This is a genomic window from Streptomyces sp. NPDC012835 (genome assembly GCF_042900885.1).
In the GTDB taxonomy this organism is placed as follows: Bacteria; Actinomycetota; Actinomycetes; order Streptomycetales; family Streptomycetaceae; genus Streptomyces.
Genome location: NZ_JBIBBW010000011.1, coordinates 57672 through 115342 on the forward strand (window position 1 = coordinate 57672; position 57671 = coordinate 115342).

Sequence of the window (57671 nt, forward strand, 5' to 3'; positions counted from 1 at the left end):
CCGTCGTATTGCTCGGAGGGTGGCTGATTGCCGACGGTCCGCTGCCGGAGGGGACGCCAGGACCGTACGGGACGAGCGCGGCCCTCTCGTGGGGGAGTTGAGTGCCGTGCCGCGCAATGAGGCGCTGCCGGCGGCCGTGGCCAGGGGTGCGGTGGAGCCGCTCACCGATCCGGCGGCGTGGTCTATACCTTATTTTCGCAAGGTTATTGCGCGATTTTCGGCCAAGTCTGCGCACTTCCTGCCCGACTCACCAACACGATCTCCATGAGTCGTACATGAATTCTCCGTGGGTCTCGGATCGCCGCGAACCAGCACATGCCGCCGTTCGGTCCCCTCTAAAGATCTTGAAAGATTTTCCCGTGCCGTTGAGTACGGGCATCACGGCCTCCGTAGTGATGAGGGAGAAGCAGCCAAGAAGGTCTCGACCGGGAGGTTTAGGTGCGCAAGGATGCGGCCGTGGCCGATGACCGCCCTCACCGGGCCCGACACCGGAGCGCGACACCGCGCGCCAATTCTCCCGCTCCCGACGAGGAGTTGATGCGAGCGCTGTACCGCGAACACGCCGGTCCGCTGCTCGCCTACGTCATGCGCCTCGTCGCGGGCGATCGTCAGCGGGCCGAGGATGTCGTACAGGAAACGCTCATCCGTGCCTGGAAGAACGCCGGTCAGCTCAACAGGGCGACCGGCTCTGTCCGACCCTGGCTGGTGACGGTCGCCCGGCGCATCGTCATCGACGGTCACCGCAGCCGGCAGGCCCGGCCGCAGGAAGTCGATCCGTCGCCGCTGGAGGTCATGCCCGCGGAGGACGAGATCGACAAGGCGTTGTGGCTGATGACGCTCTCGGATGCGCTGGAGGATTTGACCCCTGCCCACCGGGAAGTACTCGTGGAGACGTACTTCAAGGGGCGTACGGTCAATGAGGCTGCCGAGACCCTCGGCATACCCAGCGGGACCGTGCGTTCCCGGGTGTTCTACGCACTTCGTTCCATGAAGCTCGCACTGGAGGAGAGGGGGGTCTCGGCATGACCACGCACGAGCAGTACGGACTGGGCGACGAAAGTACTGTGCATGAAGCCATCGGAGCGTATGTTCTCGGCATTCTGGATGATGCCGAGGCGACGGCGTTCGAGGCGCATCTGGCCGGCTGCCGGATCTGCGCCGTCCATCTGGAGGAGTTCTCCGGCATGGAGCCGATGCTCGCCATGCTGGCGGACGCGCCCGACTCGTTCTCCGCACCCGATCCGTTCTCCGTGCCCGGCCCGCTCGGCGCGCCCGCCAAACCCGTCGTCGTACCGCCGGCGCGGCTGCCGACGCCGTCCGTCTCCGTGCGGCCCGGCCCGCAGCTGCTCGACAAGCTGGTCGACGAGGTCGCGGCCAAGCGCGCCAAGCGCAAGCGCCGGGGGCTGTATCTCGTGGCCGCCGCCGCTGTGCTGATCATCGGGGGGCCGCTGGGAGCCGTCGTGGCCACCTCGGGCGACACGTCGCCCGGCAGCAGTCAGGCGGCGCCCCGCAACCCCGCCGAGGACTTCGGCAGGATGCCGGACAAGGTCGCCGCGACGGACCCCGCCACCAAGGTCAGCGCGAGCGTCGCCACCGAGTCCAAGCTGTGGGGCACCTTCGCCTCGCTGGAGCTGAAGAACGTCAAGGGCCCGCTCAAGTGCAGCCTGATCGCCGTCTCCAGGACCGGCGCCGAAGAGGTCGTCACCTCCTGGGCGGTGCCCGAATGGGGGTACGGAATCCCCGACAGTCCCAACGAGAACGGCAAGAAGCCGCTCTACGTGGAGGGCGGTACGGCCATGGACAGCAAGGACATCGACCACTTCGAGGTCCGTACGTTCGACGGCGACCGGCTGGTGGAGATCCCTGCCTGACATCCCCGCCCCCTTCGCGTACGGTTGACGGCTGCCCAACGCACGTCATGAAGGGGGCCTCGGTGGCCGCGCAGGATGCCGCTGTTCAATCGGCTGGACCCGCCGTCGATCCCGTGCGCGACACGGGGCACGACTCCGTACGCGACCGTGAGATCGGTGTCGAACAGCACCATCTGGACCAGGTGTACCGCCGCCTCGAGGAGAAGATCGACGAGGCGGAGTTCCTCATGAACGACGCCGCCAAACGGGGACAGGTCGGCACCCCGGGAGCCCTCGCGGAGCGGGACGCACAGGTCTTCCGGGCCGGCATCCATCTCAACCGGCTCAACAACGAGTTCGAGGACTTCCTCTTCGGCCGGATCGACCTGCTGCGGGGCAAGGACGGCAAGAAGGGCCCGGACGGCGCGTACACCTCGGTCGAACCGGCCGACGACGCGATCCGGGCCGATCACACCGCCGAGATCGCCGAGACGCTGCACATCGGCCGGATCGGAGTCCTCGACTCCGACTACTCGCCGCTGGTCATCGACTGGCGCGCGCCCGCCGCCGCGCCGTTCTACCGCTCCACCCCGGTGGACCCGGGACGCGTGGTGCGGCGCCGGGTCATCCGCTCCAAGGGCCGCAGGGTGCTCGGGGTCGAGGACGACCTGATGCGCCCGGAGCTGACCGCCTCGCTGGACGGCGGGCCGCTCGCCGTCATCGGCGACGGCGCGCTGATGGCCGCGCTGGGGCAGGCCCGCAGCCACACCATGCGGGACATCGTCTCGTCCATCCAGGCCGAACAGGACCTGGTGATCAGGGCCCCCGCCGCCTCCGTCACCGAGGTCGCGGGCGGGCCGGGCACCGGTAAGACGGCGGTCGCGCTGCACCGCGCCGCCTACCTGCTCTACCAGGACCGCCGGCGGTACGCGGGCGGCATCCTGATCGTCTCCCCGACGCCGCTGCTCGTCGCGTACACCGAGGGCGTGCTGCCCTCGCTTGGCGAGGAGGGGCAGGTGGCGATCCGCGCGGTCGGGTCGCTGGTGGACGGCGCCGAGGCCACCGCCTACGACGAGCCGGCCGTGGCCCGCGTCAAGGGCTCCGCACGGATGATCAAGGTGCTGCGGCACGCGGCGAGAGGCGCCCTGGAAGGGGCCACGGGCGCGGCCGGCGGCCGCCGGGGCCGGGGCGGGCGGCGCGGCGGCGGGCAGGACCGGTCGGGGCAGCTCGCCTTCGGCGAGAGCGAAAGCCGGAGCGAGAGCGGTAACGGGACCGAGAACGGGAGCGAGGAGCGCGGGTCCGGCGCGGACGGCGCCGCCGCCGGAGTGCGGACGGACCGGCTCCGGGTCGTCGCCTTCGGCCGCAGGCTGGAGCTGGAGGCCGAGGAACTGCACCGTATCCGGCAGTCCGTGCTCAGCGGCAGCGCCCCGGTCAACCTGCTCAGACCCCGCGCGAGACGGCTGCTGCTCGACGCCCTGTGGGCGCGGTCCGGCGCCGCGTCGCGGGCCGGGGAGTACCTCTCCGCGGGAGACGCGGAGCTGGCCGCCGAACTGCGCGGCGGCTTCGACGACGACATCACGTCCGAGGACGCCTTCGTGGAGTTCCTGGACGCCTGGTGGCCCGAGCTGACCCCGCGCGGGGTGCTCGCGGCGATGGCCGACGAACGGCGGCTGGGCCGCTGGTCGCGGCGGGTGCTCAACCAGGGCGAGAGCCGGCGGCTGGCCCGCTCGCTGCGGCGGCTGGGCCCCGAGGGCAAGGGCGCGCTGTCCGTGCACGACGTGGCGCTCCTGGACGAGCTGGAGACACTCCTGGGCGCGCCGCCGCGCCCGCGCAAGCGGCGCGACCTCGACCCGCTGGACCAGCTCACCGGGCTGGAGGAGCTGATGCCGCAGCGCGAGGAGTCGCAGCGCGAGCGGGCCGAGCGGCTGGCGGCGGAGCGTACGGAGTACGCGCACGTCATCGTCGACGAGGCGCAGGACCTGACCCCGATGCAGTGGCGGATGGTCGGCCGCCGGGGCCGGCAGGCCACCTGGACGGTGGTGGGCGACGCCGCGCAGTCCTCGTGGTCCGACCCCGACGAGGCCGCCGAGGCCCGCGACGAGGCGCTGGGCGCCCGGCCGCGCCGCCGCTTCACCCTGACGGTGAACTACCGCAACCCGGCCGAGATCGCCGAGCTGGCGGCGAAGGTCCTGGCGCTGGCCATGCCGGGCATGGACTCGCCGCGAGCGGTGCGCTCGACGGGCGTACGGCCGCGCTTCAGCGTCGTACCCGACGGTGACCTGGCCGCGACCGTACGGGAGGAGGCGCGCCGGCTGCTGGAGCGGGTAGACGGCACCGTGGGTGTCGTCGTCGCCATGCACCGGCGCGAGCAGGCGGCGCGCTGGCTGGCCGGACTCGGCGAACGGGTGGTGGCGCTCGGCAGCCTTGAGGCCAAGGGACTGGAGTACGACGCGACGGTCGTGGTCTCCCCGGCGGACATCGCGGACGAGTCCCCGGCCGGCCTGCGGGTGCTGTACGTGGCGCTGACCAGGGCGACGCAACAGCTCACGGTGGTCTCGGCGGCCCGCGACGAGCCGGACGCCGACGGCGTCCCCGACCTGCTGCGCGACTGAGCCGCCGGCCCGTGGCGGCCCCGGCGAGCGGTTCGACTCGGACGGGAGTTCGAGTCGATGGGCGATGGACTTCGGGTCAACTCGCGTGAAGGGAATCGCTTGGCGGGGTGGTTTGTTAGCCTGGGGGTGGCACCGACTCGATCCAAGCCCCCGGGCTCAACCTTCGTCGCTTCGAGCGACCACTTGCCGCGAGGCGAGCATGGCGGGTCGGTGCCACCCTTCACGTCAGCGTCACAGGACGCGCCGAGCAGGCCCCCGCCGCAGCAGTGGCGGGGGCCTGCCGCTGTCTCGCATCATGGACGCCGGGTTCCGTAGATAAAGGTCTTTACCTGTTACTCATCGGTAGGTGCGACCATCTGAAGGTCTCTCCGGTCCCGCACCGGACGGGACGGCAATGAGGCTGAGGAAAGAAGAGGAACACGGTCATGGCAACGGCGCCCAGCGTCTCGTACTCGATGACGGTAAGGCTGGAGGTTCCCGCGAGCGGTACCGCGGTCTCCCAGCTGACCACGGCCGTGGAATCCTCCGGTGGCTCGGTGACCGGTCTTGACGTGACCGCCTCCGGCCACGAGAAGCTGCGGATCGATGTCACCATCGCCGCCAGCTCCACGGGACACGCGGACCAGATCGTCGAACAGCTGCGGGGGATCGAGGGCGTGACCCTCGGCAAGGTCTCCGACCGTACGTTCCTGATGCACCTCGGCGGCAAGATCGAGATGCAGTCCAAGCACCCCATCCGCAACCGTGACGATCTCTCCATGATCTACACACCCGGTGTGGCGCGGGTCTGCATGGCCATCGCGGAGAACCCCGAGGACGCCCGCCGGCTCACCATCAAGCGCAACTCGGTGGCGGTCGTCACCGACGGCTCAGCGGTGCTCGGACTGGGCAACATCGGCCCGAAGGCCGCGCTGCCCGTGATGGAGGGCAAGGCGGCCCTGTTCAAGCGGTTCGCCGGTATCGACGCCTGGCCGCTCTGCCTGGACACGCAGAACACCGACGAGATCGTCGCCATCGTGAAGGCCATCGCGCCCGGCTTCGCGGGGATCAACCTGGAGGACATCTCCGCGCCGCGGTGCTTCGAGATCGAGGCCCGGCTGCGCGAGGCGCTGGACATCCCGGTCTTCCACGACGACCAGCACGGCACCGCGATCGTCGTCCTCGCCGCGCTGACCAACGCGCTGCGCGTGGTGGGCAAGGGCATCGGGGACGTACGGGTGGTCATGTCGGGCGCCGGCGCGGCCGGTACGGCGATCCTGAAGCTGCTGATCGCGGCGGGCGTCAAGCACGCCGTGGTCGCCGACATCCACGGCGTGGTGCACGCGGACCGCGCGGACCTGGTGGACGCCGCGCCGGATTCGCCGCTGCGCTGGATCGCCGACAACACCAACCCCGAGGGCATCACGGGCACGCTCAAGGAGGCCGTGCGCGGCTCCGACGTGTTCATCGGCGTCTCGGCCCCCAACGTGCTCGACGGGGACGACGTGGCGGCCATGGCCGAGGGCGCCATCGTCTTCGCGCTCGCCAACCCCGACCCGGAGGTCGACCCGGCGCTCGCCCGCGAGACCGCCGCCGTGGTGGCCACCGGCCGCTCCGACTTCCCCAACCAGATCAACAACGTGCTGGTCTTCCCCGGTGTCTTCCGCGGCCTGCTGGACGCCCAGTCCCGTACGGTCAACACGGACATGATGCTGGCCGCCGCGACCGCCCTCGCGAACGTGGTCGGCGAGGACGAGCTGAACCCGAACTACATCGTGCCGTCGGTCTTCAACGACAAGGTCGCGGGCGCGGTGGCGGGAGCGGTCAGCGAGGCCGCCAGGGCGGACGGCGAAGCCCTCGCCTGACGGCCCGCGCTTCGGTGCGGCGGCCGGGTGCGTCCGTCCACCCGGATGGGCGCACCGGGGCGGTGAACTGCGTGATCACGGTCACGCTACCGACGACTGCGGTACATCTCACGTCCGTCCGGTGCCCGGCGCGTCGCGATTCGCCGGGCCACGCGGGCCCCTCTAGGCTCTGCCAGACAGGACCGAGGCTCCAAAGAGTCTCCACAGAGTCGACGGAACGTCACGACGACGAGGCACTGGTGCTTTTCGTGTGACTCCGGAGAGTGCCGGATTGGCTTTCCCGCCGCTGGTGGGGGCAGGATGCGTATTCGGGCGCGAGGGTCTGTCAGCAGACCCGGGTCCGGGGACTGTCCGAGGGCCCTGGCAGCATCGGCTTCGATCTCACGCCTTACAGGCAAGAAGAACACGGGAGTAACAACATGAACCGCAGTGAGCTGGTGGCCGCCCTGGCCGACCGTGCCGAGGTGACCCGCAAGGACGCCGACGCCGTGCTGGCCGCTCTCGCCGAGACGGTCGGTGAGATCGTCGCCAAGGGCGACGAGAAGGTCACCATCCCCGGCTTCCTGACCTTCGAGCGCACCCACCGTGCCGCTCGCACCGCTCGTAACCCGCAGACCGGCGACCCGATCCAGATCCCGGCCGGCTACAGCGTGAAGGTCTCCGCGGGCTCCAAGCTCAAGGAAGCCGCCAAGGGCAAGTAACACCCATGGCCGGACAGCGCCGGTAGAAGGCGCTGGGCCACGCACAGGGGCGGCCGTCCGATCCGGACGGCCGCCCCTGCTGTGTTAGGCCGTCAGAAGGCCGCTCAGCAGCACGGACGCCGGTGGCCCCGCTCCTGTGAGGAGCGGGGCCACCGGCGTCGTCGGGGCCGCCAGGCGGAGGGTCGGTCAGACGACCGCGCCGCTGGGAAGTTCCACCTTGGCGCCCAGCTCCACCAGCTTGTCGAGGAAGTTCTCGTAACCGCGGTTGATCAGATCGATGCCGTGCACCCGTGAGGTGCCCTGGGCGGCCAGCGCCGCGATCAGGTACGAGAAGCCGCCGCGCAGGTCGGGGATGACCAGATCCGCGCCCTGGAGCTTGGTGGGGCCCGACACCACGGCGGAGTGCAGGAAGTTGCGCTGGCCGAAGCGGCAGTCGGAACCGCCCAGGCACTCCCGGTAGAGCTGGATGTGGGCGCCCATCTGGTTGAGCGCCGAGGTGAAGCCGAGCCGTGACTCGTAGACCGTCTCGTGGACGATGGACAGTCCCGACGCCTGCGTCAGCGCCACCACCAGCGGCTGCTGCCAGTCGGTCTGGAAACCGGGGTGCACGTCCGTCTCCAGCGCGATCGCGTTGAGCGAGCCGCCCGGGTGCCAGAAGCGGATGCCCTCGTCGTCGATCTCGAAGGCACCGCCCACCTTCCGGTAGGTGTTCAGGAAGGTCATCATCGACCGCTGCTGCGCGCCCCGGACATAGATGTTGCCCTCGGTCGCCAGCGCCGCGGACGCCCAGGAGGCGGCCTCCAGACGGTCCGGCAGCGCCCGGTGCGTGTAGCCGTCCAGCCGGTCGACCCCGGTGATCCGGATCGTCCGGTCGGTGTCCATCGAGATCATCGCGCCCATCTTCTGGAGCACGCAGATCAGATCCTCGATCTCCGGCTCCACGGCGGCGTTCGACAGCTCGGTGACGCCCTCGGCCAGGACGGCCGTCAGCAGCACCTGCTCGGTCGAGCCCACCGACGGGTACGGCAGCCGGATCTTGGTGCCGCGCAGCCGCTGCGGCGCCTCCAGGTACTGGCCGTCCGCCCGCTTCTCGATCGTCGCGCCGAACTGGCGCAGCACGTCGAAGTGGAAGTCGATCGGCCTGCCGCCGATGTCACAGCCGCCCAGGCCGGGGATGAACGCGTGGCCGAGCCGGTGCAGCAGAGGTCCGCAGAAGAGGATCGGGATGCGCGACGAGCCGGCGTGGGCGTCGATGTCGGCGACGTTGGCGCTCTCGACATGGGTCGGGTCGAGGATCAGCTCGCCCGGCTCGTCGCCGGGGCGCACGGTCACGCCGTGCAGCTGGAGCAGCCCCCGTACGACCCGGACATCGCGGATGTCGGGGACGTTGCGCAGTCGGCTCGGGCCGCTGCCGAGCAGCGCCGCGACCATGGCCTTCGGAACCAGGTTCTTCGCGCCTCGGACGCGGATCTCGCCCTCCAGCGGGGTTCCACCGTGGACAAGCATTACATCGTCTGTGGCGGTCATGAATCTCGCGTTCCGGAGTGGGCGGGCAGGTGGTCAAGGAAAAGGGTAAGGGGCGCAAGCCCCTGTCCCGTAAGGCCCGGGGCGGGTGGGACACGTAATGGACATGTAACCGTAGAGCGGCGCCACGCAATGTGGGGGAACCCTCGCGGAGGGTCACCGGGTGAGTTTCGCGCGGCTCCGCGCTTCCTTCGCCGTCCGGCGCTCTGAGCTGGGTTCACGCCCACTCCTTCGGGTGTGCCCCACGGAGGACGAAGATGCGGGATCATGTGTCGCATGACGGAGGTGTCCTCGCTCACAGGGCGGTTGCTGGTGGCGACCCCCGCCCTGGCGGACCCGAATTTCGACCGCGCGGTGGTCCTCCTGCTCGACCACGACAAGGAGGGCTCCCTCGGTGTGGTCCTCAACAGGCCCACCCCGGTGGGCGTCGGGGACATCCTGGAGCCGTGGGGGAAGCTGGCGGGGGAGCCGGGGGTGGTCTTCCGGGGCGGACCCGTCTCGCTGGACTCGGCGCTCGCCCTCGCCGTCATCCCCGGCGCCGAGGGGCCGTTGGGCTGGCGGCGGGTGCACGGGGCGATCGGGCTGGTCGACCTCGACACCCCGCCCGAGCTGCTGGCGCGGGCGCTCGGCTCGCTCCGGGTCTTCGCCGGATACGCGGGATGGGGTCCGGGCCAGCTGGAGAACGAACTGCGCGAAGGCGCCTGGTATGTCGTGGACTCGGAGCCGGGTGACGTGTCGTCGCCCCGGCCCGAGAGGCTGTGGCGGGCGGTGCTGCGCAGACAGCGCGGTGAACTGGCGATGGTCGCGACATATCCGGACGATCCCTCCCTCAACTGAGCGAGTGGCCGGTTTGCGCCGCCCGCGGCCCCGGCGTGTCGGCGCGATGCGTGAGCGTTCGGCTCCGGAGTGCACGGACCCGGGCCGTCATGAACCGCCCGGCGTGGGTACCCTTGGCTCCCATGAGCACTCTTGAGCCCGATCGCGGGGCAGGCACGGGCACCCTCGTGGAGCCGACACCGCAGGTGTCGCGTGGCGACGGCGACCACGAGCGCTTCGCCCACTATGTGCAGAAGGACAAGATCATGGCGAGTGCCCTGGAGGGCACTCCCGTGGTGGCGCTGTGCGGGAAGGTCTGGGTACCGGGGCGCGACCCCAAGAAGTATCCGGTCTGCCCCATGTGCAAGGAGATCTACGAGTCCATGGGCCCCGGCGGGGACAAGGACAAGGGCAAGGGCGGCAAGGACGGCGGCAAGAAGTAGCCGGCCGCACCCCCGTCACAGGACGGCCCCCGGAACGCGCGTGCACGGCGCGCTCCGGGGGCCGTTCGCGTTTGCTGGTCACGAATTGGTCGAGACCACTTGTGGGCGTGTTCCGGCCGTGCGTAACCTCCTGCCAGTTGTGCAGCACGAAACGCTCGTTGCGTATGTTGCAACGCCGACTCGTAGGGATCCCGGATGAAGTTCTCTGCCCGCCTGGCCCCGCCCCTCGCGGCACTCGTGCTCGCCGGCCTCACCGTCACCGGCTGCGCCCCGGGGACCTCCGACACCGGCGCGACCAAGGACGACAAGAGCGGCACCCTGCGTGTCTGGCTCTTCCAGGAGGTCGGCAACAAGCCCAAGGAACGCGTCGTCGACGCCGCCGTGGCCGCCTTCCGGAAGAAGCACGCGGACGCGAAGGTCGAGATCGAGTACATACCCGTCGAGACCCGCGCCCAGCGCGTCAAGGCCGCGTTCAACGACCCCGAGAGCGCGCCCGACCTCATCGAGTACGGCAACACCGACACCGCCGGGTACGTCAAGGACGGCGGACTCGCCGACATCACCGCCGAGTTCGACGCCTGGGACGAGGCCGAGGACACCGATCCGACGGCCAGGGAGTCCGTGACGGTGGGCGAGGGGATCTACGGAGCGCCGCTGTTCGTCGGCGTACGCGCCCTGTACTACCGCACCGACGTCCTCAAGGAACTCGGCCTCCCCGTGCCCGCCTCGCAGGCCGCGCTGATCTCCACGGCCGAGAAGATCCACCGGGCCAAGCCGGGACTGTACGGGCTCGCGGTGGGCGGCGCCTACACCTACGGCGCCATGCCCTTCGTCTGGGCCAACGGCGGCGAACTCGCCGAGAAGAGCGGCGCCACGTACAAGGCCGCCGTCAACAGCCCGGCCGCCCGCAAGGGCATCGAGGCGTACACCTCGCTGTTCGGCGACGGCAACTGTCCGGCCGCCAAGTGCGCCTCCATGGGAGGCAACGCGACCGTCACCGCTTTCGCCTCCGGCAAGGCCGCCATGGCCATCGGAGGCGATTTCAGCCACGCCGCCGTCGAGGCGGGCGCGGTGAAGGGCAAGTACGCCGTCGTCCCGCTGCCCGGCGTCGAGAAGGGCTCGATCGCCCCGGCCTTCGCGGGCGGCAACAACATCGGCGTGCTCAGGAGCAGTTCGCACCGCACCCTCGCGGTGGAGCTGATGAAGTCGCTCACCGGCAAGAAGACCCAGGCCGACCTGTTCGACGCGATGGGCTTCCTGCCCACGTACACCGACGTCCTGGCGGCCTCGGCCGAGAAGCAGCCGTTCGTCGAGCCGTTCGTGAAGTCCCTGGAGGCGGGCGCCAAGTTCGTCCCCGCGTCGGCCGGCTGGGCGCAGATCGACTCCTCGCTGGTGCTGCCGACGATGTTCCAGGAGATCGTCAGCGGCCGTAAGAGCGTCGCCGCCGCCTCGGACGACGCCGCCCGGAAGATGGACGCCGCGTTCTCCTCGGCGGGCTGACCACCATGGCGAACGACACGGTGGCGGACGCCGCCCCCCGCACCCGTACGCCCGTGCGCGCCCCCGCGCGCGGGCGCCGGCCCCGGCGGGCCGGGGCCGGCGGCTGGACCCCCTGGCTCTACCTCGCGCCCGCGCTCGTCGTCCTCGGCGGGCTGCTCGTCTACCCGATCTACCAACTCGGCCTGATCTCCTTCCTGGAGTACACCCAGGCCCAGGTCAGCGGCGGACAGCCCACCACCTTCAAGGGCCTGGGCAACTACGCCACGCTCTTCGGGGACGGCGAGTTCTGGCAGGTGCTGCTCGCGACCGTGCTGTTCGCCGCCGCGTGCGTCGTCACCACCCTCGCGACCGGCTGCGCGCTCGCCGTCCTGCTGACCCGCGTACGGGCGCTGCCGCGCCTCGCGCTGATGATCGCCGCGCTCGGCGCCTGGGCCACCCCGGCGATCACCGGCTCCACCGTCTGGGTCTTCCTCTTCGACCCCGACCACGGGCCCGTCAACCGGCTGCTGGGGCTGGGCGACTTCTCCTGGACGTACGGCCGGTACAGCGCCTTCACGCTGGTCCTGCTCGAAGTGGTCTGGTGCTCGTTCCCGTTCGTGATGGTGACCGTGTACGCGGGCATCAGGGCGATCCCCACCGAGGTCCTGGAGGCCGCCTCGCTCGACGGCGCCTCGCAGTGGCGGACCTGGCGCTCGGTCACCGCGCCGATGCTGCGGCCGATTCTGGCCGTGGTCACCATTCAGTCGGTCATCTGGGACTTCAAGGTCTTCACCCAGATCTATGTGATGACGGGCGGCGGCGGAATCGCGGGGCAGAATCTCGTGCTGAATGTCTACGCCTATCAGAAGGCGTTCGCTTCCTCGCAGTACAGCCTCGGTTCGGCCATCGGCGTGGTCATGCTGGTGATTCTGCTGGCGGTCACGCTCGTATACCTGCGCATCGTCCGACGCCGGGGAGAAGAACTGTGAACCAGCCCAGTCCCACCCCGACGGCCGCCGCCGGTCCGCGGGGACCGGCCCGGCCGGGCCTGACCGTACGCCGCCCCTGGCGGCTGCTGGCCGAGGCGTCCGCCCTCGTCATCGCCGTGATCGTGGCCTTCCCGCTGTACTGGATGGTCCTGTCGGCGGTGAAACCGCAGGGCGAGATCCAGTCCACCTCGCCACGGCCCTGGACGCTCTCGCCGTCGCTGGACTCGTTCCGCCGCGTCTTCGAACAGCATGAGTTCGGCCGCTACTTCCTCAACAGCCTGCTGGTCGCCGGAACGGTCGTGATCGCCTCGGCGCTCATCGCCTTTCTCGCGGCGACCGCCGTGACGCGCTTCCGTTTCCGTTTCCGCACCACCCTGCTCATCATGTTCCTCGTCGCGCAGATGGTGCCGGTCGAGGCGCTGACGATTCCGCTGTTCTTCCTGATGCGGGACGCCGGACTGCTCAATACGCTCGGCTCGCTGATCCTGCCGCATCTGGCCTTCTCGCTGCCCTTCGCCGTATGGATGCTGCGGGGATTCGTCAAGGCGGTCCCGGAGGCGCTGGAGGAGGCCGCTTACATCGACGGCGCGAGCCGCACCCGCTTCCTGTGGCAGATCCTCTTCCCGCTGGTCTTCCCGGGGCTGGTCGCGACGAGCGTCTTCTCGTTCATCTCGACCTGGAACGACTTCCTCTTCGCCAAGTCCTTCATCATCAGCGACACCTCCCAGTCGACCCTGCCCATGGCGCTGCTGGTCTTCTTCAAGCCGGACGAGAACGACTGGGGCGGGATCATGGCCGCCTCGACCGTGATGACCGTTCCGGTGCTGGTCTTCTTCGTACTCGTACAGCGGCGCCTGGTCTCCGGACTGGGCGGCGCCGTCAAGGACTAAGGACGGACGACATGGACATGGACCTGATTCCCGAGCCCCGGCGCACCTGGCCGGCCCCGCGCGGCGCCGCCGCCGCGGCGTTCCCCCTCGACGCCGAGACCGCCGTCGAGGCGGGAGCCGGTACCGAGGGCGTCGCGCGCTGGCTGCGCGCGTACGTGGGCGCGGCGACCGGGCTGCCGTTCCCCGACGCCGCGGTCGCGGCGGCGGCCGACAACCGGATCGTGCTGGAGATCGACCCGGCCGCCGGGCCCGAACCGGGCCCCGAGAGCTACCGGATCGCCGTGGACGACGCGGAGATCCGGATCACCGGCGGCGGCGCCGCCGGGGTCTTCTGGGGCGCGCAGACGCTGCGCCAGCTGCTCGGCCCCGACGCGTACCGCGCCGCGCCCGTCGACGCCGGGCGGCAGTGGTCCGTACCGGCCGGGGTCATCGAGGACGCGCCCCGGTTCGCCTGGCGGGGACTGATGCTCGACGTGGCACGGCACTTCACGCCCAAGGACGGCGTGCTGCGCTGTCTGGATCTGCTCGCCGCCCACAAGCTGAACGTCTTCCACTTCCATCTCACCGACGACCAGGGCTGGCGGATCGAGATCGAAAGCCACCCGAAGCTGACCGGAACGGGGGCCTGGCGGGCCCGAACCCGGTGGGGCCACCGTGCCTCGGAGCTGTGGGAGGAGAAGCCGCACGGCGGCTACTACACGAAGGACGACCTCCGCGAGATCGTCGCGTACGCCGCCGCGCGGCACATCACCGTCGTCCCCGAGATCGAGATCCCGGGGCACTCCCAGGCCGCCATCGCCGCCTACCCGGAGCTGGGCAACACCGACGCCGGCGACACGTCCGCCGTCACCGTCTGGGACAGCTGGGGCGTCAGCCCCCACGTACTCGCCCCCACCGACCGCGTCCTGCGCTTCTACGAGGACGTGTTCGAGGAGGTCCTCGACATCTTCCCCGCCGCGACCTCGCCGTTCATCCATGTCGGCGGGGACGAGTGCCCCAAGGACCAGTGGCGCGCGTCCCCGGCCGCCCAGGCCCGGATCAAGGAACTCGGACTGGCCGACGAGGACGCCCTCCAGGCGTGGTTCATCCGCCACTTCGACCAGTGGCTCGCCGCGCGGGGCCGCCGCCTCATCGGCTGGGACGAGATCCTGGAGGGCGGAACGCTGGAGACCGGTGCCCCGGGCGGCGGACTGTCCCCGGGCGCCGCCGTGTCGTCCTGGCGGGGATACGCGGGCGGGATCGCCGCCGCCCGGGCCGGCCACGACGTCGTCATGTGCCCCGAGCAGCAGGTCTACCTGGACCACCGTCAGGCGTCCGGCGACGACGAACCGATGCCCATCGGCTACGTACGCACCCTGGAGGACGTCTACCGTTTCGAGCCCGTTCCCCCGCAGCTCACCGGGGAGGAGGCGGCCCATGTGCTCGGCGCCCAGGTCAACGTCTGGACCGAGGTGATGCAGGACCGTTCCCGCGTCGACTACCAGGTCTTCCCCCGGCTCGCCGCCTTCGCCGAGGTCGCCTGGTCGGCCCTCCCGGCCCCCGGCGAGCGCGACTTCGCCGACTTCGAGCAGCGGATGGCCGCGCACTACCGGCGGCTGGACGCCCTCGGGGTCGAATACCGGCCGCCCGGCGGCCCGTTGCCCTGGCAGCGGCGGCCCGGAGTGCTGGGGCGTCCGATCGACGGGCCACCGCCCACCGTGTGAGCCGACCCGCCGTGTGACCCGACCGTGTGAACTCGCCCGCGTCGCCGCCCCGCCCGTCCGCCCGGTTCCCAAGTCGCCCCGGGGGCCGGTCGGCGAAGCCCCGCCCGCCCCGCGACACCCGGCACACACGCTCTCCGTGCCGCCGGGATCGCCCCGTTACGTCCCCCGCCGGGGTGGCCCTCCGCCGCGCCGTCGCCCGTACCGGGCGCGGCGGGGCCCACCCTCCGGGCGGGCGGCGCTACTTCGGCGCCGGGCCCCGGAGCCGGAGAAGGACGGCATTTCGTAGGTGACGCCGAAGAGGCACGAAACCGGACCTTCCTCCTGGGCAGGGACGGATGCGTCCTTCGTGGACCCTCGCGTCGGCAGGTCCCGAAGATGTGCCAGAGTTGCCACGTCCCGACTGTGAGCACGTACGGTACGGCAACACAGGCGGGAGACCGGGACACCGGAAAGGGGCAGCTGGGTTGACCACGCACGCACCGCACACGGCGCAGTTCGTGACGTTGCCGGCCTCGCTCGACGAGGCCGTGGCGGCGCTCACCGCGATGCCCGCCGCCGTGCCCGTCGCGGGGGGAACCGATCTGATGGCGGCCGTCAACAAAGGCCAGCTCAGGCCCGCGGGACTGGTCGGCCTCGGCCGGATCAGCGAACTGCGCGGCTGGCACTATCAGGACGGCCACGCGCTGCTGGGCGCGGGTCTGACCCACGCGCGCATGGGCAGGCCCGACTTCGCGGCCCTGATCCCCGCGCTCGCCGCCTCGGCGCGCGCGGCGGGCCCGCCCCAGATCCGCAACGCCGGGACGCTCGGCGGGAACATCGCCACCGCCGCGCCGACCGGCGACGCCCTGCCCGTACTCGCCGCGCTCGAAGCCGACCTGGTGGTCGCCGGCCCCGACGGCGTCCGACGTGAAATTCCTGTGTCGCATCTGCTGGCCGGCCGGGAGATGCTCGCGCCCGCCGAGCTGATCGGCTTCGTGCGCGTCCCGTTGCTCCACGCGCCGCAGGTCTTCCTCAAGGCGACCGGGCGCACCGGCCCCGGCCGGGCCACCGCTTCCGTCGCCGTCGTGCTCGACCCGGCGCGGCGCGGAGTGCGCTGCGCGGTCGGCGCGATCGCGCCGATGCCGCTGCGCCCGCTGGAGGCGGAGCGCTGGATCGCCTCGCTGATCGACTGGGACGGCGCGCGGGGGCTCGCGCAGGAGGCGCTCGCCGCCTTCGGCGAGTACGTCGCCGCCGCGTGCATCCCGGATCAGCCGCCACCGGCCGACGGCGGAGAGGCGCCACCGCCCTCGGCCGCCATACTGCATCTGCGGCGTACGGTCGCCGCGCTGGCCCGACGGGCACTGGGGAGGGCATTGTCGTGACCACCAACGAGAACCCCAGTTCCGGCTCCGGGGTCCCCGGCGGACCGGGCGGCTGGCAGCCGGTCCCGCAGGGCGGTGAGTACGACGGCGAGTCGACCGGCTTCGTACAGCTGCCCCCCGAGGACACCCTGGACGCGCCGCTGGCCGCGCCGGGGCACGGTTACGTACCGCCGAGCATCGACCCGCTGACCCACGGCGACCCGGCGGCGCTCGACCCGTCGGCGCCGGGCGGCTGGGCCGCGCAGCCGGTGGCCGGGGCGGGCGCCACGCAGTGGCCCGAGCCGCAGCGCGACGACGCGGAACACGACGGCTACGGACAGGGCGGCTACGGCCACGGCGGTTACGGTCCCGGCGGCTACGCCCCGCAGGGGACGAGCCACTGGAACTTCAGCGAGGTCGTACCGGAGTCCGGTCCGGGGGCCGCTGACGGCGTTGGCGGAGGCGAGGGCGTCGGCCCTGTGCCGACGGGCCAGTGGACCATCCCGGTCGCCCCGGGCGATCTCCCCGACGAGTCGGGCGAGTTCAGCACCTCGATGCTGACGTCCTCGTGGGACGGCGGCGCTCCCGCGGCGACGCTGCCGGGCGGCGCCACCGCGCCCTGGTCGCCGGAGGCCCTGGCCGAGACCGCACCACCGGCCGAGACGCCCGAGCCCGCCGCCGTCCACGAGTCCACGGCCGTCGTGCACGAACCGGCCGAGGTCCACGAGACCGCCGCCGTGCACGAACTCGCCGTGCACGACGACGCCACGCCGGAGGACCCGGCCGGGGCCGCGCCCGAGCCGGGCCCGGCGCCCGAACCCGAGTTCCCCGCCGAACCCGCGCCCCTCACCGAGCCCGCGCCCCTCACCAGCAGCAACGACAGCGCCGAACACCCGGCGGGCTCCTACGTGCTGCGCGTCAACGGCACCGACCGGCCCGTCACCGACGCCTGGATCGGCGAGTCGCTCCTGTACGTGCTGCGCGAACGTCTCGGCCTCGCGGGCGCCAAGGACGGCTGCTCGCAGGGCGAGTGCGGCGCGTGCAACGTCCAGGTCGACGGCCGGCTGGTCGCCTCCTGCCTCGTCCCCGCCGCCACGGCCGCCGGTTCCGAGGTCCGTACCGTCGAAGGGCTGGCCGCCGACGGCGAACCCTCCGACGTCCAGCGGGCGCTGGCCAGGTGCGGGGCGGTGCAGTGCGGCTTCTGCGTCCCCGGCATGGCCATGACCGTCCACGACCTCCTGGAGGGCAACCACGCCCCCAGCGAACTGGAGACCCGGCAGGCGCTCTGCGGCAACCTCTGCCGCTGCTCCGGCTACCGGGGGGTGCTCGACGCGGTGGACGAGGTCGTCGCCGAGCGCAGGGCCAGCGCGGAGGCCGCGGCCGCGGCCTCCGAGGAGGCCCGCGTACCGCACCAGGCGCCGCCCGACGGCGGCGGCGCGCACCCCGGCCGGCATCCCGCCGGCCGGCACCAGCAGCACTCCCCGAACCAGCACCACACCCCGCACTCGCCCGACGGAGGCATGGCGTGAGCAACGACGCGGCCACCGGGGCCCCCACGCTCGACGGCCCGCAGCAGGAGCCGCCGGCGCACGGTCTCGGTGCGTCCCTCCCCCCGGCCGACGCGCGCGCGAAGACCGAGGGCACCTTCCCCTACGCCGCCGACCTGTGGGCCGAGGGACTGCTGTGGGCCGCGATCCTGCGCGCCCCGCACCCGCACGCCCGCATCATCTCCATCGACACGGCCGCCGCCGCCGAGATGCCCGGCGTACGGGCCGTCGTCACCCACGAGGACGTCCCCGGCGACTCGGCCTACGGCAGACGGGTCGCCGACCGGCCCGTCTTCGCCGCCGACATCGTGCGCCACCACGGCGAGGCCATCGCCGCCGTCGCCGCCGACCACCCCGACACGGCCCGGCTCGCCGCCGCCGCCATCGCCGTCGAGTACGAGGTGCTCGACCCGGTCACCGACCCGGAGAAGGCGTTCGCCGCCGAACCGCTGCACCCGGACGGCAATCTGATCCGGCACATCCCACTGCGCTACGGCGACCCCTCGGTCACCGGCGAGGTCGTCGTCGAGGGGCTCTACCGCATCGGCCGCCAGGACCCGGCGCCCATCGGCGCCGAAGCGGGGCTCGCCGTGCCGAGACCGGACGGCGGCGTCGAGATCTACACCGCCTCCACCGACCCGCACACCGACCGCGATCTGGCCGCCGCCTGCTTCGGGCTCGACCCCGAGCGGGTGAAGGTCGTCGTCACCGGGGTCCCCGGCGCCACCGGCGACCGCGAGGACCCCGGGTTCCAGATCCCGCTGGGCCTGCTCGCCCTGCGCACCGGCTGCCCGGTCAAACTCGCCGCCACCCGCGAGGAGTCCTTCCTCGGCCACGCCCACCGCCACCCCACCCTGCTGCGCTACCGCCACCACGCCGACGCCGAGGGCCGCCTCGTCAAGGTCGAGGCGCAGATCCTGCTGGACGCGGGCGCCTACGCCGACGCCTCCTCCGAGTCCCTCGCGGCGGCCGTCGCCTTCGCCTGCGGCCCGTACGTCGTCCCGCACGCCTTCATCGAGGGCTGGGCCGTCCGCACCAACAACCCGCCCTCCGGCCATGTGCGCGGCGAGGGCGCGATGCAGGTGTGCGCCGCCTACGAGGGCCAGATGGACAAGCTCGCCGCCAGGCTCGGGGTGGAACCGGCCGAACTGCGGCTGCGCAACGTCCTCGCCACCGGCGACATCCTGCCCACGGGACAGACGGTGACCTGCCCGGCGCCGGTCGCCGAACTGCTCACCGCCGTACGGGAGTTCCCGCTGCCGCCGCTCCCCAAGGACACCCCCGAGGCGGCCTGGCTGCTGCCCGGCGGCCCGGAGGGCGCGGGCGAGCCCGGCGCGGTACGGCGCGGGGTCGGCTACGCGCTGGGCATGGTCCACATGCTCGGTGCCGAGGGCGCTGACGAGGTCTCCACCGCCACCGTCAAGGTCCACGACGGAGTGGCCACCGTCATCTGCGCCGCCGTCGAGACCGGCCAGGGCTTCGCCACCCTCGCCCGTCAGGTCGTGCAGGAGACCCTGGGCATCGAAGAGGTCCACGTCGCCTCCGTCGACACCGACCAGCCCCCGGCCGGCCCGGCCGCCCACGGGCGGCACACCTGGGTCTCGGGCGGCGCGGTCGAGCGGGCCGCGAAGATGGTCCGCACCCAGCTCCTCCAGCCGCTGGCCCACAAGTTCGGCATGTCCACCGAGCTGCTCCAGATCACCGACGGCAAGATCACCTCGTACGACGGGGTGCTGTCCACCACGGTCACCGAGGCGATGGACGGCAAGGAACTCTGGGCCACCGCCCAGTGCCGCCCCCACCCCACCGAGCCCCTGGACGCCTCGGGCCAGGGCGACGCCTTCGTGGGCATGGCCTTCTGCGCGATCCGCGCGGTCGTCGACGTCGACATCGAACTCGGCTCGATCCGCGTCGTGGAGATGGCCGTGGCCCAGGACGTCGGCCGGGTCCTGAACCCGGCCCAGCTCGCCACCCGTATCGAGGCCGGCATCACCCAGGGCATCGGCACCGCCCTCACCGAGAACCTCCGCACCAACCGGGGCGTCGTCCGCCGCCCCGACCTCACCGGCTACGCCCTGCCGACCTCCCTCGACGCGCCGGACATCCGCATCGTCAAGCTCGTCGAGGAACGCGACGTGGTGGCCCCCTTCGGCGCCAAACCGGCCAGCGCCGCCCCCGTCGTCACCGCCCCGGCGGCCGTGGCCTCGGCGGTCCGCGCCGCCACCGGCCGCCCGATCAGCCGCCTCCCGATCCGCCCCCAGGCGGCGGTGGCGGCGCCCTGAACGCCGGAGCGGCCGCTCCCCACCCGGGGAGCGGCCGCTCGTCCTGCTGTTCGCCGCCGAGACCGTGGGGGGATTCGAACCCCCGTAACTCGAGTTGCAGTCGAGCCCCTGAGCCACTCGGGCACACGGTCGTGCGTGTCACGCTTTCCTGCTGTCTCCGACCGTAGGCGCCCGGCCCGCGGCGCTCAACAGATCCCGGCGGTACGCAACGCGACTGCCATACGCCGTTCACGGACGGGGCACGGTCGTACGCCGGTCGTACGCCCAACGGACCAGCGCGGATACGCCGCCCGACAGGGTCCAAGCCGGTCTACGGCCCTTACGCTGGGCCCATGACCGCCCCCGACCCAGCCGACGCCGCCGTCGCCCCCGACCTGCCCGCCCCCACCGCCCCCGCTCCCGCCGCGCCCATGGCCTCGATGCCGCGCGAAAGGGGCGTCCTGGGGCCGGAGCACCGGGCGCTCAGCGTCGGGATCGTCTCCGTCGTCCTGCTGATCGCGTTCGAGGCGACCGCCGTCGGGACCGCGATGCCGGTGGCGGCGCGGGAGCTGAACGGCATCCCGCTGTACGCGTTCGCCTTCTCCGCGTACTTCACCACCAGCCTCTTCGCGATGGTGTTCTCCGGTCAGTGGGCCGACCGCCGCGGCCCGCTCGCGCCGCTCGCGACCGGGATAGCCGCGTTCGGCGCCGGGCTGCTGCTCTCCGGGACGGCCTCCACCATGTGGCTGTTCATCCTCGGCCGCGCCGTCCAGGGCGTCGGCGGCGGGCTGGTCATCGTCGCGCTGTACGTGGTGGTCAGCCGCGCCTACCCGGAACGGCTACGGCCGGCGATCATGGCCGGGTTCGCCGCGAGCTGGGTGATCCCCTCCGTGGTCGGACCGCTCGCCTCCGGGACCGTGACCCAGCACCTCGGCTGGCGCTGGGTGTTCATCGGCATCCCCGTGCTCGTCGTCCCGCCGCTGGCGCTCGCGCTGCCCGCGATCCGGGCGAGGGCCTCGGGCCCCGCCGACACGACGGCGCCCGCCCCCGCCTTCGACCGGCACCGGATCCGGCTCGCGCTCGCGATATCCCTGGGCGCCGCGCTGCTCCAGTACGCGGGCCAGGACCTGCGCTGGCTCTCCCTCGTCCCCGCCGCCGCGGGCATCGCGTGCCTCGTTCCCGCCGTCCTCGGGCTGCTGCCCGCCGGCACCTGGCGGGCGGCGCGCGGGCTGCCCGCCGTGGTGCTGCTGCGCGGCGTCGCCGCCGGGGCGTTCGTCGCCGCCGAGAGCTTCGTCCCGCTCATGCTGGTCACCCAGCGCGGCCTGTCGCCGACGATGGCCGGGCTCTCGCTGGCGCTCGGCGGGGCGTCATGGGCGCTGGGCTCGTACGTGCAGTCCCGGCCGCGCCTGGAGCCGTACCGCCAGCGGCTGATGGTGGGCGGGATGGTGCTGGTCGCGCTGGCCATCGCCATCGCGCCGACCGTACTGATCAAGGCCGTCCCCGTCTGGGTCCTCGCGGCGGGCTGGGGCCTCGGCTGTCTCGGCATGGGCGCGGTGATCGCCTCGACGAGCGTGCTGCTGCTCAAGCTGTCGGCGCCGGAGGAGGCGGGCGCCAACTCCGCCGCGCTCCAGATCTCCGACGGCCTGTCCAACGTCCTCCTGCTGGCGGCAGGCGGCGCGGCCTTCGCCGCCCTCGGCGGCGGCGCGGTGGGCGCCCACGCCACCGCCGACGCCGCCGGCACGGGCGCCCACCCGGCGGCGTTCGCGGCGGTCTTCCTGCCGATGGCGTGCGTGGCCCTGGCGGGGGCGTGGGTGGCCACGCGGGTGCGGGGGCCGGTGCGGTGAGCGGTCGCGGCCCCCGGGCCCGGGGTGCGGTGGGGCGCTGCACGAACGGCTCGCCCGGAGCCGTCGCGGCCTCGATGTGACCACCGTCGCACCTGTACGTCCACCCCTCGGTTCATACGAGGACCGGGCCCCCTCGCGGGTAGGGTGGCCCGGTCCTCGTACGTGCGGACCCCGCCCACGCGGCACCCACGCGTGCCGACCCCGAGCGCCCGAACCGGAGACCGTGACTACTACCGCCTCCTCCCACCACCTCTCGCCCGCGTTCCCGGGCCGCGCCCCCTGGGGCACCGCCAACAAGCTGCGCGCCTGGCAGGAGACCGCCCTCGGCCGTTACCTGGAGACACAGCCGCGCGACTTCCTGGCCGTCGCGACCCCCGGCGCCGGGAAGACGACCTTCGCGCTGACCCTGGCGTCCTGGCTGCTGCACCACCACGTCGTGCAGCAGATCACCGTCGTCGCACCCACCGAGCACCTCAAGAAGCAGTGGGCCGAGGCCGCCGCGCGGATAGGCATCAAGCTGGACCCGGAGTACAGCGCCGGGCCGGTGAGCAAGGAGTACGACGGCGTCGCCATCACCTACGCCGGTGTCGGCGTGCGCCCCATGCTGCACCGCAACCGCTGCGAGCAGCGCAAGACCCTGGTCATCCTGGACGAGATCCACCACGCCGGCGACTCCAAGTCCTGGGGCGAGGCGTGCCTGGAGGCGTTCGAGCCCGCGACCCGGCGACTCGCGCTGACCGGTACGCCGTTCAGGTCGGACACCAACCCGATCCCGTTCGTGGCGTACGAGGAGGGAGACGACGGCATCCGCCGCTCGTCCGCCGACTACACGTACGGATACGGCAACGCGCTCGGCGACGGCGTCGTCCGGCCCGTCATCTTCCTCAGCTACAGCGGCAACATGCGCTGGCGCACCAAGGCCGGTGACGAGGTCGCCGCCAAGCTCGGCGAGCCCATGACCAAGGACGCCGTCTCGCAGGCGTGGCGCACCGCGCTCGATCCGCGCGGCGACTGGATGCCCAACGTGCTGCGCGCCGCCGACCAGCGGCTCACCGAGGTCCGCAAGGGCATCCCCGACGCCGGTGCGCTGGTCATCGCGAGCGACCAGGACTCGGCGCGCGCCTACGCCAAGCTCATCCGCGAGATCACCGGTACGAAGGCGACGGTCGTCCTCTCCGACGACACCGGCGCTTCGAAGCGGATCGACGAGTTCAGCGCGAGCGACGACCGCTGGATGGTCGCGGTCCGGATGGTGTCCGAGGGCGTCGACGTCCCCCGCCTCGCCGTCGGCGTGTACGCCACCACCATCTCCACCCCGCTCTTCTTCGCCCAGGCCGTCGGCCGTTTCGTGCGCTCCAGGCGGCGCGGCGAGACGGCCTCGGTCTTCCTGCCGACCGTCCCCGGCCTGCTCGGCTTCGCCTCCGAGATGGAGGTCGAGCGCGACCATGTGCTCGACAAGCCGAAGAAGGGCGAGGACGATCCCTACGCCGAGTCCGAGAAGGAGATGGCGGAGGCCGAGAAGCTCCAGGACGAGGACACCGGCGAGCAGGAGGAGTTCTCCTTCGAGGCGCTGGAGTCGGACGCCGTCTTCGACCGGGTCATGTACGAGGGCGCCTCGTTCGGCATGCAGGCGCACCCCGGCAGCGCGGAGGAGCAGGACTACCTCGGCATCCCCGGACTGCTGGAACCCGACCAGGTGCAGATGCTCCTCCAGAAGCGCCAGGCCCGGCAGATCGCGCACAGCCGCAAGAAGCCGGACGCCGAAGCGGACCTGCTGGAGCTGCCCGCCGAGAAACGGCCGGTGGTCTCGCACAAGGAACTGCTCGGGCTGCGCAAGCAGCTCAACACCATGGTCGGCGCCTACGTCCACCAGAGCGGCAAGCCGCACGGGGTGATCCACACCGAGCTGCGCCGGGTGTGCGGGGGCCCGCCGAGCGCCGAGGCGACGGCGGGACAGCTGCGGGAGCGGATCGCGAAGGTCGGCGAATGGGCCACCCGGATGCGCTGAGGTCCTGTGGGCGAATGCGGTGACGGCGTAAAGATATGCGTCAGAGGCCGTAGCACTGAGTGACCGGTGCGCGTGGGAGTGTGTACGTCGATGGCCGTTGTCCGGGTGGGCAACGGCCATCGACGTGTCCCGACACAATCCGATACATCGCCCGAATCGACCCTTCTTCGGTACGGGCGCGGCCCGTCGGCGGCGCCGCTCCTCCACGGAAGATCAACTCCGTACGGTTACCGCCCCGTCGCCTCCTGTGCCCGGATTCTGGACGAGGTCTTCCGCTGAGCGGTGTCCATGGTTACTGTCCCCGCAATGTAAACGCCGCGTGGCAACTTCCCCGCGCTGCGCGTCCGGTGGCGCCCCGGCCCACCGGCGGCCTCTCCGCGCGTCACCGACGGGACCGGTGCCGCGGGCCGTGAGAGTGCCGTCGTCACTCACTGGTGAATTCTCACTCCGAAGGAGAGGGCGTCGTGACCGCGGAGACCTCCCAGACGCTCGACAGAGGGCTACGGGTCCTCAAGTTGCTCGCCGACACCGATCACGGCCTGACCGTGACCGAGCTGTCCAACAAACTCGGCGTCAACAGGACCGTCGTCTACCGGCTGCTCGCCACGCTCGAACAGCACGCCCTGGTCCGCCGCGACCTCGGCGGCCGGGCCAGGGTCGGCCTCGGCGTGCTGCGGCTGAGCCGGCAGGTGCACCCGCTGGTACGGGAGGCGGCCCTGCCCGCCCTGCGCTCGCTGGCCGAGGACATCGGGGCGACGGCGCACCTGACGCTCGTCGACGGGGCGGAGGCGCTGGCCGTGGCCGTCGTCGAGCCGACCTGGACCGACTACCACGTCGCCTACCGGACCGGCTTCCGCCACTCGCTGGACCGGGGCGCGGCGGGCCGCGCCATCCTCGCCGCGCGGCAGGAAGCACTCGGCGAACCGCGCTGCACCCTCACCCACGGCGAACTGGAGGCGGGCGCCAGCGGGGCGGCGGCGGCGCTGGTCGGGGTGACGGGGATCGAGGGCAGCGTGGGCGTGGTGATGCTCGCGGACGCGGTCCCGGAACGGGTCGGCCCGCGGGTGGTCGACGCGGCGAGGGAAGTGGCGGACGCGCTGCGCTGACGCGGGGCGCCTACGCGGGACGCCTACGCGGGGCGCTCACGCAGGGCGCCGACGCGCGGTGGAGCGGGGCGGGCCGACGTGGGCGGGCCGCGCGGCCACCGCACCGCGCGCCGGCCGCCACCCGGCGTCGGCGACCCCGGCCTTCGCCCCACCGGCCTCGGAGCGGGACGCGGTGCGCGGCAGATAGATTGACACCGTGTTCTCTCGCCTCTCGCGCCCCACCGCCCTCATCCTCTGCGCCGTCCCGATCGTCGCGCTGTTCGTCGTCGCCGGGGTGGCACCGCTGCCGTACGCCGTGGCGCAGCCGGGCATGACGGCGAACGTCCTCGGCGCGAACGACGGCCGGGAGGTCATCACCGTCAGCGGCGCGCCCACCCGGAAGACCGAGGGCCAGCTGCGGATGACGACGATCGAGGCGACCGGCCCCTCCACCGACATCGGCCTCGGCGATGTGGCCGAGGGCTGGTTCCGTACCGACCGCGCGGTGCTGCCGCGCGAGGCGGTCTACCCGTCGGGCAAGTCCGACAAGGAGATCGAGAAGCGCAACGTCCACGACATGGTCGCCTCCCAGGACTCCGCGACGAGCGCGGCCCTCGCCTATCTCGGCAAGGACGCGAAGTCGGTCGACGTGAGCCTCCACCTCGCCGACGTCGGCGGCCCCAGCGCCGGGCTCCTGTTCGCGCTCGGCATCGTCGACAAGCTCGACGGCGACGGCGCGGGCGGCGACCTCACCGGCGGGCGCACCATCGCCGGTACGGGCACGATCTCCGACGCCGGCGAGGTCGGCGCGGTGGGCGGCGTCTCCCTCAAGACCCAGGCGGCGGGGCGCGACGGGGCGACCGTGTTCCTCGTCCCGAAGGCGGAGTGCGCGGACGCGCGGAGCGAGCTGCCGAAGGGGATGCGGCTGATCCCCGTCACCACCCTGAAGGGCGCGGTGTCGGCGCTCAAGGCGCTGGAGAAGGACGAGAAGGTCCCGGCCTGCTGAACGGCCGGACCCGCTCCCCGCACCGCCCGTGACCCCGCGGGGTGGCCTCCGGGCCCGTGCTCTACTCCTGGCGAAACGCCGGGAAACCGAAACGCAGGGCTACGGGCTGCCCGTTGGCGTGCGCGTCGGTGCCGGTCACCGAGTAGACGACCGTCCGGCTGAGATCGCGCGTGGCGACGACGGCGGTGTTGTATCCGGGGCGCGCGCCCGACTTGCCCCAGACCTCGCGCCCGTGAACCTCGAACCGCTCCAGCCCGGCGGACTTGGTGGCCTCGGTGAGGCCCTCGGGGAGCGTGAACATTTCCCGCAGCTGCGGGCGCGGAACGACTGCGCCGCGGAACAGCGCGGTCAGCAGCCGTTCCAGATCGTCCACGGTCGAGATCATGTCCCCGGCGGCCCACCGGTCGCACACGTTCCAGTCCGTCACGTCCACCCGCTCGCCGGCGAGCAGTTGATACCCCCGGTTGTGCGGGCCGTGGATCCGCGGATCGGTGCCAGGGAACGAGGTGTGCCGCATCCCGGCGGGCCGCAGGACGTACCGGGCCGCCCCTTCCTCGTACGGCCGCCCGGTCACCTTCTCGACCAGCATCGCGAGGACCGTGTAGTTGATGTTCAGGTAGTGCTGCCGCTCCCCGGGCCCGAACTCGGGCCCCTTCGCCACCCCCGAGGCCACCACGGTCTCGGGGGCGAGCGTGTCGAAGCGGTGCGCGTACTGCTGCTCCCACGCCTCGCCGAAACCGTCCCCCGCCTGTATCCCGCTGGTGTGGTTGAGTAACTGCCGCACGGCGACGGGTTCGAACTCCGGCGGCAGCAGACCCGGCAGATAGCGCTGCACCGGCCGGTCGAGGCCGAGCGCGCCGTCGGCGGCGAGCCGCAGGACCAGGGCGGCCGTCACGACCTTCGTCACCGATCCGGCCCGGAACAGCCCGTCCGCGATGGCCGGACTCTGCCGACGCACCTCCCGCACCCCGGCGCTCCCCTCCCACCGCCCGTCGCTCCCACCGGCCCGCACGACCGCGCTCGTCGCCTCATCGTCCGGCAACCCGACGAGCGCGGCCCGCAACGCCTCGGCCTGCGGATGCACGGCTCGTCGTCCCCCGTCACGCGGACGCTCCGACCGGGTGACCCCGAAGGCGCGGGCGGGCCCGGCGGCCACTTCCAGGGCGACGGCGGCCGATGCGGCGGCGAGCAGGGTTCGGCGGTTCAACGGACGTGAGTTCACGGTGGGAATCCTCCGGTGAAGGGGTCGGTACGCCCTCATCCTGGCGGCCTTGAGGCCCCCGGCGGATCCTCAGCGAGGACGGCACCGACCCTGACGGAGCTCCGGGACAACCCGGATTTCCCACGGGTGATCCGATCCGCCGACCCTCTTCGCGTACGACCCATCCGACGCACTACGGTGCGCGCGTGAGGACCACCGCCACATCGACACGGCGATCGGCGCACAGGTCCGCCCGACCAGCACCACCTGGTGGCACGGGTCGTGAGATCCCCTGATCGACATGTGCGCCACGAAGTCGCTCCACGCGGCGGGGCCGAAGCCGAGGCGGAGGAGGCCGATGTCCACACATCAGCCCAGAGCTGTCCCCAGCGGATGCCTTGAGGCTCATGTCTCTCCCCGTACTCGCCCGGTGGAGGCGGCCGATTCCCCGAAGAGTGAGAGCCTGCGCCCGGACAGTCCCATCACGCAGGTCCGGCGTCTGCACCCCTTTGGGATCGACGATCACCCTGCTGAGGAACTGGGCTTCCGTCAGCCCTACCGACTGCCGTCTTTGAGCCTGAGCACCCTGAACGGTCCTCCGAGACCGGAGTTCTCGTCATGGTCGAGGGGCAGAACGTCAGTGGACAACGGTCGACGGGGGCCGAACACAGCCCGCGCGTCTGCCTCGGTCTGCGACAGGCCGTCGATGACGGAGTTCCTGTACGAACCCAGCTCGACTGCCTCGGCCCGGCTCGTCCGCCCCTTCGGCCGCGCCGCTGTCCGTCCCGCCGCCGTCCACGCCCACTGCGTACACCTCCGAAACGTGACCTCGCCACGTAATCCCCCCACCCTCGCGAAAGGTCACGCCGTACAGCTGGACAGATCACGGACAGACCCTGGAAGATCACGGACAGATCCTGGGCAGATCCCGGACAGATTCCGAGCGGAGACGCGCCGGTGCCGCGGACGTGGCACCGACGCGTCTCCCTCGCCCCGCCCGTGTGGCCGGGGGAGCCGGGCTCCGCTGCGTCAGCCCTCCTTGATGAAGCCCTCCTTGATCAGCCAGTCCTTCGCCACCGCGTGCGGATCCTGGCCCTCCACGTCCACCAGCCCGTTCAGCTCCTGCGCCACCGACGTGTTCAGCCGCTCCGACAGCGGATCGAGCAGCTTCGCGATGGCCGGGTACTTCTTGAACGTCGCCGAGTGCACCACCGGCGCCGCGTCGTAGATCGGGAAGAAGTGCTTGTCGTCCGTGAGGGTATCGAGGTGGAGCGACTTGATGCGGCCGTCCGTCGTGAAGACCTCGCCCAGCAGGCAGGAGCCCTTGGAGACCTGGGTGTAGACGATGCCGGCGTCCATCTTCTTGATGTTCCCGGCGGGCAGCTTCATGCCGTACGCCTTCTGCATGCCCGGCAGACCGTCGTCGCGGGAGGCGAACTCGTTCTCCACGCAGATCGTCACCGCCGACGGGTCCTTCTTCGCCAGCGCCGCCACATCGGACAACGTCTTGAGCTTGTACTTCTTGTTGTTGGCCTGGTTGATGCCGAGGGAGTACGTGTTGTTGAGCGTGGACTGCGGCAGCCAGGTCACCCCGTGCCGGCGGTCGGCGTCGCGGACGGCCTCCCACTGCTTCTGGCCGTTCACGATCGGTTTCGAGTGACCCAGATAGGTGATCCAGGCGGTGCCCGTGTACTCGTACATCGCGTCGGCGTCGCCCTTGACGATCGACTCGCGGGCGCTGATCGAGCCGGGAAGGTTCGTACGGTCCAGGACCTCCGCGCCCGCCGCCTTGAAGATCAGGCCGATCATCTCGCCCAGGATGATGTTCTCGCTGAAGTTCTTCGAGGTGACCGTCAGCGACGCGCCCTTGAGGGGCTGGCCGGCGCCGCGCGGGCCGGGCTTCACGTCGTCGACCATCGGGGAGCCGCTCTTGAGGCCGCAGCCCGCGAGCCCCGTCCCCGCCAGCAGCAGCGCCATCGCGGCGGGCAGCGCCCGCCGGACGAGCCGCCCGCGCCCCGGGGCGGGGAGCCGCGCTGTGAACCGGGTGTGCCGCATCAGTTCTCCTCCAGTCCGCGCGGTGTGAGCACGACTTCCACCAGCGAGGCCAGCCAGTCCACGATCAGCGCCAGACACACCGTCAGTACGGAGCCGACGACCAGCACCGGCATGCGCTGCGTCTGGATGCCCGAGGTGATCAGGTCACCCAGCCCGCCGCCGCCGCCGAAGGTCGCGAGTGTCGCCGTACCGACGTTCAGAACGAGCGCCGTCCGTACGCCCGCCAGGATCAGCGGTACGGCCAGGGGAAGTTCCACCCTGGTCAGCGTTCCGCGCGCCGACATGCCGATGCCCTTGGACGCCTCGACCAGATCCGGGTCGATGGCGCGCAGACCGGCCACCGTGTTGGAGAGGACCGGGAGCACGGCGTAGATGACCATGCCGGTGATCGCCGTCGACTGCCCGATGCCCAGCCAGATCACCAGCAGCGCCAGCAGACCGATCGCGGGCGCCGCCTGCCCCACGTTGGCGATCGCCGTGACCAGCGGAGCCGCCTTGCGCAGTCCGCGCCTGGTCAGCGCGATCCCCAGCGGCAGCGCGATGATCAGCACCCAGAAGGTGGAGATCGCGGTGAGCTGGATGTGCTGGCGCAGCCGCAGCGGCACATTGCCGCCGCCCAGGGAGTTCCTGGCGATCGAGTCGAGCTGCACATTGCTGATGTACAGCCAGGTCAGCAGCAGGATGACCAGGACCACCGCGGGCACCGTCACCAGCTTCCGCCAGGTGATGCGGTGCTTCGGCGCCGCGGGCGGCTGGGTGGGTTCCTTCTCCTCTTCCCAGAGCGGTGGGGTCTTCGCGTCCGGCTCGTCGGACCGGTGCTCCTCCTGCGCGGGGGAACTCATACGTCGGCACCGTCCTCCAGCTGCTGACCGCGCTGACCCTGCTGACCGGTGAGGGCTTCGGCCTGCTCGTGCTCGTGCTCGAAGGCGGCCAGACGGTCGGCCTCCAGCATCTCGTGCACGGAGTTCATCAGGGTCTCCATGTCCACCACCCCGATGTACTCGCCGCGCCGGCCGGTGACCGCCACCCGCCCGCCGCTGTCGGTCAGGACCGCCTCCAGCGCGTCGCGCAGGGTCGCGTCCCTGGTCACCGTGTCGTGCACCAGCTGGCCCGCGCGGGCCAGCGACCCCTTGGCGCGCATCAGGTCACCGCGCCTGAGCCACTTGTACGGACGGCTCCTGCGGTCCAGCATCAGCAGCTCGTTGTGCGGGCCCGAGCGCAGCTTGTTGAAGATCGACTGGAGCGGGTCGTCCACGGTCACGGTGGGGAAATCGGCGATCTCCACCTCCCGCACCCGGGTCAGGTTGAGCCGCTTCAGCGCGGCGCCCGCCCCGACGAAACCGGAGACGAAGTCGTCCGCCGGGTTGGTGAGGATCGCCTCCGGGGTGTCGAACTGCGCGATGTGCGACTGCTCGCGCAGCACCGCGATCCGGTCCCCGAGCTTGATCGCCTCGTCGAAGTCGTGGGTGACGAAGACGATGGTCTTGTGCAGCTCGTGCTGGAGCCGGATCAGTTCGTCCTGGAGGTGGTCGCGGGTGATCGGGTCGACCGCCCCGAACGGCTCGTCCATCAGGAGTACGGGCGGATCGGCCGCCAGCGCCCGCGCCACGCCCACCCGCTGCTGCTGGCCGCCCGAGAGCTGGCGCGGATAGCGGCCGTGGAATTCGCGCGGATCGAGCCCGACCAGGTCGAGCATCTCCTCCACCCGGTCCTTGACCCGGGATTTCGACCAGCCGACCATCTTGGGGACGAGCGCGATGTTCTCGGCGACGGTCATGTGCGGGAAGAGTCCGGAGGACTGGATCGCGTAGCCGACCTTGCGGCGCAGCTTCACCGGGTCGATGTTGGTGACGTCCTCGTCGCCGATCCTGATCCGGCCGCTGGACGGCTCGATCAGCCGGTTGATCATCTTCAGGGTGGTCGACTTGCCGCAGCCGGACGGGCCGACCAGGACCACCGTCTCGCCGGGCCTGATCTCCATGTGGACGTTGTCCACGGCGGGCTGCCGGTTGCCCGGATAGCGCTTGGTGAGCCCCTCCAGCACGATCCCGGCGCCCGAACCGGTGCCCGGAACCGTCCCCGGTCCGGCTCCCGGAGCCGTCCCCCCGTCCGACGCGGAGCCGGCCACCGGCCCGGCCCCCGCCTCCGGGACGTCTCCGGGGGCGGCGCCGTCCGCCGGGTGGCTTCCGGCGCCGATCTCGGCGTCGTTGTTCTCAGACACGGATCCCCCTCGGGATGGTCAGTCGGCCGAGCAGGATGTACGCGGCGTCGAAGAGCAGGGCGAGGATGACGATGCCGATCGTCCCCGCGAGGACCTGGTTGAGCGCGTTGGCACTGCCCAGCGAGGCGATCCCGCGGAAGATCTCATTGCCGAGCCCCGGCCCGGAGGCGTACGCGGCGATGGCGGCGATCCCCATCAGCATCTGGGTGGAGACCCGGATGCCGGTGAGGATCGGCGGCCAGGCGAGCGGCAGCTCGACCCGGAGCATCCGGGCCGTACGGGACATCCCGATGCCCTTGGCCGCGTCGACCAGGGCCGGATCGACGCCGCGCAGTCCGACGATGCAGTTGCGGACGATCGGCAGCAGCCCGTACAGCGTCAGGGTGATCACGGTGGGGGCCACCCCGAGACCGACCAGCGGAATCAGCAGACCGATCGCGGCCAGCGAGGGGATCGTCAGCAGCGAGGCCGTGGAGAGGATGGCCAGATTCCCGCCCCAGGGGCTGCGATAGGTGACGATCCCGATCAGGATGCCCAGCACGGTGGCGATGACCATGCACTGGAATACGGCGCTGACGTGCTGGAACGCGTCTGTGAGCAGTTGTTGGTGCCGACTGCTGAGATAGTCCCAGAAGTTCACTCAAGCCCCTCTCGTTTCACCTTCTGGCTGGAACCTGCCCCGCTTCTCCTTCTCGAACCAGTTACTCTTCGCCCTTCGTCACGCCCTGCCTTTCGTCATGCTCCGCCGTCCGTGTCCGCCGCCGCCTGTTCCACGAGGGGGATGATCCGCAGCGGCACCGGGTTCTCCATGACGATCGCCGTGGCGGCCCGGACAATGCCATCAAACCCGACAACCCGGTCGATCACTCGTTGGAGATCGGCGTTCGAGCGCGCCACGAGCCGGCACAGCATGTCGCCCTGGCCGGTGGTGGTGTGCAGTTCGAGCACTTCGGGCACGGTCGCCAAGTGGGCCCGTACCGCCGAGCCCTTTCCCTGTTTGATCTCCAGCGTGGCGAAGGCCGTGACGGGGTAGCCCAGGGCCGCCGGATCGACGGTCGGGCCGAACCCCTTGATCACTCCATTCGATTGAAGCCGGTCGAGCCGCGCCTGTACGGTCCCGCGCGCCACTCCCAGCCGGCGCGACGCCTCCAGCACCCCGATCCTGGGCTCCCGCGCGAGGAGTGCGATCAGCCGGCCGTCGAGTCCGTCGATGCTCATGACCCGTCTCCTTGTCACTCAGTGGCACTAAACATGGTCATCCTGTGCGAACAGTCTGGTGTTTCCCGCTTTTCGCTGTACAGGTTGCCCAGTGAAAACGCGAACTATTGCGCACCTTGTGGAACGGCGGCACGCTGACCCCATGGCTGACACCTCGATGAGCGCTGACATCTCGGCGAACGACGCCGCCACCCCCGACACCGCCCGCACGGCCGACCCCTTCCCGGTCAAGGGAATGGACGCGGTCGTCTTCGCCGTCGGCAACGCCAAGCAGGCCGCCCACTACTACTCCACGGCCTTCGGCATGAAGCTGGTCGCCTACGCGGGACCGGAGAACGGCAGCCGCGAGACGGCGAGTTACGTACTCACCAACGGCTCGGCCCGCTTCGTGTTCACCTCCGTCATCAAGCCGGCCGGCGAGTGGGGCCGCTTCCTCGCCGAGCATGTCGCCGCGCACGGCGACGGCGTGGTGGACCTCGCCATCGAGGTCCCGGACGCCCGCGCCGCCTACGCCTACGCCGTCGAGCACGGCGCCCGGGGCATCGAGGAGCCGCACGAGATCAAGGACGCGCACGGCACCGTCGTGCTGGCGGCCATCGCCACGTACGGCAAGACCCGGCACACCCTGGTCGAGCGCTCCGGCTACGACGGCCCCTACCTGCCGGGCTTCGACGCCGCGGAACCGATCGTCGAGCCCCCCGCCAAGCGCACCTTCCAGGCCGTCGACCACTGCGTGGGCAATGTCGAGCTGGGCCGGATGAACGAGTGGGTGGGCTTCTACAACAAGGTCATGGGCTTCACCAACATGAAGGAGTTCGTGGGCGACGACATCGCCACCGAGTACTCCGCGCTCATGTCGAAGGTCGTCGCGGACGGCACCCTCAAGGTGAAGTTCCCGATCAACGAGCCCGCGATCGCCAAGAAGAAGTCGCAGATCGACGAGTACCTGGAGTTCTACGGCGGCGCCGGCGTCCAGCACATCGCGCTCGCCACGAACGACATCGTCGCCTCCGTACGGGCGATGCGCGCCGCCGGCGTCCGCTTCCTGGACACCCCCGACTCGTACTACGACACCCTCGGCGAGTGGGCGGGCGAGACCCGGGTGCCCGTCGACATCCTGCGCGAGCTGAAGATCCTGGTCGACCGGGACGAGGACGGCTACCTGCTCCAGATATTCACCAAGCCCGTCCAGGACCGGCCGACCGTCTTCTTCGAGATGATCGAACGGCACGGCTCCATGGGCTTCGGCAAGGGCAACTTCAAGGCGCTCTTCGAGGCGATCGAGCGCGAGCAGGAGAAGCGCGGCAACCTCTGACGGGCCGAGGGGGGGCATCCTGCCCCTTCTCGCCGTACGCGGGTGGAGCGGGGCCCGGCCTTTCCCGACAGTGTCCTCCTCGGCCGGGCCCCGCTCACCTGTGCCGGGCCGTAGCGCGCCTACCCGCGGGCGGCGGCGCTCCGTGCCTCGGCGGCGAGGGTCCGGACCCGGTCCGGCGACAGCGCGGCGGGATGGCGTACGGGCGCGGGCACGCCCCGGCAGGCGCCGCACTCCCCGTCGCTCAGCGCTTCCGGCCGTCCCGGTGTCCGGCAGGTGTCACACTCCACCATGACCGCCATCACCCGGCCCGAGGCCACTGGCATGTCCGGCGGCTCGGGCGGCAGCTTGGCGGTGAGCCGGGATCGTACGAGCCCGGCCGCGTGGTGTACGGGCGCGGGCAGCCCGTCCGTGAGGGCGCGCAGCAGATCCTCCTCACCGGCCCCGCGTACGAGCCACTCGGCGGCCAGTGGTTCCAGCGCCGCGCAGTCGGCGGCGGACAGCGACAGTGCGGGACATCGCCGCCCGACGGAGGCGAGTACGAGATACGCCCGTGACCGCCGTGCCCGCGTGCCGGGCGCCGCGACCGGGGCCGGGGCGGGAGCCGGGGCCGAAACCGGCGCCTGGTCCGGTGCCGCGACGCTCGCCGCCCCTGTACCCGACTCGCCCGCATCGACAGGCGCACCCCAGGCGTCGTCACTCCGGGCGGCGCGCGAGAACCACGTACGGGTGACCCACCGCCCGCCCCCCGCTCCCACCAGAAACTCCCGCCGCCGGAGGAGATGTCCGGCCCGCTCAAGGAAGTTCAGAGCCGTCCGTAAGGCGCACTGCCCGTACTCCATCACCTTGGCCAGCGCTTTCACCGACATATCGGCCCCGTCGGGCAGCCGGTCGATGAACCCGGCGATGGCCGCCTCACGTCCGGGCAGGAGCGCGAAGTCGTCTGCGGAGGAGGCCGGTTGACCGGCAACCGAACGTTTGCCGTATCCGGGACTGGCCATGGGATAGGAAGCGGTGTGCACGCGCGGCGGCGCAACACTAAACTGCGGAGCAGCCACAAAGATCAACGCCTTGATCGAGCTGGTGAGGTCTCCGTCAGGTGCTCCTACACACCGGGCGGAGGCCGTTTTCCGTTCAGGGGGCACGCTAGACGGATCTCACCCTGCGTGGCAACCCGATCGCGAAAAGTCAACCTCCGGGGTAGGGAGGGTGGGGGGAAACAAGAACCCACCACTCCTCACAAGCAGGGCTCGACCCCCGAAGCTCAAGCCCCGGGCCGCCCCACCACCCTCATCCCCCCCAGCTCAGCACCGCACGAACCCCCACCCAGAAGCCCGAAGCTCAAGCCCCAGGTTTGTCGCGGAGAGGCTGCGCGGCACCATGGAGGCCGGCTCCGCCCGCGTGGACGGCCCCCGATGACTGCCCGTGTTGAGTGGGCGTCGGGGGGCTTCCCTTTTTCTGTGACATCCCAGTGCGATTCGCAACCAGCTACCGCGCCGCCGGCATGTGACCAAGTCTCCAGTCATCCAGGCGTTTACGGATGCTGGAGACCATGGGGAGGGAATCTATGTCTTCGGACTTGAACCAACGAACGTCCGTGGATTCCTCCGAAGCGGCTAGTTTCCCAGACGCGGGACGCCCCAGGAAGCAGACGGAGAATTCTTGCCTCACTTCACCATCGTCATAGGAGAATACGTGATGGGGGTTGGTGTACGTGCCTACTATGCCGATGATCTCAATATTGATTCCGGTTTCTTCGTGCGTCTCTCTGACTGCACAGTCCGGCAAGGACTCTCCGATGTGCATGGCTCCTCCGGGGAGTGCCCACATGCCGTTATCGACTCGCCGTTGGAGTAGCACGCGCCCGGCATCGTCGACGACAACGACTGATGCGGCCGGGACCAGACTGTTGGCAGTCGGAGCATTCGGATCGTTCTCGTAGTCACGCCTCCCCATGATGAGCATCCCCCCATGCCGCAGTGGACCGGTTCCATAATTCCTCAACGTGAGAGGCGAAGCGATCGAATATGCCATCATCCTGATGGCGACGCAGATGCAGCGTGGGGGCGTCATGCCCCACGTTGTGAGTCAGCAGAGGCGTGACGATCATGTCGTCATCGAAGCGGAAGACAGGCAAGTAGGCGTTACCTCTGCTATATCTCGCATCAATGCCTTGCTGCCCCTTGATCTTCTCCAGCTCGGCAAGTGTTACCCGGATGCGGGTGGACAGGGTGAGCTTCACGCCTTCATCTTTCTCGCGCAATCGCGTAAGTTCGCTTTCAGGGTCACCTAACAGGAAACGCACTCGGCACCCTTGGGCCGCCTTGCGCTTGAGTGAAGCGCCGAATTGGGCTTGTTCGAGCCATAGGAAGTAATTCGTGTATCCCGCGAAGGTCATTTCTTCCTCGGCGCTAGCGATCAGTGAGCGCCATAGCGACGCCGGGCAGCCGGACCGATACGGGTAGACGGAAACAATCTCACGGTCCGGACCGACCTTTATCGCCTTTGTGGCGGCTGCGGGCCAGAGTTCTGCCTCCTCCTCGCCGAGCACTTCACAGACAGCCCACCTATGCCGGGCCCTGGGAATCCTTCCCGTCTCAGTGATCCATCGTCCAACGGTCTTGATGTCGACGCCGCACCTCTCGGCCAACTGTCGATCACTAATCCGAGCATGAAGCATGGCGCGGCGAAGCGCTTCGTTCACGGCCACCTCCTGGGACGTTAGGCACGTTTCGCACGGTAGCTCTGCTTCGTTCCTGACGTTCGTCGAACGGCGTAGAAACGCACCACCGGGGGCGGAAGTCTCGGTGGGCGGCCCGCTCGCCGCGTAGCCGGTCGGCCCCAGGGGCTACTTCGTTCGTTCCACTCCAACATCCACTCCGTTTCGAGGAGATCAAGTGACGACTGCTGTCGAACAGCCCACCGTGCCGTGGGGCGCCAGCCGCCTCGCGCCGTACCCGACCACCATCCAGCGCCCGCATGCCATGGTCTCCGTCGACCCGACCACTCAGCTCGGTGTCTTCAAGGACCGCGCGGGCCTGGTGGTCGAGATGGGCGCGCACGGCACCAGCAAGGGCACCGAGACCTCGACGACCACGAACTCGGACTCGAAGAACGACCAGGGGCACGACCAGGACTCCGAGCAGGACTGACGACATGACCGAGGAGAGGCCGGTCCTGGTGGCCACCGAGGCGGATGATCTGACCGCCGACATGGTGATCACCGAACTCAACCGGCGAAACGTGCCCGTGGTCCGGTTCAACCCTGCGGACATCGGCGCCGGTCTGACGGTCTCGGCTCGGTTCAGCACCCGCCCGGCCTCTATGGCCGGGCGGGTGCGCACCCGTTCGAGAACCGCCGACCTGACCCGCGTCCGAGCCGTGTACTGGCGCCGTCCCGAGTGGCCGGCCTTCTCGCACCTCGGACCGGATGACGCGCGGTTCGCGGCTGCGCAGGTGCGCTTCGGGCTTGGCGGTCTCCTCTACGCGATGGACTGTCCGTTGTGGGTGAACCATCCTCAGCGGATCGCCGCCGCCGACTACAAGCCCGCGCAGCTCGCCCTCGCCCAGCGGCTCGGGCTCGGGGTCCCCGCGACGCTGGTCACCAACGACCCTGACGAAGCGCGCGGGTTCATCACCAGCGTCCAGGGTGACGTGCTCTTCAAGACGCTGCGCTGGACTCCGTACTCACGAGACGGAGTGCAGGTCACCGGCTGGGCCGACCCCGTGTCCCCCGAGGAGATCGACGAGACCGTGCGCGTCACCCCGCACCTGTTCCAGGCTCGCGTGGACAAAGTCGCCGACATCCGCGTCCTGGTCGTCGGCCGACACACGTTCGCCGTACGGATCGAGTCCGATCTGCTGGACTGGCGCAAGGACTACAGCGCGCTCACCTACAGCGTCGAGCACCTCCCCGACCGGGTGAACAAGGCGCTGCACCACTACCTGGAATTCCTTGGTCTCGTATCGGGGAGTTTCGATCTCGCGGTGGATCGAGAGGGCAGCTATTGGTGGCTGGAGTTGAACCCGAACGGCCAATGGGGGTGGCTGGAGACGGAGACCGGCCTCCCGATGTCCGCCGCATTCGCCGACCTGCTCTCACAAGGAGAAACCTGATGACCGACTCCGGCCCCGAGCGCCGCCGCCTCGCCGAACTGCTGGTCCGGAACGGCGTCCTCACCTCGCCCTGGCTGCGTGCGGCCGTCGAAGCCGTACCGCGCGAGCTGTTCCTCCATCCCGGGGTGTTCCTCGACGAGGGGAGCGCCTGGAGGCCCGTCACGGCGATCGGCACCGACGCCGCCGAGTGGCTCGGGATCGCGTACAGCTATGACACTCTCACGACCCAGCTCGACGGACACCTGACCGCCGACCAGGCGGGCGAGCCGGTTGCCGGGGTGCCCACGTCCTCTTCAACCGTGCCGGCCACCGTGATCGGCATGATCGAGAGCCTCGGCCTGGAGTCCGGCCACCGGGTGCTGGAGATCGGCACCGGCACCGGATACTCCTCCGCCCTCATGTGTCACTACCTCGGCGCGGACAACGTGGCCACGGTCGAGGTTGACCCGGAGGTAGCCGAGCGCGCGGATGCGGCGCTGGAAGCGCTCGGATTCTCGGCGTGGACTGCCACCGGCGACGGCCTCCTGGGGCACCCGCGGCGCGCTCCGTACGACCGGGTGATCGCCACCTGTGCCGTCCGGCGCATCCCGCACACCTGGGTCCGCCAGACCAAGCCCGGCGGCGTCATCCTGAGCACCGTGGGCTCCTGGCCGTACGGGACCGGTCTGGCGAAAGTCACCGTGGACGACGAGGGCAACGCGGAGGGGCGGATCGTCGGTCGTTCCTCGTTCATGCAGGCGCGCTGCCAGGCTGTCATGCCGGTAGCCGGTGACCTGTCGGCCCGCACCGCCTACACGGACAGTGAGAGGGGGACGAAGGCTTCACCGACCCTCCTGGACGACTGGATGCCGGCCTTTCTCGCCCAGCTCGCCGCGCCCGGAACACATCTCGTCCGTGCCGCCCGGAGCGACGGAACGCCCCTGCTCTACCTTTTCGACCCCGACCGGGAGTCCTTCGCCGAGTTCATCGCCCATGACGGCAGGTGGACGGTTCGGCAGGGTGGCCCTGTGCCTCTGTGGGACCGGATCGAGGAGGCGCTCGTCGCCTGGGAGGCCGCAGGGAACCCCGAGATTGACTCCGTTCACCTCCGCATCACTCAGGCGTCCCACCACTATTGGATCGAAGGGGCGCCTGACCTGAACTGGGAGCACCGCCTCGACTGAGCCGAGGGGGGCCTTCGTCGAGGCGCTACCCTCGCGGATGAGCAGCCTTCGAGTCATAGGGAAACGGAATGGACGACGAACCGCTGTCCGAGTGGGCGGACCGTCGTGACGCCAAGATCGGACGGCTCCGCGCCGTCCCGCTGGTCCCCGGCGACGGCCCGCAGGCCGGGCACGTGAACCCCGAGGCACCTCGCCTGATCCAGCGTTGGAACGGGCACGCGTGGGAGGCGCACGGCTTCGCAGCCAACCTCGCGGAGGCGAAGCGCATCCAGTACCCCGACTCGAAGATCGAGACTCCGGCGCAGGAGCCGGGCCCGGCCCCCAGGCCCCTCGGCCCAGGCACCGGCCGACACCGAAAGCCTCAAGCATCCGGACCCGAGCGGCGCTGACTCTCAGGCGCTCCCCCTGCTCGCTCGTTTCCCCGGAGACAGGCGGAAGCCCTCTTTCACCATCCTCCGCATCTGCCGGCACGCGGGGCCGAAGGCGGGCCGGCCCCGGCCAAGGCCGACCGCAGGACCAGGCGGCGCACACAGGAAAGCGGGGCCCGGTCTCCTAGACCAGGCCCCGCTCCCGGCAGTACGCCGCTGCCGCCGTCCTCTCAGGAAGGCGACGGCCTCACCACCGGCTCCGAAGGCACGGCCGGGGTGGCTGGGGACGCCGGTGCCGAGGGGGAGGCCGGGGCGGTCGTCGCCGCCGGGGACTTGCGCGTCAGCGTGGGCGGCTCGGGGCCCGTACCGTCCACGTCCGCCGGTCCGCCGTCCGCCGGTTCGCCCAGCGCCTCCAGCGCGTCCAGCGCCGTCGGCACCAGCAGCGGCGAGAAGTGCGGATTGACGCGCAGCGCCTCCCCGATGTGGCGGCGGGCCGGTCCTTGCATCCCCAGCGCCCGTTCGATCTCGCCCCGGTGGTACGAGAAGAGCGCGCTGCGCGGTCCCTGGTTCGTCGCCCGCTTCGCGTACTTCAGGGCCTCCTTCGCCTGGCCCGCCCGGAACAGCGCCCAGCCCAGCGCGTCCGCCGCCTCCATGCTCCGGTGCAGCTGACCCCACTCCGACTTCATCCGCAGGACGGCGGCCTGCGGATCGCCGTGGTCGGCCTCGAACCTGGCGAGGACCAGCTCCTCGTTCACCCCGTTGCCCTGCGAGGCCACGGTCCGCTCGCGCAGCGCCTCGTACTGGGTCCTGGCATCGCCGTCCAGCCCCATCGAGTCGTACAACTCGCCCAGTTCCAAGGCGTATTCGGGACGCGGCAGTTTCCGCAGCGCGGCCTGGTAGCCACGGGACGCCTCGTCGGTCCTGCCCAGCGAGGCCAGCGTCCGCGCCCGGCCCGCCAGCGAAGCGGCGTGGTCGCGCGTCACCGCGAGCGCCGCGTCGAAATGGCCCAGCGCCTCGGTCGGCTCGCCGCGCTCCCAGGCCAGCTCGCCCAGCGTGTGGAGCGCCCGCGCCTTCTCGGCGGGCGTCGTGGCGCTCGCCACGGCCTCGGTCGCCTTGGCCGCCGCGTCCTCGCGCCAGCCCTTGTCGCGGTAGACCTCGGCGGCGCGGGTGAGGACCGGCGAGTCGGTCCGCAGATCCTTGAGCTTGCTCAGCGCGCGCCCGGCCGCCGCGTACTCCCCGAGCCCGCTGTACGCGGTGATCAGGACCGGGTACGCCGCCCACTGCCCGGGGTGCTGTGCGCGTACGGTCTCGCCCCACCGCTTGGCGGCGGCGTAGTCGTGCCGGGCGTTGGCGAGCGCGCCGAGCCCGAGCAGCGCCGCCGGATCGCGGGCGGCGCCGGTCTTGCCGTCGTCGTCCCGCCCCTTGCCCGTACCGCCGCCGCCTCCGCCCCCGCCGCTCTCCCCGTCCCCGCTACTCCTGCCGGCGGCCGGCTCGGTCACGGCGAGCGAGCGCCGCAGCGCCCGTTCCGCCTTCGGGTAGTACGCCGGGTCCGCGAGTCCCACCCCGTGCTGCACATAGGCGGAACCGAGCACCGCCCACGCCGCGCCGTCGTCGGGGTGCGCGCGCACCCAGGTCTCCCGGTCGCGGATGAGCGCCGCCAGATCGCGGGGCGCCGCGGGCGCCCCCGCGCCCACCGCCGCCATCGCCCGCGCCTCCGGGCCGGGAGCGGCGGCTTCCCGGTCCGGGTCGGGTACGAACACCAGCACACCAGCGACCAGTACGGCCCCGACCCCGGCCGCCAGAGCCGCCCTCCTGATCTGCCTGGTCTGCTCCGCCTTCATGACGTTCATACGGATTACTGTGCGTCAATATGACTGGATGGTCCGGGCTTGCCGGGTGGATCGCAGACGGGTTCACACCGATGGCCCCGGATGCGACGCTGGGACCATGGATGATCTCCTCGCACAGCTGCGGGCCGGGCTTCCCGCCGACGCCCTGATCACCGACCCCGACATCACGCCGTCCTACGCCCACGACATGGCGAGCTTCTGCGCGGCGGGAGCGCCCGCGGTCGTCGTCCTGCCCCGTTCGGTCGAACAGGTCCAGCACGTCATGCGCACGGCGACCGCGCTGCGCGTACCGGTCGTCCCGCAGGGCGCCCGTACCGGGCTGTCCGGAGCGGCGAACGCCACGGACGGGTGCATCGTCCTCTCCCTGACCCGCATGGACCGCATCCTGGAGATCAGCCCGGTCGACCGGATCGCGGTCGTCGAGCCGGGCGTCGTCAACGCGGCCCTCTCCCGCGCGGTCGGCGAACAGGGGCTCTACTACCCGCCCGATCCCTCCAGCTGGGAGATGTGCACCATCGGCGGGAACATCGGCACGGCCTCGGGCGGGCTGTGCTGCGTCAAGTACGGGGTCACCGCCGAATACGTCCTCGGGCTGGACGTCGTCCTCGCCGACGGACGGCTGATGACCACCGGCCGCCGTACCGCCAAAGGCGTCGCCGGATACGACCTGACCCGCCTCTTCGTCGGCTCCGAGGGCAGCCTCGGCATCGTCGTCAAGGCCGTGCTGGCGCTGCGCCCCCGGCCGCCCCGGCAGCTGGTGCTCGCCGCCGAGTTCCCCTCGGCCGCCGCCGCGTGCGACGCCGTCTGCCGGATCATGGAGCGCGGCCACACGCCGTCCCTGCTCGAACTCATGGACGGCACGACGATCCGGGCCGTCAACGCGATGGCGCACATGGGCCTCCCCGAGACCACCGAGGCGCTGCTGCTCGCCGCCTTCGACACCCCCGACCCCGCGGCCGATCTGGCGGCGGTCGGCGCGCTGTGCGCGGCGGCGGGCGCCACCGAAGTGGTGCCCGCCGAGGACGCCGCCGAGTCGGAGCTGCTGCTCCAGGCACGGCGGCTGTCGCTGACCGCGCTGGAGACCGTCAGATCGGCCACGATGATCGACGACGTGTGCGTACCGCGCTCACGGCTGGCCGCGATGCTCGACGGCACGGCGGCCATCGCGCGGAAGTACGGCCTGACCATCGGCGTCTGCGCCCACGCGGGCGACGGCAACACCCACCCCGTCGTCTGCTTCGACCAGGCCGACCCCGACGAGTCGCGGCGGGCCCGCGAGTCGTTCGACGAGATCATGGCGCTCGGCCTGGAGCTGGGCGGCACGATCACGGGCGAACACGGCGTCGGCGTCCTGAAGAAGGAGTGGCTCGCCCGGGAACTGGGCCCGGTGGGGCTGGAGATGCAGCGCGGGATCAAGCGGACCTTCGACCCGCTGGGCCTGCTCAACCCCGGCAAGCTGTTCTGAGCCGAGGACGCCGCGGCGCGGTGGGTACGTGACGGCCCCCGCGGCCGTCCGTCCGCCTCGCCGGACCGTCCCCCGACTACGCATCGTCGTCCACCGACTCGTCCGAGGGCCACGGGTCCCGCAGCCACAGCTCGTCCGCCGGCAGCGGGGACAGCAGCGCGCTCAGCCCCTCGTCCATCCCGAGCCGCCCGGCCTCGGTGCCGGGCTCCACGATCCGCAGCGTGCGCTCCACCCAGGCCGACACCGGCGCCGAGGGGGCCTCCAGCAGAGCGTCGCCCTCGGGCGAGGAGAGCGCGAAACACAGCACGGACCGGCCGGCGACCCTCGTCGGCCAGATCCGTACATCCCCGTGGCCGCACGGCCTGAACACCCCCTCCACCAGCAGCTCGCGGGCGAAGGTCCAGTGCACGGGGGTGTCCGAGCCGATGTGGAAGGTGACATGGACGGCGTACGGATCGTCCGTGCGGTACGTCAGCCGGGCCGGTACGGGGATGCTGCGTTCGGGTGACAGCACCAGATTCAGCTCCAGTTCGCGTTCCACCACGGTGTGCATGGGCGGTACTTCCTCTCCTGACGGGGGCCCCGCACCGGGGCCGTACCGGATGAGAGGCGTCAACCCCGCGGCTATGACGCGACTCGCGGCGACTTTCGCGAATTGTTTTTCGCGGGCCCGCCCGCCCGGCGGCGATCACGCGCACCTGTGCGAGGCGCGGGCGCGGTGCGAGGGCCTCCTGTGGGCACGGCTGTTCGTCGTTTCGTACGCCGTGGCGAACGGATGCCACCCTGCGGCCTTACGCTGCGCATCGACGCCCTCCGGCCGGACGTCCACATGCGATTCTTTCTGTCGGTCTCCTTCTTGAGGGCCCCGCGTTCTTCGTTAATGTCTTCCTTGGACAAGCGGAGGCACGCGCCCGGTGGGGTACGGCAGCGGACAGCCCGGACAAGGTCAACCATGGTGCGAACGAACGGAGTTGGGGTCAGTGGCTACTCCTCCTGGTGACGGCGGGAACGTACCCCGGGAAGGGTTCTACCCGGATCCGTCGATCCCCGGATACGTCCGGTACTGGAACGGCGCCGCCTGGGTGCCCGGTACGAGCCGGCCCGCGCCGCCGGACGAGGAGGGGCCGCGCACCGTGCGCCCGGCCGCACGGGTGCGGCCGGGCGTCGACGAGACCGGCCCGGTCTTCCTGGACGAGCAGTCGGCCGAACCGCCCCGGCAGGAACCGTCCTCCGCCTGGCAGGCCGACGTCTCGCGGCAGGCCGGCTACGGCGGCGACGGCGACACCCGGGTGGCCTGGGGAGCGCCGGGCCAGGACCCCCGGATTCCCCGCACCGCGCCGACCGCGGGGGCCGTCGACCCGAGGATCGAGGCGGCGGCCCCGGCCACCGGCCCCGGCGACGCGACCGGCGACCCGACCGGCGGCGCGCTGCCCGGCATGCGCGCCCCGGACCCCGGCCCGGCGGCGGGCGCCGACGACGGCCCGGACCGCACCGCCGACGGACCGCCGGCCGCCGTCGTCGCAGCGTCGGGCGCAGCCACGGGAACGGGTACGGGTACGCGGACGGGTACGGGTACGGGTACGGACGGCGACGCCGGTACGCCGGCCCGGCCGCTGGTGCCGCCCGCGGGCGCGCAACCCCCGGTGGACAGCACCGTCGCCCTCCGCGCGCTGCGGGCGGCCCGGCGCGCGAAGGCCGAGGGCGACGCCGCGGCCGGCCGCAACGGCCAGAGCGAGGGCACGATGTCCATCCGCGCCCTGAGCCAGGGCGCCACCGAAGCGAGCAAGGCCGCCAAGGCGCTCCCCAAGGCCCCACCGCAGAGCCAGTCGCCCCGGCTGCCGCAGGGGCAGCCGTCGCTGCCCTCCCGCGACCGGCCGCAGCCCGCCCCCGTACCGGAGGTCCGGGGGCCCGCCGTACCGGACGGCCCCATCTCCACCGGCAACGGCGGCGGCGCCGCCTCGTGGGCGCAGCAGGCGCACCCGCTCGGCGGGTCCGGCGGCGCGGACGGGTCCGTCGCGCCCTGGAAGCCCCCGGTCGATGACCCCTTCCTGCGGGCGGCCCGCGCGCAGGCGGCCTCCCGGCCGGCCGGTCTCGGCAAGCGGCTCGTGGCCCGGCTGATCGACAGCCTCGTGCTCGGGGTGGTGGTCGGCGCGCTCGCCGTGCCGCTCGTCTCCCGAGCCCTCGCCCACATCGACGACAAGATCGAGGCCGCCCGCAGGACCGGGCAGACCGTCACCGTCTGGCTGCTCGACGGCACGACCGCCGGGTATCTCGGCGCGGTACTGGTCGCCCTGCTGATCGTCGGCGTGCTGTACGAGGCGCTGCCGACCGCCAAGTGGGGGCGCACGCTCGGCAAGAAGCTCTGCGGGCTCGACGTGCGGGACATCGAGTCGCACGAGGCGCCGGGCTTCGGGGCCGCGCTGCGCCGCTGGCTGGTCTACGGGGTGCTGGGGCTGGTGGTGCTCGGCGTGGTCAATGTGCTGTGGTGTCTGTTCGACCGGCCCTGGCGCCAGTGCTGGCACGACAAGGCGGCCCGTACCTTCGTGGCGGGCTGACGGGCTGACGGGCTGACGGGTTCATGAGCTGACGCGTTCATGGGCTCACGGGTTCATGGCCTCACGGCCTGACGGCCGATGAGGCTGACGGGCGGTCGTCGCGGGCGGTCGGCCGCTCCGGGGCGCCCCGGGTCGCTCCGGGGCATTCCTCCGAACGGCCGTCACGCCGTTGCGGCCCCCTGCCCGCCGGGGTGCACTGCCCCCATGAGCAACGATCAGCCGCCGCCCGGCCAGCCGCCCGAGGACGACCCGTTCCTCAAGAAGCCGCCACCGTCCGAGGAGCCGGGAAGCACCCCGCACACCCCGGGCGGCACCCCGCGCGAACCGGGCGGCACCCCGCCCGAGCCGCCCCACGAGCCCCCGCACGGCCCCCCTCCGATGGGGTCCCCCTACGGGGGCGCCAGCGGCCCGCCCCCGGCGTCCCCGCACGACCCGAACGCCGACCGGGGTTCCCCGTACGGCGGCTCCCCCTATGGGGGCTCTCCCCACGGGGACTCTCCCTACGGGGGCTCGCCGTACGGCGGCACCGACCCCCTCGCCGGGATGCCGCCGCTCGCCCCGTTCGGCAAGCGGCTGCTCGCACGGATCATCGACGTACTGATCATTTTCATCCCGCTGGCGATCATCTCGGCGTTCACCGGGGGCGCCTGGGGCTCCACCAACGGCAACGGCGAGTGGGACAACGTCACCAATCAGGTGAACACCGGCCGGCACTGGATCTGGTCGCTGATCTCCATCGTCGCGTACGTCGGCTACGACACCTATATGACGAAGAAGTACGGGCAGACCCTCGGCAAGCGCTGGATGAAGATCCGGGTGGCGCTGCTGAACAACGGCGCGCTGCCGGACACCAACTCCTCGCTGCTCCGCGCGGCCGTGCTCTGGCTGCCCGCGCTGATCTGCTGCTTCATCCTCTGGTGGATCATCATCCTGGTGACGGTCCTGGTCAGCAGGCCCTATCGGCAGGGCCTGCACGACAAGGCCGCCAGGACGGTCGTCGTATCAGCGACGCAGTGACTGCGGGCGGCCGATCCGGGCCTGGTCCGCGGCGGCGGAAGGGGGCCGGCCCGGCGCGTTCGACATCCCGGTCCGTCCCGTACGGGAAGCCCCTGGGGCGGTTCCCCCGGAGGTCCGCCGGGCGGGGGAGGCGCCGTGGCCGCGCGGGGCGCGCGCCCCGCCCCGGCCGGGCAGCGGCAGGACCACGGCGACCAGCAGTCCGAGGGCGAGCGCCGCGACCCCCACCAGCGCGGCGCCGACGCCCGTGGTGGTGCCGGAGAGCAGGAGCATGACGAGCGCGGAACAGACGATGGTGGCGGAACCGTAGGCGAGCTGTGCGGCAGTCGGACGCGGCATGGCGGAATCCGTCCCTCGGACATCGTTTCGGGTGCCTGTTGTGGGGATCTTCGGGGGGTGTCTCGCGTATCGGTGTCTCGCGTATCGGGCACACGGGTCGTGAGTCGCTCGCAGGGGCAGGCGCACGGCGGTCGCCGGGCGGGTCGCGCTGTCAGCCGACTCTACGACGCCGGATGCCCGAGGGGAACGGGAAGTAGGCGCGCCCTCACCGATGGTGCCGATGCACGGGGGGCGCACCGATTCATCTCTCTCCGACAACTGGCCGAAACCGTCTGTCTGTTGTCCGATTTTCTCCACGCTGGACGCCGTGTCCGGATAACGGAATCCGGCGGGCGCATAATGCAGTTGACCGGTGCAAGTCAAGGGCTGTCTTTTCTCCGCCAACTCCGGTCCAATGTCGTCACTTATGACGCGTCTACGCGCGCGGATCCCCCATTTCCGGTCCGCGTTCCGCGTGCGCCGGGGAGGACAACCACCAAGTGATCAGCAATCGACGGGCAAGAAGAGTGTCCGCGGTGATCGTGGCGCTCGCCGCCACCGCCGCCACGGCTTCGGGCGTCACCACGGCCCAGGCCCAGGACGGCCCGGCCGCTCCCACGCCGATCGAGCGCCGCGACCCGGCGCCCCAGAAGGGCGAGGTCGAACACGACCTGGACGGCCCGTTCAGCAAGCAGCAGTCGAAGCAGCGCGAGGCAGCGCTCCAGCAGGTCATCTCCGGTGACGCCACGGTGCAGAAGCGCGGCGGCTCCCAGGTCGTCAAGCTCGACGACAAGAAGTACGTCGAGCTGGGCCGGGAGAAGACCGACAAGATCTTCACCATCCTCGTGGAGTTCGGCGACCAGGTCGACGACACGACGATGTACACGCCGCAGGGCCCGGACGGCCCGCTGCCGCCCGTCGTGAAGTACGGCGGCACGCCCGGCCCGCTGCACAACGAGATAGCGGAGCCCGACCGCAAGGTCGACAACTCCACCGCCTGGCAGGCCGATTACAGCCAGTCGCACTTCCAGGACCTCTACTTCGGCCAGGGCAAGGACGCCCAGGGCAAGCAGAAGGACTCGCTGAAGACCTACTACGAGAAGACGTCCTCCGGGCGCTACTCGGTCGACGGCCAGGTCTCCGACTGGGTCAAGGTCCCCTGGAACGAGGCGCGCTACGGTTCCAACTACTGCGGCTCCACCAACTGCGCCAACGTCTGGGACCTGGTCCGCGACGGCGTGAACGCCTGGACGGCCGACCAGAAGGCCCAGGGCAAGACGACTGCCGAGATCAAGGAAATCCTCTCGCAGTACGACCAGTGGGACCGGTACGACTACGACAACGACGGCGACTTCAACGAGCCCGACGGCTACATCGACCACTTCCAGATCGTCCACGCGGGCGAGGACGAGTCCGCGGGCGGCGGCGTCCAGGGCACCGACGCCCTGTGGGCGCACCGCTGGTACGCGTACGGCACCAACGCGGGTTCCACCGGCCCCTCGGACAACAAGGCCGGCGGCGCGCAGTTCGGTGACACCGGCATCTGGGTCGGCGACTACACCATGCAGCCGGAGAACGGCGGACTCGGCGTCTTCGCCCACGAGTACGGCCACGACCTGGGCCTGCCCGACCTGTACGACACCGCGGGCGGCGAGAACTCCACCGCCTTCTGGACGCTGATGTCCTCCGGCTCCTGGCTCGGCACCGGCAAGGACGCGATCGGTGACCTGCCCGGCGACATGACCGCGTGGGACAAGCTCCAGCTCGGCTGGCTCGACTACGCGGAGGCCAAGGCGGCCACCAGCTCCACGCACAAGCTGGGCGTCTCGGAGTACAACACCAAGAACCCGCAGGCGCTCCTGGTCGAGCTGCCGAAGAAGACGAAGACCACCACGGTGGTGAAGCCCGCCGAGGGCGCCAAGCAGTGGTGGAGCGGGATGGGGGACGACCTCAAGAACACCCTCACCCGTTCGGTCGACCTGACCGGCAAGTCGGACGCGGCGCTGGAACTCCAGGGCTGGTGGGACATCGAGGCCGACTACGACTTCCTGTACACGGAGGTCTCCACGGACGGCGGCGTCAGCTACACCCCGGTCGACGGCACGGCCGACGGCGTGGCCCTCCCGCGCGACGCGGCCGACAAGCCGGTCCTCACCGGTGTCTCGGGCGCGCACAAGAAGCTCGTCTTCCCGCTGGACGCCTACGCCGGTCAGCGGATCGACCTGCGCTTCCGCTACCAGACCGACGGCGGCGTGAGCGGCCACGGCTTCACCGCCGACGGGATCACCCTGACCGCCGACGGCGCCCCGGTCTTCACCGACAACGCCGAGACGGACGACGCGGGCTGGACCCCGAAGGGCTTCTCGCGCATCGGCGAGTCGTTCACCGAGGACTACGACCAGTACTACATCGCCGAGAACCGGCAGTACGTCTCGTACGACAAGACCCTCAAGACCGGCCCGTACAACTTCGGCTTCAACGCGCCGAACGACGGCAAGGTCGAGCACTACGCCTACCAGAACGGCCTGTTGGTCTGGCTGTGGGACACCTCGCAGAAGGACAACAACACCAGCCAGCACGAGGGCGAGGGCCTGATCCTGCCGATCGACGCCCACGCCAAGCCGCTGAAGTGGTCCGACGGCACGCTGATGCGCGCCAGGATCCAGGCGTACGACTCGACGTTCAGCTGGTGGCCGACCGCCGGTCTGACCCTGCACAAGGCGGACAAGGCGACCCGCGTCGCGCCGCGGCTCGGCGCGCCGGTCTTCGACGACCGGAAGGGCACCTACTGGTACGCCGAGAACCCGCGCGCGAGCGTCAAGGTTCCTGACACCAACACCAAGATCAGCATCGTCAGCCAGCCGCTGGATGGGCAGACGATGACGGTCAAGGTCGGCAAGTCCGGTAAGTAACCCTAGGTAATCCCAGGTCAAGGCCGTGATCGGCCGTCGCCCCCTAGCGGGCGGCGGCCGATCGTGTTTAGGTGCCTCCTACGGATCTCTTATTGACACGACGTCTCACGACCTGTCCCGGGACAGCTCGCGCGGGAGGGGAAGCAGATGGCAGGCGGAGGCTTCAGCAAGCTCCCGAACGGCACGGTGGTGGTCGCGGTGACGCTGCCGAGACCCACGGCCGAGGGCGGCACGGTGCGCGTCCTGGTGCACTCGGTGAACCGGGCCCGCGCCCTGACCCGGCTGCGCAACCTCGGACTGCGCGCGGTCTATCTGCGGGGCAACGCGAACCCGCCGACACTGGACGAGATCACCGCCGTACTGCATCACCCGGACGGCTTGCTCTGGCGCACCACCCCGGAGTGCCGGGAGCAGCTGTGGCAGCCGATACGCGCCCTGCTCAGACCCCCTGCGCCCGCCCACTGACCCCTGTTTCCCCGGCCCGTCCGTCCCCGTACGCGGAGTGACGGAGGCGGTACGGACTTGCTAGGTTGACCCGCCGACCAGCAAACCGTCACTGTCAGGAATTCGGGGATCACCTGTGCGTAACACCCGCCGACCGGCCGCCCTCCTCCGCCCGCTGATCGCCACGGCCGCGCTGCTGACCGCCGCGACCGCCGTGACCGGCTGCGGCAGCGGCCCGGCCGACGGCTCCGGGAGCGGCTCCGACAAGAACGCCGCCTCGTACGAGAAGGCGGGTGACCTCGTCAAGGAGGTCAACAAGGCCATGCGGGCGACGGCCTTCCACGCCTCCGGCACCTCCACCGCGCTCGGCGGCGGCACCCAGGAGACCTGGTCCGACCCGGAGCAGGGGCTGCACATGAAGTCGAGCGGCGACGCCGGAGCCGGCGAGATCTTCTGCAAGGGCAGCAAGAACTTCATCAGCGCCTCCCTGCTGGCGGCGAGCGTGCAGCAGTCCGGCCAGAAGATCACCGTGCCCGGCCGGCTCTCCGACGTGTACGTGTCCAACGACACCGGTCAGAGCTGCGACGCGTACTACCGCATCGACGAGAGCGCGAAGTTCGCCAAGGACAGGAGCGGCGAGGTCGACGGCGAGAAGACGGTGGCCCTCACCATCTCGGTCAGCGGCACCTCCGACACCTACCACGTCGCGGCGGAGGGCACCCCGTACCTGCTGCGGATGGACTCGATCAGGGACGGCAAGGCCAGCACCACCACGTACGGGAAGTTCGGACGGAAGAACACCATCACCATGCCGACCGACACGATGCCCATGGACGAGTTCCGCAAGCAGGTCATGGGCTGACCGGGACCTGCGGGCTCCGGCCCGCCCGCCAGGACCCCACCGGCGCGCCGGGCGTCCCCTACGGGGCGAGCACCGGCGTGCCGGTCAGCTCCACGCCCGCCTCGCGCAGCTCCGCCAGGGCGCGCTCCGTGGTCTCCTTGGCCACCGCCGCCGTCAGATCGAGCAGCACGCGGGTGGCGAAGCCCTCGCGGGCGGCGTCCAGCGCGGTGGCGCGGACGCAGTGGTCCATCGCGATGCCGACCACGTCGACCTCCGTGACCTCCCGGTCCCGCAGCCACCGCGCCAGCCCCACGGCGTTCTCGTCGGCGCCCTCGAAGCCGCTGTAGGCCGCCTCGTAGGCACCCTTGTCGAAGACCGCCTCGATCGCGCCGGAGGCGACGACCGGGGCGAAGTTCGGGTGGAAGCCGACGCCCTCCGTGCCGGCGACGCAGTGCACCGGCCAGCTGTTCACGAAGTCGGGGACCGCCGGGGGAGTGGCGAAGTGCGCGCCCGGGTCGACGTGGTGATCACGGGTGGCGACCACATGCCGGTAGCCGGCGGTCGCCCGGCCGACCAGATCCGTGATGGCGGCGGCGACCTCGGCACCCCCCGTCACCGCGACGCTGCCGCCCTCGCAGAAGTCGTTCTGGACGTCCACGACGATCAAGGCGCGGTGCATGACGTAATCCTTCGGTAGTGGGGGTCGGGGAGACCCGGGGACGGGGTCGGGGCGGGAGGTGCGGGCACGGGCCCCTTGCGGGAGGGGCTGACCAACTGCTACCACCGCCTCGCGGACCTCACACGTGGTGACTCAGACTTCGCGGGGGACCGCGTACTCCGTCGGGATCACCGGCTCGCCGCGCGACAGCTGCACCGCCGACAACGGCAGCGCGGCACGCGCCGCGATATGGCGCTCGCGCACCGCGTCCAGCGGCTCGGGCGCCGCGATCTCACCGCCCTTGACCAGCTCCACCAGCAGCAGACGGTCCAGCAGCTCCGGGGGTACGGGACCGGTACCGATCACCTCGGCCTCGGCGCGCCCCTCCGCGTCCAGCCGGCGCGCGGCCCACTTGCGGCCGCCGATCGACGTCTTGCCGCCCAGCGACTTCTTCGCCACCGGGTGCAGCGGTGCCCGCGGGTCGGAGGAGGACGCGCGCGCGACGATCTTGTAGACCATGGAGCAGGTGGGGTGCCCGCTGCCGGTGACCAGCTGGGTGCCCACGCCGTAGGCGTCCACCGGCGCCGCGGCCAGCGAGGCGATGGCGTACTCGTCCAGGTCCGAGGTGACCACGATCCTGGTGTTCACCGCGCCCAGGTCGTCCAGCTGCTGCCGTACCCGGTGCGCGACCAGCAGCAGATCACCCGAGTCGATGCGGACGGCGCCCAGCTCCGGCCCGGCGATCTCCACGGCGGTCCGCACGGCCTCGGCCACGTCGTACGTGTCGACCAGCAGGGTCGTCCCCCGGCCGAGCGAGTCGACCTGCGCCCGGAACGCGTCGCGCTCGCTGTCGTGCAGCAGGGTGAAGGCGTGCGCGCTGGTGCCCACCGTCGGGATGTCGTAACGGAAACCGGCCGCCAGGTCGGAGGTGGTGTCGAAGCCGCCCACGTACGCCGCGCGGGCCGCGGCGACGGCCGACAGCTCGTGCGTACGGCGGGCGCCCATCTCGATCAGCCCGCGCCCGCCGGCCGCCGCCGCCATCCGGGAGGCCGCCGCGGCGATCGCCGAGTCGTGGTTGAGGATCGACAGGATCACGGTCTCCAGCAGCACGCACTCGGCGAAAGTGCCCTCGACCCGCAGGATCGGCGAGCCGGGGAAGTACACCTCGCCCTCCGGATAGCCCCAGATGTCACCGCTGAAGCGGTACGAATCGAGCCAGTCGAGTGTCGGCCCGTCGACGATGTCCTTGTCCCGCAGGAAGGCCAGCAGATCGGAGTCGAAGCGGAAGTTCCGCACGGCTTCCAGCACCCGCCCGGTGCCCGCCACCACCCCGTACCTGCGCCCTTCGGGCAGCCGCCGGGTGAAGACCTCGAAGACGGAGCGACGATCGGCCGTCCCGGCGCGCAGCGCCGCCTGGAGCATCGTCAGCTCGTACTGGTCGGTAAAGAGCGCGGTCGACGGCACGCCGACCCGGCGCAGCCCTGGATCCCCAGTGTTCATATGACGATGCTACCTCGAATACTCGTCAGAGTGACGATTTGGGTCCGGCGTTTGTGCGACAGGCCGCCCAGGGTGGCAGCATGGGTCCTGTGGGGCGGCGGGGCCGGGCGCGCGGCAAGCGGCTCGTGCCACCCGGCGCGCCCCGCAGGTGCGGCAGGTCCAGCAGGTCCCGGCAGAGAAGAAGGTCGTCCCGAACCGTGAGTGTTGCTCCGACTGAGATCGAACGCCCCGAATCGGCAGAGGAGACCTTCGCCGTCCCCGAACCCGATGTGCCGTGGGTGACGATCGTCCACAACGACCCGGTGAACCTCATGAGTTACGTGTCCTACGTCTTCCAGACCTATTTCGGCTACTCGAAGGACAAGGCCCACAAGCTGATGCTCGACGTCCATCACAAAGGCCGCGCGATCGTCTCCAGCGGCAGCCGCGAGGAGATGGAGCGCGATGTGCAGGCGATGCACGGATTCGGGCTCTGGGCGACCCTCTCGCAGGACCGCGCCTGATGGCCGGGCAATTCGAGGCGATCCCGGGCGGCGGCGCGGCCGTCGCGCTCGACGAGGTCGAGATCTCGATTCTGCGCTCACTGGCCGTACAGCTGCTGGAGCTGATCGGGCCGGGTGACGAACCGGCCCAGGGCGAGGACCCGCTCGCCGCCCTCTTCGCCCCCGGCCCCAGCGAGCCGCCCGCGGACCCGGCGCTGGCCCGGCTCTTCCCGGACGCGTACGGCGATGACGACGACGAACTGCGCGAGTACTCCTCCGAGTTCAGGCGCTTCACGGAGAACGACCTGCGTGACCGCAAGCGCGAGGACGGCATGGCGCTGGTCAGCTCGCTGGACGCGCTCACCGTGACCGGCGAGGGCGGCGCGGTGCTCAAGCTCAGCGCCGAGGACTGCCGGCACTGGCTCGGCGCGCTCAACGATCTGCGGCTGACGATCGGCACGCGGCTGGAGGTCACCGACGAGGACGAGGGCGGCGAGCTGTACCGGCTGCCGGACTCCGACCCGCGCAAGCCGATGGTGATGGCGTATCTGTGGCTCGGGGCGCTCCAGGAGACGCTCGTCGAGACGCTGATGCCGTAGCGCACCACCTGAAAGGGCCTCCTCATATCCTCAGATAAGGCTCAATTCGATATAACAATCACATCACTGCGAGGCTGATCCTTGCGGTGGTGTGATTGTTTTGTCCTTATCTTCCTGTGAGCTGCGTCACGGAACCTTCTGTGGGTGACTGTTGCCGCCGTGATAAATCTTCACGACCCCCCGGGGACGCCACCCCTGTCCCCGGGGGTGCCTTCGTCGGCCGACCGCCGATGGCACTCCATCCATGTCCGGGGGGACCAGGAACTGATCCGCGGCCGACGAGCGCGGCGCGGACCAGTGTGGAGAAAGGCAACACGACCATGACCTCAGCGCAGGTCGACAGGGAACATCCCGGCGACGGCGCCACGGGCGGCCCCACCGGCGCGAACGTGCCGGAAGAGGATTACGAGCGCGGGCTCGGCAGCCGCCAGGTCCAGATGATCGCCATCGGCGGCGCCATCGGCGTCGGCCTCTTCATGGGCGCCGGAGCGAACATCGCCAAGGCCGGCCCCAGCATCATCCTCATGTACGCCCTCGCCGGCGTCGTCATCTTCTTCATCATGCGGGCCCTCGGCGAGCTGCTCCTCTACCGGCCCGTCTCCGGCTCCTTCGCCGAGTACGCCCGCGAGTTCCTCGGCCCCTTCTTCGGCTTCGCCACCGGCTGGACGTACTGGCTGATGTGGGTGGTCACCGGCATGGCCGAGCTGACCGCCGCCGCCATCTACATCCACTTCTGGTTCCCGCGAATCCCGCAGTGGGTCAGCGCCCTGGTCTTCCTCGTGGTGCTGTTCGGCGTCAACCTGATCTCGGTGAAGATCTTCGGCGAGGTCGAGTTCTGGTTCTCGATGATCAAGGTCACCGCGATCATCGGCATGATCGTCATCGGCCTCGGCGTCCTCACCCTCGGCTTCTCGGACGCCGGCGAGACCGCGGAGGCGTCCAACCTCTGGGCGCACGGAGGCGTCTTCCCCAACGGCATCGGCTCCAGCCTGATGACGCTCCAGGGCGTGATGTTCGCCTACCTCGCCGTCGAACTGGTCGGCGTCACGGCGGGCGAGTCCGAGAACCCGGAGAAGACCCTCCCCAAGGCCATCAACACGCTGCCCTGGCGCATCATCGTCTTCTACGTCGGCGCCCTCAGCGTGATCCTCGCGGTCGTCAAATGGACCGAGTTCTCGGCGGGAGCGAGCCCCTTCGTCCACGCCTTCGAGAAGATGGGCATCCCGCTCGCCGCGGGCATAGTCAACTTCGTCGTCCTGACCGCGGCACTCTCCTCCTGCAACTCCGGGATGTACTCCACCGGCCGGATGCTGCGCAACCTCGCCGCCAACGACGAGGCGCCGAAAGCCTTCACCAGGCTGAACTCCCGCCGGGCCCCGGCCGTCGGGATCAGCGTCTCCGTCGCCCTGATGGGCATCGGGGTGATCCTCAACTACATCGTGCCGGAGAAGGCGTTCGGCTATGTGACCTCCGTGGCGACCGCGGCGGGCATCTGGACCTGGACGATGATCCTCATCAGCCACATCCGCTACCGGCGCGGAGCCAGGGCCGGCGTCCTGCCGCTCTCGTCGTTCCCCGCGCCCGGCGGCGCCCTCTTCAGCTGGGTCGCGGTCTTCTTCCTCGGCTTCGTCACCGTCCTGATCGCGCTGGACGACGACGCGCGGGTCTCCCTCTACGTGGGCGCCGTCTGGGCCGTCGTCCTGGCCGCGGGCTGGCAGTACCTCAAGCGCGGCGGCTCCCCGGCCCCGCGCGAGGCCGAGCCGGGGTACGCGACCACGGGCGACCAGCCCTGACCCGCACCGCCCACGCACCACCCCGCCCACGCACCGCCGCGACGGCCCGGGACCACGGTCCCGGGCCGTCGCCGCGCCGGTCGGCCTAATATTTTCACCATGCTCACCATCACCCAGGCCCTGCACGACCAGATCGTCGCGCACGCGCGAGCCGACCACCCCGACGAGGCGTGCGGCGTGGTCGCCGGCCCCGCCGGGAGCGGACGGGCCGAGCGGTTCATCCCCATGCTCAACGCGGCGCGCTCGCCCACCTTCTACGAGTTCGACTCCGCCGATCTCCTCAAGCTCTACCGCGCCATGGACGACCGCGACGAGGAACCGGTGATCATCTACCACTCGCACACCGCGACCGAGGCGTACCCCTCCCGCACCGACATCACCTACGCCAACGAGCCGGGCGCCCACTACGTCCTCGTCTCCACGGCCGACACGGACGACGCGGGCCCCTTCCAGTTCCGCTCGTACCGCATCGTCGACGGCGAGGTCTCCGAAGAGGACGTCGAGATCGTCCCCGGCCAGGTCCCCGGCCCGCAGCCCGCCTGACGAACACCCCTAGTCCACGATGCGAGAACACCTACCGGAGCGCGGACCGGGAATCGATACGATGACCGCATGGTTTCCCACGACGTGAGCGACAACACGCCGAGCACTCCGCTGCTCGTCGCGCGGCTGCACGTCGACCTGTGCCGCCTCGCCAGTGCCATCTGTCCGGCCGGCGCCACCGCCTGAGCCACCGGCCCCGGACGCGCTCAGCCGCACCGCGATCAGCGACCGCACCACCCACACCCCTCGCGCGGGGGGCCGAGCCGCGCGCCCGACACGTCACCTCCCGACAGGAGCCCACGCCATGTCCATCGAGGTCCGCATCCCGACCATCCTCCGCACCTACACCGACGGCGCCAAGGCGGTCAACGGCACCGGCGACACGCTCTCCGAGCTCTTCGCCGACCTCGAAACCCGGCACGCGGGCATCCGGGAACGGCTCATCGACCCGGCCAAGGACAACCAGCTCCGCCGCTTCGTGAACGTCTACCTCAACGACGAGGATGTCCGCTTCCTCGACGGCATCTCCACCAAACTCGCCGACGGCGACACCGTCACCATCCTCCCGGCCGTGGCCGGCGGCGCGCTCGAAACCCACACGGCCTGATGCGGTACGACTCCCCGCTGGCGGCGGTCGGCAACACGCCTCTCGTACGGCTCCCCCGGCTGTCCCCCTCGGACACCGTACGGATCTGGGCCAAGCTGGAGGACCGCAACCCGACGGGCTCGATCAAGGACCGGCCCGCGCTCCACATGGTCGAACAGGCCGAGAAGGACGGGCGCCTCACCCCGGGCTGCACCATCCTGGAGCCCACCAGCGGCAACACCGGCATCTCGCTCGCCATGGCGGCCAAGCTCAAGGGCTACCGCATCGTCTGCGTCATGCCGGAGAACACCTCCCGCGAACGGCGCGACCTGCTCGCCATGTGGGGAGCGGAGATCATCCCGTCCCCCGCGGCGGGCGGCTCCAACACAGCCGTACGGGTGGCGAAGGAACTGGCCGCCGAGAACCCGTCCTGGGTGATGCTCTACCAGTACGGCAACCCCGACAACGCGGGCGCGCACTACGCCACCACCGGCCCCGAGATCCTCGCCGACCTC

51 protein-coding genes and 1 tRNA gene (1 of these 52 only partly in view) are annotated in these 57671 nt (G+C 71.0%); 36 read left to right on the forward strand and 16 right to left on the reverse strand.

The genetic code is table 11. From position 1 onward, the window contains the following. The first annotated feature begins 438 nt into the window (after positions 1-438). The 5 genes from ACFY6S_RS31285 to ACFY6S_RS31305 all read left to right on the forward strand — a co-directional run bounded on the left by ACFY6S_RS31285 (position 439) and on the right by ACFY6S_RS31305 (position 7007). Positions 439-1026, forward strand: a complete 588-nt coding sequence (locus tag ACFY6S_RS31285; protein ID WP_388825022.1) for a sigma-70 family RNA polymerase sigma factor — start codon at positions 439-441, stop codon at positions 1024-1026. Next, a complete protein-coding gene (locus ACFY6S_RS31290; RefSeq protein ID WP_388825025.1) occupies positions 1023-1871 on the forward strand; it encodes an anti-sigma factor family protein in 849 nt (282 codons plus the stop codon). Before ACFY6S_RS31285 ends, ACFY6S_RS31290 begins: the two co-directional genes overlap by 4 nt. 62 nt (positions 1872-1933) lie before the next feature. Then, positions 1934-4462: a HelD family protein gene (locus tag ACFY6S_RS31295; protein ID WP_388825028.1), complete on the forward strand. Its 2529-nt coding sequence runs from the start codon at positions 1934-1936 to the stop codon at positions 4460-4462. 425 nt (positions 4463-4887) lie between these two features. Beyond that, a complete protein-coding gene (locus ACFY6S_RS31300; protein WP_388825031.1) occupies positions 4888-6306 on the forward strand; it encodes an NAD-dependent malic enzyme in 1419 nt (472 codons plus the stop codon). Positions 6307-6725: 419 nt separating this feature from the next. Beyond that, entirely contained in the window at positions 6726-7007 is a 282-nt protein-coding gene (locus ACFY6S_RS31305) for an HU family DNA-binding protein (RefSeq protein ID WP_003954777.1), read from the forward strand. 186 nt (positions 7008-7193) lie between these two features. On the opposite strand, the gene murA is transcribed toward ACFY6S_RS31305, so the two are convergent. Beyond that, on the reverse strand, positions 7194-8534 hold the full coding sequence (gene murA / locus ACFY6S_RS31310; protein WP_388825034.1) for a UDP-N-acetylglucosamine 1-carboxyvinyltransferase: 1341 nt from the start codon (positions 8532-8534) through the stop codon (positions 7194-7196). Between the two features lie 273 nt (positions 8535-8807). Here murA and ACFY6S_RS31315 point away from each other — a divergent pair, with 273 nt between their 5' ends. The 9 genes from ACFY6S_RS31315 (at position 8808) to ACFY6S_RS31355 (ending at position 20020) form a co-directional block, all read left to right on the forward strand. Next, on the forward strand, positions 8808-9368 hold the full coding sequence (locus tag ACFY6S_RS31315) for a YqgE/AlgH family protein (protein WP_388825037.1): 561 nt from the start codon (positions 8808-8810) through the stop codon (positions 9366-9368). A 122-nt stretch (positions 9369-9490) separates the two neighbouring features. Next, positions 9491-9790 carry a DUF3039 domain-containing protein gene (locus ACFY6S_RS31320; RefSeq protein WP_114624094.1) on the forward strand — a complete coding sequence of 100 codons (300 nt, stop codon included), beginning with the start codon at positions 9491-9493 and terminating at the stop codon, positions 9788-9790. 195 nt (positions 9791-9985) lie between these two features. Further along, positions 9986-11290 (forward strand): extracellular solute-binding protein, encoded by a 1305-nt coding sequence (locus ACFY6S_RS31325; protein WP_388825040.1) that lies wholly within the window; start codon positions 9986-9988, stop codon positions 11288-11290. Between the two features lie 5 nt (positions 11291-11295). After that, entirely contained in the window at positions 11296-12258 is a 963-nt protein-coding gene (locus tag ACFY6S_RS31330) for a carbohydrate ABC transporter permease (protein ID WP_388825043.1), read from the forward strand. 59 nt (positions 12259-12317) lie between these two features. Next, positions 12318-13148: a carbohydrate ABC transporter permease gene (locus tag ACFY6S_RS31335; protein ID WP_388825803.1), complete on the forward strand. Its 831-nt coding sequence runs from the start codon at positions 12318-12320 to the stop codon at positions 13146-13148. An 11-nt stretch (positions 13149-13159) separates the two neighbouring features. Further along, on the forward strand, positions 13160-14851 hold the full coding sequence (locus ACFY6S_RS31340) for a beta-N-acetylhexosaminidase (protein WP_388825046.1): 1692 nt from the start codon (positions 13160-13162) through the stop codon (positions 14849-14851). A 464-nt stretch (positions 14852-15315) separates the two neighbouring features. Next, a complete protein-coding gene (locus ACFY6S_RS31345) occupies positions 15316-16212 on the forward strand; it encodes an FAD binding domain-containing protein (protein ID WP_388825049.1) in 897 nt (298 codons plus the stop codon). After that, positions 16209-17720 (forward strand): (2Fe-2S)-binding protein, encoded by a 1512-nt coding sequence (locus ACFY6S_RS31350; RefSeq protein WP_388825052.1) that lies wholly within the window; start codon positions 16209-16211, stop codon positions 17718-17720. Before ACFY6S_RS31345 ends, ACFY6S_RS31350 begins: the two co-directional genes overlap by 4 nt. Continuing rightward, positions 17717-20020 (forward strand): xanthine dehydrogenase family protein molybdopterin-binding subunit, encoded by a 2304-nt coding sequence (locus ACFY6S_RS31355; RefSeq protein WP_388825055.1) that lies wholly within the window; start codon positions 17717-17719, stop codon positions 20018-20020. The genes ACFY6S_RS31350 and ACFY6S_RS31355 overlap by 4 nt, the downstream gene beginning before the upstream one ends. Positions 20021-20079: 59 nt before the next feature. Here the strand turns inward: ACFY6S_RS31355 and ACFY6S_RS31360 are convergent. After that, positions 20080-20151, reverse strand: a tRNA-Cys gene (locus ACFY6S_RS31360). A 201-nt stretch (positions 20152-20352) separates the two neighbouring features. Between ACFY6S_RS31360 and ACFY6S_RS31365 the strand changes: the two genes are divergently transcribed. The 4 genes from ACFY6S_RS31365 (at position 20353) to ACFY6S_RS31380 (ending at position 25942) form a co-directional block, all read left to right on the forward strand. Further along, positions 20353-21843: an MFS transporter gene (locus ACFY6S_RS31365; protein ID WP_388825058.1), complete on the forward strand. Its 1491-nt coding sequence runs from the start codon at positions 20353-20355 to the stop codon at positions 21841-21843. Positions 21844-22066: 223 nt separating this feature from the next. Next, on the forward strand, positions 22067-23851 hold the full coding sequence (locus ACFY6S_RS31370; protein ID WP_388825061.1) for a DEAD/DEAH box helicase: 1785 nt from the start codon (positions 22067-22069) through the stop codon (positions 23849-23851). A 464-nt stretch (positions 23852-24315) separates the two neighbouring features. After that, positions 24316-24957, forward strand: a complete 642-nt coding sequence (locus tag ACFY6S_RS31375; protein WP_388825064.1) for an IclR family transcriptional regulator — start codon at positions 24316-24318, stop codon at positions 24955-24957. Between the two features lie 196 nt (positions 24958-25153). Then, a complete protein-coding gene (locus ACFY6S_RS31380) occupies positions 25154-25942 on the forward strand; it encodes a S16 family serine protease (RefSeq protein WP_388825067.1) in 789 nt (262 codons plus the stop codon). Positions 25943-26003: 61 nt separating this feature from the next. Here the strand turns inward: ACFY6S_RS31380 and ACFY6S_RS31385 are convergent, their stop codons facing one another. The 6 genes from ACFY6S_RS31385 to ACFY6S_RS31410 form a co-directional block, all read right to left on the reverse strand. Then, positions 26004-27203, reverse strand: coding sequence for a serine hydrolase domain-containing protein (locus tag ACFY6S_RS31385; protein WP_388825070.1), 1200 nt, complete (start codon positions 27201-27203; stop codon positions 26004-26006). 969 nt (positions 27204-28172) lie between these two features. Beyond that, positions 28173-29120 carry a glycine betaine ABC transporter substrate-binding protein gene (locus ACFY6S_RS31390; protein WP_388825806.1) on the reverse strand — a complete coding sequence of 316 codons (948 nt, stop codon included), beginning with the start codon at positions 29118-29120 and terminating at the stop codon, positions 28173-28175. A 77-nt stretch (positions 29121-29197) separates the two neighbouring features. Continuing rightward, entirely contained in the window at positions 29198-30040 is an 843-nt protein-coding gene (locus ACFY6S_RS31395) for an ABC transporter permease (RefSeq protein WP_388825073.1), read from the reverse strand. Next, on the reverse strand, positions 30037-31326 hold the full coding sequence (locus tag ACFY6S_RS31400) for a betaine/proline/choline family ABC transporter ATP-binding protein (protein WP_388825809.1): 1290 nt from the start codon (positions 31324-31326) through the stop codon (positions 30037-30039). Before ACFY6S_RS31400 ends, ACFY6S_RS31395 begins: the two co-directional genes overlap by 4 nt. An 85-nt stretch (positions 31327-31411) precedes the next feature. After that, entirely contained in the window at positions 31412-32059 is a 648-nt protein-coding gene (locus ACFY6S_RS31405) for an ABC transporter permease (RefSeq protein ID WP_388825077.1), read from the reverse strand. Between the two features lie 95 nt (positions 32060-32154). Next, positions 32155-32637, reverse strand: a complete 483-nt coding sequence (locus ACFY6S_RS31410; RefSeq protein WP_388825080.1) for an Lrp/AsnC family transcriptional regulator — start codon at positions 32635-32637, stop codon at positions 32155-32157. Between the two features lie 142 nt (positions 32638-32779). Here ACFY6S_RS31410 and hppD point away from each other — a divergent pair, with 142 nt between their 5' ends. Then, complete coding sequence (gene hppD / locus ACFY6S_RS31415; protein ID WP_388825083.1) at positions 32780-33952, forward strand: 4-hydroxyphenylpyruvate dioxygenase; 1173 nt, start codon at positions 32780-32782, stop codon at positions 33950-33952. A 119-nt stretch (positions 33953-34071) separates the two neighbouring features. Here hppD and ACFY6S_RS31420 read toward each other — a convergent pair whose 3' ends face one another. The 3 genes from ACFY6S_RS31420 to ACFY6S_RS31430 form a co-directional block, all read right to left on the reverse strand. After that, positions 34072-34950, reverse strand: a complete 879-nt coding sequence (locus ACFY6S_RS31420) for a hypothetical protein (RefSeq protein WP_388825086.1) — start codon at positions 34948-34950, stop codon at positions 34072-34074. Between the two features lie 487 nt (positions 34951-35437). Continuing rightward, complete coding sequence (locus ACFY6S_RS31425) at positions 35438-35905, reverse strand: NUDIX hydrolase (RefSeq protein WP_388825089.1); 468 nt, start codon at positions 35903-35905, stop codon at positions 35438-35440. Continuing rightward, a complete protein-coding gene (locus ACFY6S_RS31430; RefSeq protein WP_388825092.1) occupies positions 35892-36653 on the reverse strand; it encodes a DUF5919 domain-containing protein in 762 nt (253 codons plus the stop codon). Before ACFY6S_RS31430 ends, ACFY6S_RS31425 begins: the two co-directional genes overlap by 14 nt. A 193-nt stretch (positions 36654-36846) precedes the next feature. On the opposite strand from ACFY6S_RS31430, the gene tgmA reads away from it, so the two are divergent. From tgmA to ACFY6S_RS31450, 4 genes are all read left to right on the forward strand, one after another. Further along, positions 36847-37101, forward strand: coding sequence for a putative ATP-grasp-modified RiPP (gene tgmA, locus ACFY6S_RS31435; RefSeq protein WP_388825095.1), 255 nt, complete (start codon positions 36847-36849; stop codon positions 37099-37101). Between the two features lie 4 nt (positions 37102-37105). Next, positions 37106-38065: an ATP-grasp ribosomal peptide maturase gene (gene tgmB / locus ACFY6S_RS31440; RefSeq protein ID WP_388825098.1), complete on the forward strand. Its 960-nt coding sequence runs from the start codon at positions 37106-37108 to the stop codon at positions 38063-38065. After that, positions 38065-39228: an ATP-grasp peptide maturase system methyltransferase gene (tgmC, locus tag ACFY6S_RS31445; RefSeq protein WP_388825101.1), complete on the forward strand. Its 1164-nt coding sequence runs from the start codon at positions 38065-38067 to the stop codon at positions 39226-39228. The genes tgmB and tgmC overlap by 1 nt, the downstream gene beginning before the upstream one ends. Before the next feature lie 68 nt (positions 39229-39296). Further along, positions 39297-39617: a DUF6087 family protein gene (locus ACFY6S_RS31450; RefSeq protein ID WP_388825104.1), complete on the forward strand. Its 321-nt coding sequence runs from the start codon at positions 39297-39299 to the stop codon at positions 39615-39617. A 209-nt stretch (positions 39618-39826) separates the two neighbouring features. On the opposite strand, the gene ACFY6S_RS31455 is transcribed toward ACFY6S_RS31450, so the two are convergent. Next, positions 39827-41446 (reverse strand): tetratricopeptide repeat protein, encoded by a 1620-nt coding sequence (locus tag ACFY6S_RS31455; protein WP_388825106.1) that lies wholly within the window; start codon positions 41444-41446, stop codon positions 39827-39829. A gap of 97 nt (positions 41447-41543) precedes the next feature. On the opposite strand from ACFY6S_RS31455, the gene ACFY6S_RS31460 reads away from it, so the two are divergent. Then, positions 41544-42911 carry an FAD-binding oxidoreductase gene (locus ACFY6S_RS31460; RefSeq protein ID WP_388825109.1) on the forward strand — a complete coding sequence of 456 codons (1368 nt, stop codon included), beginning with the start codon at positions 41544-41546 and terminating at the stop codon, positions 42909-42911. A 76-nt stretch (positions 42912-42987) separates the two neighbouring features. On the opposite strand, the gene ACFY6S_RS31465 is transcribed toward ACFY6S_RS31460, so the two are convergent. Further along, positions 42988-43464 carry an SsgA family sporulation/cell division regulator gene (locus ACFY6S_RS31465; protein ID WP_388825112.1) on the reverse strand — a complete coding sequence of 159 codons (477 nt, stop codon included), beginning with the start codon at positions 43462-43464 and terminating at the stop codon, positions 42988-42990. 427 nt (positions 43465-43891) lie between these two features. Between ACFY6S_RS31465 and ACFY6S_RS31470 the strand changes: the two genes are divergently transcribed. Together ACFY6S_RS31470 and ACFY6S_RS31475 are read left to right on the forward strand one after the other, a co-directional pair. Then, positions 43892-45466, forward strand: coding sequence for an RDD family protein (locus ACFY6S_RS31470; RefSeq protein WP_388825115.1), 1575 nt, complete (start codon positions 43892-43894; stop codon positions 45464-45466). Between the two features lie 204 nt (positions 45467-45670). Beyond that, a complete protein-coding gene (locus ACFY6S_RS31475) occupies positions 45671-46483 on the forward strand; it encodes an RDD family protein (RefSeq protein ID WP_388825118.1) in 813 nt (270 codons plus the stop codon). Here ACFY6S_RS31475 and ACFY6S_RS31480 read toward each other — a convergent pair. Beyond that, the gene (locus tag ACFY6S_RS31480) at positions 46469-46819 is read right to left on the reverse strand and encodes a hypothetical protein (protein ID WP_388825121.1); all 351 of its coding nucleotides are present in this window, start codon (positions 46817-46819) and stop codon (positions 46469-46471) included. The two genes, ACFY6S_RS31475 and ACFY6S_RS31480, sit on opposite strands and share 15 nt — an antisense overlap. A 479-nt stretch (positions 46820-47298) precedes the next feature. Here ACFY6S_RS31480 and ACFY6S_RS31485 point away from each other — a divergent pair, with 479 nt between their 5' ends. From ACFY6S_RS31485 to ACFY6S_RS31495, 3 genes are all read left to right on the forward strand, one after another. After that, positions 47299-49710, forward strand: a complete 2412-nt coding sequence (locus ACFY6S_RS31485) for an immune inhibitor A domain-containing protein (RefSeq protein WP_388825124.1) — start codon at positions 47299-47301, stop codon at positions 49708-49710. Between the two features lie 147 nt (positions 49711-49857). Beyond that, positions 49858-50175: a hypothetical protein gene (locus tag ACFY6S_RS31490; protein ID WP_388825127.1), complete on the forward strand. Its 318-nt coding sequence runs from the start codon at positions 49858-49860 to the stop codon at positions 50173-50175. A 115-nt stretch (positions 50176-50290) separates the two neighbouring features. Further along, positions 50291-51016, forward strand: a complete 726-nt coding sequence (locus ACFY6S_RS31495) for a hypothetical protein (RefSeq protein ID WP_388825131.1) — start codon at positions 50291-50293, stop codon at positions 51014-51016. A gap of 58 nt (positions 51017-51074) precedes the next feature. On the opposite strand, the gene ACFY6S_RS31500 is transcribed toward ACFY6S_RS31495, so the two are convergent. Together ACFY6S_RS31500 and ACFY6S_RS31505 are read right to left on the reverse strand one after the other, a co-directional pair. Further along, positions 51075-51674, reverse strand: a complete 600-nt coding sequence (locus ACFY6S_RS31500) for an isochorismatase family protein (RefSeq protein ID WP_388825134.1) — start codon at positions 51672-51674, stop codon at positions 51075-51077. A 132-nt stretch (positions 51675-51806) separates the two neighbouring features. Continuing rightward, positions 51807-53153: a nicotinate phosphoribosyltransferase gene (locus ACFY6S_RS31505; RefSeq protein ID WP_388825137.1), complete on the reverse strand. Its 1347-nt coding sequence runs from the start codon at positions 53151-53153 to the stop codon at positions 51807-51809. Between the two features lie 197 nt (positions 53154-53350). On the opposite strand from ACFY6S_RS31505, the gene clpS reads away from it, so the two are divergent. The 7 genes from clpS to ACFY6S_RS31540 all read left to right on the forward strand — a co-directional run. Further along, entirely contained in the window at positions 53351-53656 is a 306-nt protein-coding gene (gene clpS, locus ACFY6S_RS31510) for an ATP-dependent Clp protease adapter ClpS (RefSeq protein ID WP_329067838.1), read from the forward strand. Then, entirely contained in the window at positions 53656-54234 is a 579-nt protein-coding gene (locus ACFY6S_RS31515) for a DUF2017 domain-containing protein (RefSeq protein ID WP_388825139.1), read from the forward strand. Before clpS ends, ACFY6S_RS31515 begins: the two co-directional genes overlap by 1 nt. Positions 54235-54554: 320 nt before the next feature. Then, the gene (locus ACFY6S_RS31520; protein ID WP_388825142.1) at positions 54555-56027 is read left to right on the forward strand and encodes an amino acid permease; all 1473 of its coding nucleotides are present in this window, start codon (positions 54555-54557) and stop codon (positions 56025-56027) included. A gap of 99 nt (positions 56028-56126) precedes the next feature. Then, on the forward strand, positions 56127-56570 hold the full coding sequence (locus ACFY6S_RS31525; protein ID WP_388825145.1) for a Mov34/MPN/PAD-1 family protein: 444 nt from the start codon (positions 56127-56129) through the stop codon (positions 56568-56570). Positions 56571-56639: 69 nt separating this feature from the next. Further along, on the forward strand, positions 56640-56756 hold the full coding sequence (locus ACFY6S_RS31530; protein ID WP_388825148.1) for a putative leader peptide: 117 nt from the start codon (positions 56640-56642) through the stop codon (positions 56754-56756). A 118-nt stretch (positions 56757-56874) separates the two neighbouring features. Next, entirely contained in the window at positions 56875-57177 is a 303-nt protein-coding gene (locus tag ACFY6S_RS31535) for a MoaD/ThiS family protein (protein ID WP_388825151.1), read from the forward strand. Next, positions 57177-57671, forward strand: the 5' portion of a protein-coding gene (locus tag ACFY6S_RS31540) for a PLP-dependent cysteine synthase family protein (RefSeq protein WP_388825154.1). 456 nt of this gene lie beyond the right edge of the window; 495 of the gene's 951 nt are visible here — the first part of the coding sequence; the start codon lies at positions 57177-57179; its stop codon lies beyond the right edge, outside the window. The genes ACFY6S_RS31535 and ACFY6S_RS31540 overlap by 1 nt, the downstream gene beginning before the upstream one ends.

Excerpts from the sequence above, each read along its gene's own strand:
- ACFY6S_RS31300 (WP_388825031.1), top strand. The coding sequence starts at position 4,888 with ATGGCAACGGCGCCCAGCGTCTCGTACTCGATGACGGTAAGGCTGGAG.
- ACFY6S_RS31500 (WP_388825134.1), bottom strand. The coding sequence starts at position 51,674 with ATGCACCGCGCCTTGATCGTCGTGGACGTCCAGAACGACTTCTGCGAG.
- ACFY6S_RS31315 (WP_388825037.1), top strand. The coding sequence starts at position 8,808 with ATGACGGAGGTGTCCTCGCTCACAGGGCGGTTGCTGGTGGCGACCCCC.
- ACFY6S_RS31410 (WP_388825080.1), bottom strand. The coding sequence starts at position 32,637 with ATGAGCATCGACGGACTCGACGGCCGGCTGATCGCACTCCTCGCGCGG.
- ACFY6S_RS31325 (WP_388825040.1), top strand. The coding sequence starts at position 9,986 with ATGAAGTTCTCTGCCCGCCTGGCCCCGCCCCTCGCGGCACTCGTGCTC.
- ACFY6S_RS31330 (WP_388825043.1), top strand. The coding sequence starts at position 11,296 with ATGGCGAACGACACGGTGGCGGACGCCGCCCCCCGCACCCGTACGCCC.
- ACFY6S_RS31290 (WP_388825025.1), top strand. The coding sequence starts at position 1,023 with ATGACCACGCACGAGCAGTACGGACTGGGCGACGAAAGTACTGTGCAT.
- ACFY6S_RS31465 (WP_388825112.1), bottom strand. The coding sequence starts at position 43,464 with ATGCACACCGTGGTGGAACGCGAACTGGAGCTGAATCTGGTGCTGTCA.
- ACFY6S_RS31515 (WP_388825139.1), top strand. The coding sequence starts at position 53,656 with ATGGCCGGGCAATTCGAGGCGATCCCGGGCGGCGGCGCGGCCGTCGCG.
- ACFY6S_RS31455 (WP_388825106.1), bottom strand. The coding sequence starts at position 41,446 with ATGAACGTCATGAAGGCGGAGCAGACCAGGCAGATCAGGAGGGCGGCT.
- murA (WP_388825034.1), bottom strand. The coding sequence starts at position 8,534 with ATGACCGCCACAGACGATGTAATGCTTGTCCACGGTGGAACCCCGCTG.
- ACFY6S_RS31535 (WP_388825151.1), top strand. The coding sequence starts at position 56,875 with ATGTCCATCGAGGTCCGCATCCCGACCATCCTCCGCACCTACACCGAC.
- ACFY6S_RS31425 (WP_388825089.1), bottom strand. The coding sequence starts at position 35,905 with ATGGGGAGGCGTGACTACGAGAACGATCCGAATGCTCCGACTGCCAAC.
- ACFY6S_RS31420 (WP_388825086.1), bottom strand. The coding sequence starts at position 34,950 with ATGGCCAGTCCCGGATACGGCAAACGTTCGGTTGCCGGTCAACCGGCC.
- ACFY6S_RS31460 (WP_388825109.1), top strand. The coding sequence starts at position 41,544 with ATGGATGATCTCCTCGCACAGCTGCGGGCCGGGCTTCCCGCCGACGCC.
- ACFY6S_RS31505 (WP_388825137.1), bottom strand. The coding sequence starts at position 53,153 with ATGAACACTGGGGATCCAGGGCTGCGCCGGGTCGGCGTGCCGTCGACC.
- tgmB (WP_388825098.1), top strand. The coding sequence starts at position 37,106 with ATGACCGAGGAGAGGCCGGTCCTGGTGGCCACCGAGGCGGATGATCTG.
- ACFY6S_RS31450 (WP_388825104.1), top strand. The coding sequence starts at position 39,297 with ATGGACGACGAACCGCTGTCCGAGTGGGCGGACCGTCGTGACGCCAAG.
- ACFY6S_RS31530 (WP_388825148.1), top strand. The coding sequence starts at position 56,640 with ATGGTTTCCCACGACGTGAGCGACAACACGCCGAGCACTCCGCTGCTC.
- ACFY6S_RS31520 (WP_388825142.1), top strand. The coding sequence starts at position 54,555 with ATGACCTCAGCGCAGGTCGACAGGGAACATCCCGGCGACGGCGCCACG.
- ACFY6S_RS31305 (WP_003954777.1), top strand. The coding sequence starts at position 6,726 with ATGAACCGCAGTGAGCTGGTGGCCGCCCTGGCCGACCGTGCCGAGGTG.
- ACFY6S_RS31390 (WP_388825806.1), bottom strand. The coding sequence starts at position 29,120 with ATGGCGCTGCTGCTGGCGGGGACGGGGCTCGCGGGCTGCGGCCTCAAG.
- hppD (WP_388825083.1), top strand. The coding sequence starts at position 32,780 with ATGGCTGACACCTCGATGAGCGCTGACATCTCGGCGAACGACGCCGCC.
- ACFY6S_RS31385 (WP_388825070.1), bottom strand. The coding sequence starts at position 27,203 with ATGAGGGCGTACCGACCCCTTCACCGGAGGATTCCCACCGTGAACTCA.
- ACFY6S_RS31395 (WP_388825073.1), bottom strand. The coding sequence starts at position 30,040 with ATGAGTTCCCCCGCGCAGGAGGAGCACCGGTCCGACGAGCCGGACGCG.
- ACFY6S_RS31340 (WP_388825046.1), top strand. The coding sequence starts at position 13,160 with ATGGACATGGACCTGATTCCCGAGCCCCGGCGCACCTGGCCGGCCCCG.
- ACFY6S_RS31365 (WP_388825058.1), top strand. The coding sequence starts at position 20,353 with ATGACCGCCCCCGACCCAGCCGACGCCGCCGTCGCCCCCGACCTGCCC.
- tgmC (WP_388825101.1), top strand. The coding sequence starts at position 38,065 with ATGACCGACTCCGGCCCCGAGCGCCGCCGCCTCGCCGAACTGCTGGTC.
- ACFY6S_RS31525 (WP_388825145.1), top strand. The coding sequence starts at position 56,127 with ATGCTCACCATCACCCAGGCCCTGCACGACCAGATCGTCGCGCACGCG.
- ACFY6S_RS31480 (WP_388825121.1), bottom strand. The coding sequence starts at position 46,819 with ATGCCGCGTCCGACTGCCGCACAGCTCGCCTACGGTTCCGCCACCATC.
- ACFY6S_RS31320 (WP_114624094.1), top strand. The coding sequence starts at position 9,491 with ATGAGCACTCTTGAGCCCGATCGCGGGGCAGGCACGGGCACCCTCGTG.
- ACFY6S_RS31490 (WP_388825127.1), top strand. The coding sequence starts at position 49,858 with ATGGCAGGCGGAGGCTTCAGCAAGCTCCCGAACGGCACGGTGGTGGTC.
- ACFY6S_RS31475 (WP_388825118.1), top strand. The coding sequence starts at position 45,671 with ATGAGCAACGATCAGCCGCCGCCCGGCCAGCCGCCCGAGGACGACCCG.